Consider the following 56,907-nt stretch of genomic DNA (forward strand, 5'->3'; position numbering starts at 1 on the left):
GTTGAGATCTTAGGCTCATTAGTACATGCCGAGATTGCGATCGCGCCTACTAGTGAGAGTAAAAACAGAACTAAAAACGCTTTGGTTTTAATTACAGTTTGAAATAATTTTTTAACGAGAGAAAAGAGATAAGACATGAAGATAGCTAATGGTGAAAAAGGGTAATTAAAAAACTAGGTAATGCTATTAATTTGCAATAAGTGATCTACAAATATTAGAACATAAAAATTGCAAATAATTATCAATAAGTGTTTCAGTTAATAAAAAATTTGAGTATCTTTAACTAGTAACCACCTCAAATAGCCCCATACAGCCAGCATCAGCGATCGTATCTTGGTGCGGATGAAACATGTATTTACCCGTAAATCGATACGTCAACTCCAGAATATGTCGCTCGGCAGTCCCCATTGTGATCACATCACTCTCCTCGCTTGGAGACATGCTGCGCCCAGTACGATAAACCTGAAACATATTGGCATGGACATGAAAGGTAGCTACTGGGTCATACTCAATCATATTAAGGACATACAACCTCAATAACTGATTTTGCTGGACTGCGATCGGTTGCTGCATATAAAAGTGGGGAAGCCCATTAAAGGCATACATCTCATTACGCCCATCTCCATTCGTGTCATAGCCAGCCATGATTAAAACAATCTCATCCGCAGGTGGTCGAGGCGTAGGCGGATCGATGATGAACATGCCGTACAGACCTTTACCGATATGCCGTGCCACTGGTTCGATATGACAGTGATAGAGATGAACTCCATAGGGCATCGCATCAAACTCATAGATAGTCGCAGCACCATTACGAATTGGTTTAACTCCATCCATTTCCGAAGGATGTTCGCCATGAAAGTGCAATGAATGAGAATGCCCTCCTCTATTAGCAAAAGCAATTCGCACCCGATCGCCTTCTGTTGCTCTGAGGGTTGGGCCAGGCACGCGATCGTTTACATTCCAAGTAATAAAGTCAGTCGCCGCATCCAATTTTACGGTCTTACTTTGCGCCGTTAGCTGAAACTCTCGTACTGTGCGACCATTTTCTTGGGTAACTTTTCCATAATCAAATTCTCGTAGGGTAGCGATCGGGTCAAGTCCACTTACTTTGATTCTTTCCTGCGATGCTTCAGTAAGTTTCATCGGCGGAATCACAATTTTTTTTGGCGGATTGCTTGAAGATTTATCCTGTTCGCTATTGCGATTTGAGATAATTGGACTACAAGCGATCGCGCCGCCTATTAATCCCATCCCCCCAAGACCCAACTCTAATATTTTTCTGCGTTGCCGATCCATTAACTGTAACTACTTGCAATTGATTCCTATTTATCTTAGCGAACTTTACTATACTTTTGACTTATGAAGTTACGCCACTTTGACATTGTCAGTTTCAAGCTAATTGCGATCACGACTTTTTTGTTCAATCTCAAGATAATGAGACACGCTATTAGACCTGTAAGTGGACTATATTTCTTGCTTTGAGACTCAATAAATACCAATCAATTCAATTGTCAAATCAAATACCTTAAAAAACTATGGATAATCGTTGGATTCAACTTTTGGGGGGAATCACATTTTTGATTCTGTATCTATTTTTCTCAGCCAAGACAGAAATGGGAACTAAGTTATTTATGAACCAAAATAGCGATCGCCTAGCAGAAATTATTAACTTTCTGCAAATTTCAGACAAACTAGCCACAGCAGGACAGCCAACAGCCAAGCAATTTCGATCAATTGCTGATGCTGGTTATGAAACAGTAATTAATTTGGCTTTACCTACTTCTGACGGAGCGATCGCTAATGAAGCACAACTAGTTCAATCTTTCGGAATGGAATATATTGCCATTCCTGTAAATTGGGAAACTCCAACGATGGCGGATTTAGACGAATTTCTACAAGCAATGGAACAACGCCAACGGCAAAAAATCTTTGTCCATTGTGCTAAGAATATGCGCGTTTCTGCCTTTGTCTATCTGTATCGTCGCTTGCATCTCAATTGCGATCGCGAACAAGCGATCGCGGATTTACATAAAATTTGGCAGCCCAACGAGACTTGGCAAAAATTTATTGATGCAAAACTAACTTAAATCTAAAGCTGATGCTGTCCACTTCGCGAGCATTAGTTTTTTCAATGTCGTAACTTTTGTGTCAACTAGGATCGCAGCGTATTTCAATCAGAAATCCATCGGGGTCATAAAAATAAATGCCTCTACCAGTAGGACGAGTAACAGGTTCACCCTCAATTTGGACTTGATGCGATCGCAATACCGCCACCGCTTGCTCAAAAAGTTCTGGAGCAATATCAAAGGCTAGATGATTAGCACGAGTAAATTGCTGCTGCGGATCAAGATCGGGTGGCGTAAGTTCAGGTTCCCAAAACAAATCGAGAACAGTGCCATCGGGAGTTCTAAAATTCGCAACTTTGCCTGCTGCTACTAGATTAACTAAAGTACTAGGAACCTCATCACCAACAAGTTGATGCAGTCCCAAAATGTTGCCATAAAAATTACAAGAAACCTGCATGTCCCGCACATTCAGAGCAATGTGATGCACTCGTCGTAAAGCTCCATTTGCGATCGCCGTTTGCATAGATAGCGTAGTTGAACTATTTGACGACATAAAATTAGTTCTAGCTAGGTTTACCAATAGATTAAGACGATTTATCTACTCTATAGCAATAAAGATAGAAGTTGCCGTGCAAAGCACGGCAACTTTTATCTTTATTGCTATCAGGAAAATTTAAGTTTACAGAGCGATCGCAATTACAATCAAAAGCCAACCACATCACTTTCACAACATTGGCTGAATAACATTTACTTTAGTCAAACTCTTTAGCAATATCTTCGGGAAAATTTAAATCCAAAATTTGTTCAATCGTATAAGGACATTCTTGAGGCAAACTTTTAGCATCCAGAGGAGTTTCAAGCACCACTATATACAAAGCCGCCTCATAACTATCTTTAATTATTTCTCTAAGCTTATTTTTGAGGCTAGGGCTATCCCTCAAGATCCAGTGAACCTCTCGACGTTCGCTGTCAATTGTCACTTGCCAAATTTTACTATGCTCTTTTGGCAGTAAATGCCACTTTAGCAAATGACCAAGCAAAACATTAAAGTGAGTCCTTAACTCTCTACTTTCTTGTCTCCCCAAAGATTCAATCTCTTTAGCTAGATTTTTTGAGTCAAGCCCATCAACTTCACATGCTCGTAATTTTTCAGACTGCTCTAGTGTCCAACGATAAAAATCTGACTCATACAGACCCATTGCCATATACCTTTGCCTTAAGCTTTTTCTATTTTCCTCTAGAACTATTCAAACATGAATCTAAAATCCACTAAAGCTAAATCTCAATCACTAGTTATTCTGTAGCGATTTTAGGCTCCAAATCTAACTATAAATAGTAGTTAGCTTACGAATTTACATAAAAGCTCTAAGCTTGCGTAAATATCCATTATCGTAAGCTAGGCGGCATACCTTAAATTCGTAAGCTTATTTTGGTTAGTTTATTTTGAGGTTGAATCATGCCTACGTGTAAAACACATCAGCAATCGCTTGTAAAGATGAATTTATTTTCTGAAACTATTGCCAATTATGCCTTTAAGCATTAGCGTAACCTTCTGTAAGGATGTACCCCAAGCTCTAACCAAAAACAAACCATTAAGTGAATATGAAAAAATATCTTTCTTTTGTAGTTAGTTTAATTTTATTTACTGTAAGTGCCTGTACCCCATCTAAAAGCGAACCCGCAAGCTCAAGCAAGTCAGCATCTCCAAGTAATTCATCTGATAAAGCTAAAGATGGAGAACTCAAGACAGATTCTAAATCTGAACCAGCAGCAACAGGTTGGCAAGATTACAGTTCAGGTACAGGGAAATTCAGCGTACAAATGCCAAATAAACCACAAGAGCTATCTCAAGAACAGAAAACTGATGTTGGTGAAGTCAAGATAAATATGGTGCTGTCTGAGTCTAATACCTCAGCCTATATGGTTGGATATAATGACTATCCCGCAAAATTCACTGATTCTGAGATCCCAATAAGGGTAACTCAAGCTGTCAAAGGTTTTGTTACTGGTAGCATTAAAGGTGAAATCAAATCTTCTAAAGAGTTTAAGCTTGGCGAAACTCCATGCATAGATTTTGAGGGTAGTGGCAAGATTCAATCAACTGATGCATCAGCGAAAGGGCGAATTTGTATTGCAGACAATATTCGTCTTTATCAAGTAGTTGTAGTAGCTCCTTCAGACAAGTTCTCAAATGCTGATGCCGATCGCTTTATTGCCTCATTTAAAATCAATAAGTGATGAAGCTAAGATATAAAAAACAAAGAAAGAGTTGCGGAGCAACTCTTTCTTTGTTTTTTATATCTTCAATTAGCTTGTATTATTTGGCTGGAGGAGTTTGAGTGAGACTCGCTTGTCCTGGGAGGAGATTGTCAATAACTGTTTGAGTGGGTAGTGGCGCATCAAAGCTTCGCAATAATTCACTGGTTTTAGAAATTTCTTTCCACTCATTGAGAGTCAAACGACGCACAACTGGAGGTGTTGTAGAGTTAGGTTTAACAATTATTTCTTCACCTGTCAATAAAATAATTTCATTTGATTGATTGGCTAACTTAACCACCACCGTTCCTTCCCAAGAGAAAAACCTAATACCCTTGTTGATGTCTTTAGGAATTTCGACAAAGGCTGTTGTCCCACGAATTGCGGCCGTGGCATAGGCTGTAGATATTTCAGTTGGAACTTTTAAGCCAGGTTTCACCCAAGTGATCATCTTGCCCTCTGTAAGATTAAGTCGATTGTTGGGTTTAATCTGTACACTCGAGTTACCACCAATCCGAAATCCTATTCCATTATCGAATTCAATTTGAGTTTTCCCCTTTCCTTGGGTACGCACTGTATCAGCTACATGTAAACCCATGCCAACTTTAGCATCAGTTTCTTTGGTGTCTGTCTTTGATAATACTGACACAGGCTTTTCTTCAACCAGTGATACTTTTGCGATCGCTTGTTCTTGAACCACTATGGGCTTAGGCGTAGCATTAGTTACAGGAGCAGTCGGTATAGCAGTGGGTTGAGATTCACAACTAAATAGCGCGATCGCCATAGCAGTCATTAACAAAGAACGTTTCATGAGAACATCTCATCTAAAATTTAGAATTTATTCTAAATAGATGTTTGCATAGTCACAAAAACTAGGCAAGTGTATTTTATGCTTAATGTCAAAATCTTTACTTTGTATACACTTGATTGATTTTAAATTCAAATCTCTATTTCGATTTTGCCTGAGCCATTGCAAAATGCGCAATTTTCTTCGCGTTGAATTTCGCCAGAGCAATCACGGATTGATATATAGCCTTTACCTTCGCAGTGACGACAAGTCTTGGTTGATAGAGTAGTAGATAAAAGGCGATCGCCTTTTGTATTTATTTGCATAATTTTTGGCGTGTCACATTTGAGGTCGATTATCATAATCAGGATTGTGGTTATTCGATATATAGGTAACTATTAAGAACAGAAGCCCAAATAATCCAGCTCCAAAAATTAATCCTTGAGACAATGGCGAGTTAAAGGTATATAGCGGATGATTTTCTAGCCTCTTGTGCAATCCAGCATGAACAATCAAAAATATCGCAAATACAATTCTTGACCATTCTTTAACCCTAGTGTTTTCGTTAAAGCCTAACCAAAAAATGATTGCGAAGAATGGGACATGGATAGCAATAAAAGAAGTTGCAGCTATTTGCTCTGGCAAACTGTTCAATATATAGGCATGTAATCAGGATACGTGTAAAACAGTGCCACGAAACGCTGAAGCATTTACTGAGAAGGCTCTTGAACGATCTCAATTGGCAAGCTAACTGCCAGATCCAAAGGTTCGGGAATAGTCGTCAGATCGACAACATAGTCGCCATAACGCTTTAAATGTCTAGTCAGATAAGGACTCAAAGTAGAGAGTAACACGCGGTCAACCTTATGACCCTCATCAACCAAACTCCGTACCGCAGCAGAAATATCCACAGTATTCTGAAAAATCACCGCACTGGCAACTAAGTCGAGATACTTGAGCCGCTTCTCTTGTTCTTCAGGATCGTGGTCTGTAAGTACCCCCTGCTTACCAAAAAATAACCAGTCCAGAAAATTGTGATAGCCTTCGACAATATTGGTGCAAGCTGTAATCTCCTGACGTAAAGCGCGGTCGGAAATATATTGCAGCAAAAACAACGTTCTAACTACCTGTCCCAAGGCTTGAAAAGTCTGGTACAGGCGATTCTTGCGACTATTACCCCCTAATCTTCGCAAGATCGTTGAAGGCATCAACTTACCCGCCTGAATGGACAAAGTTACACGAATTAAATCCTGCCAATGAGTCTGAATCAACTTCCAATCCACCACATCCGTAAATAACGGATCGATGTATTTATACACAGCCTCTGGACTGGGACGAAAGAACTTATAATCCTGCCAATTGCGAATCCGAGGCATCAGCTTGATTCCCAATAGATAGGACAAAGCAAAGACAGTCAATGATTGACCTTGAGTATCTGCATGTAAGGTATCTGGTTGAATATCGGAACTGTTCTTCAGTAACCCATCCAAGATATACACTGCCTCCCATACTCCACAGGTAATAAAGTGGGTGAACAGCGCAATGTAAGTATCTGAGACATGATGGTAAGCAATCCCACCATAACCGCCATAGCGGATATGGTACTCTGACATCAAACTGTTTTCATGGATCTGAAACTTGCTTCCATCAGCGGCGGCGCGTTTCCCCGTTCCCCAACACTTGGGCAACGGGAGTAAATTGTAAGCATTAATCAACTCCCGTATTGCTGCTTCGATTTGGCTGGTTTGAATATGTAGTCGATTGATACGCGACAACATCTGTCCGTTAATCAGTCCGCGTGTATGACGTGCTGTTTGATAGGGACCAAGGTTACACCCATAACCAAACACAGCCAGAATATATCGCTCAGTGGGTTGGTCTATTTTAGCCTCAGAGCCTGAAGCTAATCCAAAATGCCGCGTCCAGTTGAGCCAATGTTCCACATTGCACAGGATATCCAATACGCTCCGCTCTGGCAAACGTTCCCAAATCTTAGCTTCGAGTTCATCGGCACCAGACGGTTTCACTTCTGCTACCAAACGTTTAAGGACGGGTGCTCCAACTTCGTTAATGGTAATCTGACTGCCATCTTGACAGATCTGGTCAACTGTCTGTGCCACCTCTGTTAATTGCTGTTTTAAAGCAGCCACAAAGGACTCAGCGGTTACTGGTAAACCGCTTTGCATTCCATAACTTGCCAAGTCGTGTTCACATTCTTCCCATGAAAGTAACTGTTCGCGAAAGTCGGCGTATTGCTCGGAACCAGCGACAGAGATATCTCCTGTCTTCAACTCAGCCGCTAAATAGGTGAAGATGCACACTTCCAGATGAACTCTCGACAGTACTTGCTCTTCCCCACGCTGTTCCACCACCAATCGTCTCCACCGCTCACTGATGAAACTCAAATCGAGATCGTCGCTGGGTAAATATTTACTGCGCCGCTGTTCTTGCTTCAACACAAACGCCAAAGCTACAGGTAACGATTGATCTTGAGAGGTCGATTGAAGCTCCAAAGATCTGACCAATTCAAATAGCAACGGACGATAACGACTGAAAAAATGCCGAATTAATGGTAAATAATTATCGCTGTTGTAAGTCGTAATTGCCTGACAGCGTTCGAGTAGCTCGGCGGAACCACCATGAGACTGTAGTAGGGCTTGCACTTGATTTCCGAATGTTTGTTCGTCAGGATGATCGACAGATACCTCTAAAATCTCCGCTAACACCCCTAGCATCACTTCAGTTTGCTTGAGATGTTGTTCTCTGAGTTCCACCAACCGTTGGCGGGCAAGGTAGTGAATTTTCCGCATCCGCTTGAGAAACAGATCGACCAAATAATCTCTGGTTTTAACTTGCGCCCGATAGAGCAAACACACCAGTAAAGCGTTTCGTTTATTAGTTTTGATATCTCGAAAATCCGAAATGTCCAGCGCTTTAGCTTGAGCAGCAAAAGATTGAATCTTACTCTTAGCAATCCCCGCTAACAACCGTTGGGCATTGCCAAAAGACATCAACTTGTCAAATTTAGATTGCAACTGAATGATGTGGGAAAGTCTAACACTCTTGGGCGGAGATTTGAGTAAATTGAGGGTGACCTGACCTTCGACGGGTTGAGACAAGAGTAGCTCGTCTAAAAAAGTCTGCTCCGCAGGAGTTAACTTTGATGCCACCTGTTGAAATAATCTGTGATTGGTAATCGACCGTACATTGCCAGCTAGTCGATCTAAGGTACTAAACGCTGGTAACTCATAGCTTTCTTTGACCAATTCCTCAATCGCCACATTAATTAAATCGGCGTTACGATCCATCGTTGTCGCCGCCGTTGCGATAGCAATAGCGATATGTTGACGTGCGCCAGCATCAAAGATTTTAACTTTCAGAAAAGTCCGAATCGCTGTTTCATATCGACGTTGCGATCGCAGGGGGGCAATGGCATCAACTGAACTGTTTAGATTCAATAGTTTCCGTAAATGCTCAATGAGTGCGGTTGGAATTGATGCCCCATCTGGAAAGTACCCTAGTCGTTGAAAAGCTTTCAGAGATATCAACAAGCGAAATCGACCTTCTTTACTGGCGGTTTGGACACGAGCAAAAGCTAGCTCGGATTCAGTTGGGGTATAGAGTTCGACTAATTCTTTGAGATTCGGGAGAGATTTAAAACGAGGATAGGCGGTGCGTTCGATTGCGGTCATTAAATTAGGCGATTACCGCCGATTTTCGGTAACACAAACGGTAATTAGCGTTAGGCTCATTTTCCTAGTTGAGAGTATTAATTATACTCCTAGTTTAAACCACTTGTAGATTGATAAGGTGCTTGACAATTCTCAGAACACTCGAAATTCATCATCCAATTTTAGTAACTTGTTTAAAGCTGTTTGAGCAGCAAGTTCAGCCCGCTCAGAAGTAACTTTTTGGTATCGCAAAGTGGTCTGAATATTTTGGTGTCCCATCAATGCTCGTAGTTCTTCAATCCCGATTAATCCGACTCGTTCTGTCGCAAAAGTATGCCGCAGATCGTGAAGGCGAATACCTGCTATTAAGGGGAAAGGATCTATCAAGTCTCGCCATCGCTGATGAATATTTGGATAACTCAATCGAACCACTGTCTTACTGAGTCGGTGTTGAGCTGTCCACAGAGCTGGATGCCCTTGGTGTCGGTAGTATTTGAGGTATTTCTCTAGCAATAGGGCTGCATCCTCACTGTAGAAGCACCAGCGGGTCTTATTGCCTTTCCCAACGACCTGAAACCTTTGCCCTTGCAGATCTAGATCTTCTAGATTTAAAGCTAAGAGTTCGGCAATTCTTGCTCCACTGCGGTGTAAAAGTCGTACTACAGCATTCAGGCGACAATCGGGTGTAATCGCCTCATACATTTGTTGGAGTTGGGTGGTACTCAGATAACGGATGACACGATCTGAGGTATGTTCGCCTTTACTAAAATCTGGCTTACGTCGTCGTAAATGAGCAATTGGATTGACTCTGATATATCCTTGTTCGACAGCAAAGTTTAGGAGGGCTTGAACGATGGATTGATGTCGGTGGTGAGTTGTATAGGCTAGATGGGTCAAGCCGTTGAGATACTCTTCTATTGCTGCACGACCCAGAATCTCAATTGGATATCGTCCATACTTTTGTAGTAGCGGAATCAGTGTCAGTTCGTAAGACTTTTGGGTGGCGATACTCAGTCCAGGACGCTCTAAAAATTGAGTAGTAACTGTTGCTAAAGTCAGCGACATATACTACCTCCATCAGTCTAAAATCAAGGATAAGATTATTTTAAAAGTATATTTCTTTATTGATACTTTAATCTAGACTTATATGCAGCTTCTTGATTCTTTACTTGCACCTAATGCTGATGAATCACTCGGTCAATATCTTCGACGGCTTAGACTACACAGAGGTTTGAGTCAAGCTGATGTGGTCGAGCTTGCAGGTATTCATTTGCAAAGCTTGGGTAAAATCGAACGAGGGAGAACGCTTAAACTCAATCACAAAACTTGTAGTGGGTTGGCTTATGCTCTTAATGTTCCGAAAGAGTATCTCGAATCGGTTGGCAGAGGTGTTGCCGTGGATTTCCCATCTGCGCTCAAGTTTTGTCCGAGTTGCTGGACTGTAGGAATGGCTCCTGAGTCGATGTGGCTGGATTTAAGAGCGAAGTGTTGTTTTCTCTGCGGGATGGAGTTACGTCATCGCTGTGTTGGCTGTCAGGAGCCGATTACTTCCCTGAAGCATCGTTTCTGCCCTTTTTGTGGGACATCTTATCAATCTTCTTCACCCTTAAAAGTTTGATAGCTGAAAGCAATCACAGTGAGGATTTCAGGGCTTCGTGGCACTGTTTTACACGTATCCTGACTATACCCCATATAAAGCAAATGCCACTCAGATTGGGTTACAGCATCTAGCTCATGGGTGAAGAGTGTCGCTAAACCTAAATTAAAAAGCAGATTTTTCATATTAGCGTACCCATTTAGCTCCATTAATCTTGATAATGAAACCGACAAGCGACTATCAAAATGCTCTCCTCTAAGACCTCATAAACTATGCGATGTTCAGTGGTTATTCTGCGTGACCAATAGCCCGACAGATTAGCTTTTAATGGTTCAGGCTTCCCTATCCCATCAAAAGGATTCCTTTGAATATCTTTAATCAAGATATTGATTCTTTTTAAGATTTTCTTGTCAGTATCCTGAAACCACAAATAGTCATCCCAAGCAGCTTCTGTAAATGTAAGTTTCATTCTTCAATTAAATCTCTCTCAAAAACTTTACCTGTTTTTGCTGATTGAATCGAATCGAGCAGATGTTTGGCATTAACTGGATTGGATAGTAAATATAATGTTTCTTGCCAAGCTGAAAATTCATCTAGCGAAATTAGAACAGCTTTTTTACCCTTATCATTACAAAGAATTGTTGGTTGCACGTCTGCTATAACGCGATCAATTAAACCATCTAAGTCATGACTTGCTTGCTGGGTTGTCATTGCATCCATTTTATCCTCCTTAGTAAACTAGTGACTCAAGTAAAGAATCACAATGCCTTAATTTGGTTTATTTGCTATTGTAGGCACTGGTTCCGCGCTATGAGATTGTTCGGCTAAAATCCTTTCTTGACAAGGGTTTTAGCCATTTTAAGGTCAAATCGTCGAAACCTAGACATAAAAAGGGCTTCAGAGCTTTTTCTCATAGTGCGGAACCAGTGCCCTATTGTAATTCTATGGCTTAATAATTTTTACAATATTATCTTGGATTTCCTTTATGTTTTCTTCTAGTTTATTCATTAAATTCCAAAACTTTGAAAATTGTTGTTGCTTATCCTCAAGAGACTTACTTGTATAGCTGTTTAACATAACCACTCCAAGTTCTTCCCCGAAAATATTCTTTGTAATTACTAGTTTACTGTGAACATCTTTTAAGCTGGGAAAATAAAGGTTAATAAGCATATCTAGCTTAATTAGAGGTGGTATTTTATTTAATTCGTGTGATTCAATTGATTTGATTTCAACGTTATTAAAAATCTTATTGGAAACTTGATTTAAAGTTAAATTGTAATAATCTTTTCTTATTTCATGTAATATGACATAGATTTCTTCTAGATTTTTTCTCTCTCTATCTTCTTTGGACAATCTTTCTGTTTTTCTCTGGTTAAGCAAAGAATTTCCAAAAGCTCCTAATAAACTTAAGAATCCACCACATAGTGAAGAAATTACTGGAACCCAAATTGATATTTCTTGTGCCATTGCCTTTTATTCTAAATCAACTAAACTTAGTCTTGAGGTTTGTTCTTTCTTGCCGAGGGAGACTTCTAGCTTTTTCAAAAGCTCGACTGTGACCTCAGCAAAAGCTTTTGCGCCGCCTGAATTGGGGTTAGCTAAGGAAGCAGGGATGAAATTATCTACAGCTTTAGCGATGTTTACATCATTGGGAATCTTCGTTTTAAAAATCTTGGCACTGCTAAAATCCGCAGCTACTCGATCCATCACTTTTTGGTAATATCTGCTTAGGGTAAAGCCTGCCGACATACTAAACACGATTCCTAAGAGTTGAATATTAATCGAGTTATCTTCTCTATATACTTCACGCAATCTCTCAATGCGTCTTTCTAATAACTGAATACCTACTACCGATAGTGGCTCAGGTCTTGCTGGCATTAGGTAATAATCGCTTGCCACAATGCTGCTCCGAGTGATCAAGTTATACCCAGGGGCGCAATCGAGAATAATGAAATCATACGTTTTAAGGGCTGGAGCAAGAATACCTTTGATTAAGGTCTGCTCGAACCTGCTCCAAGTCTGCTGAAAGGTTTGTTTCTCGTCGTACAGCAGCGATCGGTTATAGAGCATTTCGGAAACTAGAAATTCATCGTATAGATCAATATCACCAACTAATAGATCGAGACCTTGCACTTTGCAAACATGGGGAATTACGAGATCTTTGATTTGGTAGACTTTTTCTTCTGGATCATTAACCTGTACTCCATAACGCGCGATTGCTTGACTGACCAGATTTCGCAATGTGCGGTTTTCTTTACGGCACTTAGCAAACTCGGCGGGTGAAATCATGCTGAGTGTGGCGCTAATTTGGGTATCTAAATCTACAACTAAAACCTTTTTGCGATGGATTTTAGCCAAGCAGGTGGCAATATTGACAGTTAAGGTGGTTTTTCCTACCCCACCTTTCATATTGACCGTTGCAATCACTTTACCCATTGTTTAAATACCCAGTTTAAATATCCAATTAAATACCGACAAAATAAAATTCTTAGGTGAGTCTCTTTGAGGCGATTATCCTAAATCATTTTTTGTCAGTTAACAATACACCATTGAACTACCAAGTCATCTTTAATTATAAAAAGTAGATGAAATGTTGGGGATTGCCTTTTTTAATTGAGATTTGGATTGACGACATGTCCTCTAGTGGGGTCAGGGATAAATAAGCCGAGGCGCAGCGATCGCAATACTACTTCCCAGACCTCGCGCATTTGTTCTTCGCCTTCTGTCCAATAGTCAAATGTAAATAGGACTTGGACATTGCCCCCGATACCGATCAGGATGCGGGAAGTTGCTTCTCTCTTCTCCGTAGCATCGATATATCGCAAATCTGTCCAGACTAGTTTCATGCCATCTCGATTAGCACTAGTAATTTTGCTCTTGGTGAGAATTTCGCGATCGTCATCATCGAGGACTTGTTGCAAGGCTTGTTTGAGCGGAAAGGTATTCCAGTCATGGGGAGGCAAACGATTAAAGGACATTTCTAATGCACCTGTATCGTCGGTTGGTTCAAAATCGTGGAAGCTAACGGACTTTTCTTTAAACTTAACGATCCAATCCTTGGGGAAATCAAACCGCACCGCGCCGCGATCTGCAACAAATATTTTGTATCCTTCTTCCGACTCCCAGCCATGATCGCTGCGTAAAGTTAGGTCTTTTTTTCTCATGATTTTAACTAGTGTGTAAAAACTACAGTCATTGTAAGTAAAACATGTGGGTATTGCCCACTCTACTGTGGTGATAAGGCTGGTAAAACAAAGGCGATCGCAATGCCACTTATAACTAATATTTCAACAATGAATAGAGTTTTGCTAGAAGGCTTAAGCTTAAAACTCTTAAACCAAGACTTTGGCATATCTTCAGCGTGAATTGTCCAGTTATAGATTGATAACAATAGTGGTAATCCACCAACTTTAGCGCTCATCAACAGATGCATTACTATACCAACAATCATTAATAACCATGCAATCAGATGTCCTATGTACCAAGCATGATTTAATTCTTCGCTAGGTAACCATTCTTCCTTCATCATCCGTCCTGTAATAACAGCAAAGGTAGCGGATAGAAGCATGATCGTATTTGTAAGACGCTGTAGAGATACCCACCAAATCGGTTTGTTAAAGTCTTTAAGCTGAATGAGGGATTGAGCCTGAACTAAGCGCCTTGAGCCTATATGAAAGCAATATAAAGCAAAAATCGGTAAGAGAACCAAAAATGTTAAAGAGATCGTGCCGTGAATACCTTGAGTATTGGGAACTATTGGTAAGTTAAGAGTGCCAAACCTCTTGTCAAAACGGTCATAGACCATAAAGCCTGTAATCAATGCAGCAAAAACAAGTAAGGCGATCGCACTATGCAACAACCTTAGTAAAACAGGCTGATAGGGAGAAATTGGAGATTTCATCTTTTTTCTATACTTGTCGAACTAAAGCTAATATAGGATTAAAATCGCTTTAGGGGTAATTAAATGCTGAAGTCTGCTATGTATTTTGCGATGTTTGTCGGTGCGATCGTGATCGCATTGTGGGTATCGCGTGAGGCGAACTACTTTTTTAGTAATTTACTTTCTTGGATTAGATATAATTGGCTACCAGCATTAGGACTTGTATTTTTAGGGATACTCTCCTACAAAGTAGTTAGCAGTAAATCATGATGCAACATGATCGATATTGAAATAGATAGTTTAGAGCGAATTCTCACGGCTTGCGATCGCAACACATTGGCAGGTCAGCGCGATTACTCAATTTTGCGATTATTAATCGAGAATTCGCTAAAGCGACAACAGGTTACAGCGATTAGTATTTGCGATTTTGACTTTAAGACGCGATCGCTACTGATTCAAAAGCGCTATAAACGTCAAGATCGGCAAAATCAAACAGAAATTATTAGTCTCAGTTTGGACACATCCACAGCATTACAAGACTGGCTGAATTTGATTCATATCAGCAATGAGAATGGGTTAGAAGATTCTCAAGCGCCATTATTTATATCACTAGATCGTGCTAATTATGGACATCGTCTGACGGGAACAGCTATATATGGGATTGTCAAACGAGCAGCGGTTAGTGCAGATGTTAATTGTGCGATTGCCCCAGAACAGTTGAGATTTAGTCAAGAAAAACATGCATTATCTCAAGACTATGAGACACGAAAAAGGACTATAATTGAGGCTAACAAGTCTCGGTTGAGACTCGCTAGTGTATCCAAATTAGAAAACGAGAATCAAAGAGAGACTCAGATAGAGATTAATAAGTCTCAAATAAGAGTAGATGATCAATTAACAAATTCCGATAATATTCCCTATGCACTTGCGGAATTTAGTCCTGATATATTAACGGCACTCCTTTCTGACAAACGGAGTCTTAATACTAGACGAGCCTACGAAAAAGACTTGAGATATTTTTTCCTTGCAGCCTATGGGCAGAAGCCCACTGAGGCAGTAATTGCTCAATTTCTTCAATTGAATAGATTTGAGGCGATCGCGATCGCTTTGCGATACAAATCAGACCTAATTGCTAGAGGCCTAAAGGAATCAACTATAAATCGGCGGTTATCAGCGCTTAAGTCCTTAGTAAACTTCGCAGCCAAATTAGGAAAATGCAATTGGAATCTTGATGATGTCCAAACTGAGACAGTCCAAACCTATCGCGATACGACTGGGCTTAAGCCTGAAGGTATTCGCACCATGTTACTTAGCATCAAACGTGACACCACCAAAGGAAAACGCGATTTCGCAATTTTGCGACTACTTTGGGACAATGCTTTGCGTCGCAATGAAGTGGTCAGCGCGAATATCGGTGATTTTGACTATGAAGCGCGATCGCTGCAAATTTTAGGTAAAGGACGTGGCTCTCAAAAGAGTCTCATTAGTCTTAATACTGGAACAGCTAGCGCAATTCAAGACTGGCTATCTTGCTTTGAGACAAAGAATCCAACTCAGCCATTATTCCACTCCCTAGATCTAGCTAATCGCGCACACAGACTGACTGGGACGGCTATTTACCAAATTGTTAGTCAGATTGCACGAACATCTGGAATTTCTAAACATATGTCCCCGCATCGCATTCGTCACTCTGCGATTACCGCAGCGCTAGATGCGACTAATGGCAATGTGCGTAAAGTACAAAAATTATCGCGACACAAGAAACTCGACACCCTCATGATCTACGACGACAATCGCACCAATATGCAAGGTGAAGTATCGAGTTTGTTAGGAGATTTGATATAACCCAAAAGAGAGTTGCGCCGCAACTCTCTTTTGGGTTTTAGATTGAGGTGCTCATTCGCATTGTATTAATGCTATCTGTATCAACTCCCAAAAACAAAGTAATATTACATACGGTCTTCGTCTAGAGATGTATAAATATGATGCGAATACTGGCCTTGGTTCCTGGTGGAACTGGCGATCAGTTACTATTTTTCCCGACATTGGATACTCTTAAACAACAGTATCCCAAGGCCGAGATTGATGTGGTAGTCGAACCACGGGCAATGGCAGCTTATCGCGTTTGCCAATCTGTGAACCGAGTCCTCAAGTTTGATTTCAAAGATCGCAACTCGTTAGCAGATTTTGGCAACTTACTCGGAACCATTCGCGATCGCGAATATGATGCAGCGATCGTTACGCAGCCTAGCTTTTCGATTAATATCTTGTTATGGTTAAGCGGTATTCCCAAGCGAATATCCTTTGCAGGGCAGGGTGACTTCTTGCTGACAGATATTATTACCGCCGATCCTCAAGAATATGCAGCAGCCCAAAAACATAACTTGTTGATGGCGATCAATATCCAGAAGTTATGTCCACCGATTAAGGTTACGCTCCCCAAAAATGATTTGGACTGGGCGGCAAGCGAGCAAAAGCGTCTCGGCATTCAGCAAAGTGGTTTTATCCTGCTGAATTGTGGCGCTTATGCTAACTATCCTGCGGAGAGCTGGGCGATCATCGCGATCGATATTCAAGCTAAACTCCCCAATTTGCCAATCGTGGCGATCGATAGTGTCAACAATGCTGATTTGCTGAAGCAATTAACTGCTAAAGTCCCAAATCTCATAATTACTAGTCCGACTGATATCGGCAAACTGACCGCATTTATTGCCTCAGCGAATCTATTTATTTGTGCCGAAGGTGACGCAATGCAATTAGGTGTTGCAGTTGGCACGGCCTTAGTGGCGATTTTAGGAGCAAATACTCCTGCTGGATCATTGCTACCGCTTAACGAAAAACGCATCAAATATGTGCAAGCGATCGCAGGTCAATCGCTTAAAGCGATCTCACCGCAGACAGTCCTATCCAAAATCTGGGAAGGATAAGTTACTTTTAGGGTTTTCAGAGCCGCAGGCTCTGAAAACCCTAAAATCGGTTTTGTGTATTAACGCTTAGCATTTTCCCAAAGAGCGCCATCAAACTTGGCGGCATGAAGATCGGTATTTCTTAAATCTGCTTCTTTGAGCTTAGAGCCACTAAAGTCTGTTTTTCTCAAAACTGCACCACTAAGATTAGCATTAGTTAAATTTGCCCCACTTAAGATTGCCCCACTTAACTCAGTCTCGCACAATGAAGCATTACTCAAATTTGCACCATTAAGATTTGCCCCACTCATATTTGCATCGCTAAGATCGGCATTAGTTAAATCTGCCCCACTAAAATTCACCCCCATTAAATTCGCATTGCGTAACACTGCCCCACTCAAGTTTGCCCCACTGAGGTTTGTGAGGCTGAGATTGACTGAACTGAGATTAGCCAAACTTAAATTTGTGCCACTAAGGTTAGTCATGCAGAGTGTGACATTCTGAAATGTTGCAAAGCTAAGGTTTGCGCCACTGAGATTTGCCAACGTGAGATTGGCTTCCCGCAAATTTGCGCCGATGAGATTAGCACCGCCCAAATTCGCCAAACTTAAATCCGCATAGCTAAAGTTAGCTTTACTAACTTCGGCATAGGCTAGGTTTGCTTCGATAAGATCGATTTGTAAGCGATGTTCTTGCGATCGCCACATATTCCAACTACTTACCCCTTTTTGCAGTTGGATCAGATGTTCTTTATTTGCCACGATCTTGACTCCGTTATCAATACGGCGTTATATGGAAATTTATTTAGAGAATTTTGATTTTTTACCCAATAATTAAGAATATTACAGCCTTTTGTAAGCAAAATTTTTTGCTCTAGTCATGACAATTCGCAACATATAGTGGTATATCTCAACTATGACAAGTTGGTCAGCAAAGAGATGATCAAAATAGCAGCTCTAAAGGCAATGGGTTTAACAACATGAAACCGTTAAGACTTAGCAGCAGATTCTCGTGGGCTATTGCCACCAATTATGTCGCTAATAGTATTTTTCTAACTTGCATTGCCTTAACTAACAGTCTAGGCAATGCATCAACAGCGATCGCTCAGCCTGTAAGCTCTACGCTAACCTGTCAACAACTAACTAATCGCCGTTACGTCGTCATACTGGATCGCCCAGCTAACCGGTTACCTCAGTTGCCAGAATTTCTTGCAATTGCCGCAGTACCCTGTGATTATCTCAATACTTCCATGACTTTTTTTGGTGGGTTTGATAATGTCCAGTCTTCTACATTTCGAGCAAATCAATTACGAGCATTAGGACTAGATGCAGTTGTACATTCCTTCTCAACAAAAGTAAATGATATTCCTGCTAATTTACAAGCTGCCGTAGTCTTGGTGGAACTTAGCAAAGAACCAAATATGGCAATTCAACAGGTGCAAACTCTATCTGGAAAGAATGCAGTTTTAGCAACATTTAATAATCGTTCGGTACTTTTAGCAGCGCCACTATCAAGTCAACAGAGCGCCAGTGCGATCGCTACAAAACTCCGAGGTCAAGGACTAGCTGCACAAGTAATTGGGGCATCACTGATTGCTTCGCCGATGACAACAAATACCACTAGTTCTATCCCCACAAATTCAGTCCCAACTTCCACAACAAACCCCACTTCTACTGCTACGATTTATCGCGTCTTAGTTCCCAATACAAATGCTAATACTTTAAAACAGATACGTGAACTTGCCCCCGATGCTTTTGTGACTATTTTCAAAAGTAAATCTTATATACAAGTGCGGACTTATACTAATCGTAGTAACGCCCACCGTGAGCGAGATCGCTTAAATGCTCGCTTTGCAGGCACGATTTTGATTCAAGATTAAAGCTCAAGATTAAACCTATGGCATCTGGTTCCAAGTCTTTAATTAATGCTGATTTGCCAGCCTACACTGTGCGTGTGAGCGATCGCGCCAAATCTGTACGTCTTTCGCTTTCTGTAGAAGCTGGTTTAGAAGTCGTTATCCCTGTTGATTACGATCGCCAAAAAGTTCCTGAACTCGTCCAAACAAAGCGCGATTGGATTGTTCGCAATCAACTCAAGCTCGATCAGCGTGAAGCTTTTTTTCAGTCACAGGCTCCCCATGAGTTACCTGACAGCATCAATTTGCGATCGCTAGGTGAAGAATGGCAGATAGAATATCGTAACTCTCCTACGAAATCAAGAGCGATCGCAATCCAAGAAAAGAAATCTGAGCTAAAGCTAGTCGTAAATGGCAATATTGCTGATGTTGAAGCTTGTAAATTTTTTCTGAAGCAATGGCTAATGCAAAAGGCGGAAAAACATTTGTTTAGTTGGTTACGCAAAGTCAGCATTCGCGCTAATTTACCCTATCGTACTACGGCAGTGCGTAGCCAAAAGACTTTATGGGGTAGCTGCTCAGGCAACCGCAACATCAGCCTCAACTACAAACTACTATTCCTCGAAACCAATGTGGTTGAATATGTGCTGATTCATGAGCTTTGCCACACAGTCCACATGAATCATTCAGATAAGTTTTGGAAATTAGTTTGTAAGTTTGAGCCAAATTACAAAATATTAGATAAATCTCTTAACCAAGCATGGCAAGTTATCCCAGCATGGCTTGACTTTTGAGTGAGGTTCGGGAGCCTATAGCAACGCAAGAGATATCTAGGACAAATCAAAACCCAAAAGATGAGTGGCGGCGCGAAGCGCCGCCACTCATCTTTTGGGTTTTATGTCCTAAGCAAAACTTACATTGCTATAGCATCCCAACCTTACTCAAATCTCTTCAAAATATTTTTTAAAATTGCTGAAATTTTAAGTCTCATCCTTTAGGGAGATTTTCTATCTATTTACTATTTATTAGCTTGTGACAGTAATACTTGCTTGAATGTATCACCACATAAGTAAATAGGGGATTTAGTACATGCTTTAAATTGTTATTTAAACAAGGTTGATGTGAGCGAACTCACAATACATCAGTGAATTGAGTCTATGGTTGTCTCTAAGTTAAGCTCTATACTGTCATGTTGAAATTGACAAGTGTGAGGTATGCATTTATGACTGAAACAAAACCAAATTTACTACCAATTATTGGTGGTGCGGCTGTAGTGGTTGCAGGGGGTATAGGTGCTTATTTTTTCTTAAATAAGCCCAATATTCTGCCTACAGGTAGTAGTACTGCGGGAACACTTGCGATTGTGCCAAAACGGTCATTGATGGCAATTTCTATGTCAACCGACAGTGCAGCCCTGTCAAAAATAGAGCAGTTCCTGTCACCAGAAACTAGAAAGCTTTACGACAAGGCGATCGCTGATGCAAAGAAAGGGTTTGCTTCGAGTGATTTTGACTACGAAAAAGATGTAAAGCCTTGGATCGGCAAAAGTGTAACTATCGCCATTTTGCCTTCTGGAAAAACTGCCAGCCTATTACCTAGCAAATCACAAGAGGTCATTCAAAATCGCTATGTTCCTATGAGCGATACAGGCTCGATTCAGTTTGTTCAGGACAAAGTTACTCCGAAAGCCAAGACAGAACCAAATGGACTGATCGTAATTGAAGTTAAAGACAAAGCTGGAGCTGAGAAGTTTTTGACTGACAAGGTGAAAGCCAAAGCAGGTGGCAAAGAAACCAAATCTGATTATAAAGGCGTATCAATCACCCAATATGGTGAAGGTGCTAAAGCGGGCAAAACTGCCATGGTTGGGGATTACCTCGTCCTCAGTGCTAACGAACAAGACGTTAAAATGGCGATCGACACCTTTAAAGGTGACGCTTCGTTAGCAAGTGCCGCAAGTGCCGACGATCTTAAGATCCAAAATCCAGTTATCCAATTTTATATCCCTAACTTTGGTGGATCGATTGTTGAGCTAGCAGCATTAAACCCTGAAGCAGAGACAATTCCCCCACAGACTCTGGCTCAGTTGAAACAGATTAAATCTGTGAATATGGGATTTGGCATTGATGATGCAGGCATTCGCTTTAAAGCAACTGGCAAGTTTGATCCTGCCGCCATTGCTGCACTCAAGAACTCGCCAAATAAGGTTATGAGTCAAATTCCTGCCCAAGCATTTATGGTAACCACTGGGTTTAATATCAAGAATTCATGGGAGCAATTTGTCAAGTCAGCCGATAATACACCTGAAGTCAAGAAGGGAATTGATGACATCAGAACCCAACTGAAGTCTTCCCCCTTGGCGATCGACCTTGATAAGGATATCTTTGGCTGGATGGATGGCGAATATGCTTTCACTGCTGTATCTGGAAAACCAGAAGGAATTTTGGCACAATCCCAAGGGCTTGCACCTCTATTAATGCTGCAAACCACAAACCGTGCTGCTGCTGAATCCTTGTTTAAGAAACTAGATGATTTTGCGTCTAAGAATGGCGCAACGGTAGCTAAAAAAGATGTCGGCGGAGTATCAGTTACAGAATGGTCGGCGGCTGGAGCTGGCGCGATCGTTTCTCATGGCTGGAGCCAACAGGACACCCTCTTTATTACTGCATCTCCCATAGTGTCTCTCTTCGTTCCGAAGCCTGCAATTGCGATCGATGCTGATCCTACCTTCAAGTCAGTAATTAGCACTCTACCTACTAACAATGTTGGCTACTTCTATATTGATGCCGATCGCGCTTGGAGCATTTTCCAAACTTTCATCCCCCCTGCTGAGAAAGCAAAAACTCCTCCTGAGGCAAAAGCTTTGATTGAATCTATCCGTGGCTTAGCTGGAACTGCGGTTTATCCTAACGCAGACACTGCTGAAGTCGAAGTAATCTTGGCGCTAAAAAAAGGCGGTAAGTAAATAAAGCGATCGCGCTTTCTTCACGACAAAAAAAACGTAGGGGTAATTCATGAATTACCCCTACGTTTTTTTTGTCGCACTCAACTGAAAACCGCTATAGGGCATCTTTTTTTATTGCTGTTCTAAATATCTTTTGCCCCAAAAATGCATCGCATCTAATACTGGCTGTAAGGTTTTGCCCAATGGCGTTAGAGAATACTCTACTTTTGGTGGGACTTGCGTATAGACTTCGCGATGTATTAGCCCATCACGTTCCATTTCTCGCAATTGCTGAGTCAGCATTTTTTGAGTAATGCCATGTAAGCTACGATGTAATTCGCCAAAACGCCTCGTACCATTAAAAAGTTCGTGCAAAATTAAAACTTTCCACCTTCCGCCGATCGCATCAAGAGTAGCCTCGACAGGACAGCTAAGGCGATCGCTCTGGTAGGCAGCGCTACAGTCTATATCAGGTAAGGGATTAATGATAAAAGTATCAGAATATTTTTCCATAGTATCTTTTTGGTATGTACCTTACAAAAAAGTGCATACTTTACTAAGAGAGTGCATAGCAATTATATTTGATTTGTCAGTAACCAACGCATTTGGAAAAAATAATGAGCGAGCCTAAGATTGTTGACAAGAAACCTGTTGTCTTGGAACTGGAACCCAAAACTTATTACTGGTGCACCTGCGGTGAATCTACCAATCAACCTTATTGTAACGGCGCACATAAAGGGACAGGTTTTACACCTCTTGCCTTTGAAGTGACAGAAACCAAGAAAGTTGCTCTTTGTCTATGTAAACACACAGGTAATGCCCCATTCTGTGACGGTGCACATACAAAGCTTTAAGTCAGGATTTGCAGTGCCTTTGGCACTGCAAATCATTCAAACAATTACTCAGGGAAAAAAATATGCTTACTATTCGTAAATCAGAAGAAAGAGGTCATGCTAATCACGGATGGCTCGATAGTTATCACACCTTCTCCTTTGCTAACTATTACGATCCGCAACATATGGCTTTTCGCTCATTGCGGGTAATTAATCAAGATCAGATTGCTGGTGGTAAAGGATTTGGAACCCATCCCCATCGCGATATGGAAATTATTACCTATATGCTGGATGGCGCTTTAGAGCATAAGGACAGCATGGGAAATGGTTCAGTTATTAATGTTGGCGATGTCCAAAGAATGAGCGCAGGCACTGGCATTACCCATAGTGAGTTTAATCCTTCGGCAACGGAAGCTGCTCATTTATTGCAAATATGGATTTTGCCAAATCAAGAAAACGTAAAGCCAAGCTATGAACAAATCTCTTTCTCACGGGAGGAAAAGCTTAACCATTTGCGGTTGATTGCTTCTCCTGATGGGCGCGATCGCTCAGTCACTATTCATCAAGATGCCTATATTTATGCTTCCATTCTCGAAGATGGTGCTGAGGTGACGCATACCGTTAATCAAAATCGCTATGCATGGATACAGGTCGCAAGCGGCTCTGTGTTAGTAGGCGATCGCTTGTTAAATACTGGTGATGCTATTTCTAGCGATCAGATTGGCGATTTGCAATTGATAGGTAAAGGTAACGCCGAAATTCTAGTCTTTGATTTGGCTTAATTTCCTCTAAAGTTTAACCCAAAAGAGAGTGGCGGAGCTTTGCGCCGCCACTCTCTTTAAGACTTTATGCATGGCTGATAAAGGCTAACAGCCTCATAATCACGCTGCCACGTAGATGATTGCTCTAATTCGCTTTTGATATAGCGCGAAGTGGCGATAATCCAGCCTGATAGATATTGAGAATCTGGTGGATGTAGCTGCTCAACTATTTGCGATTCTACCCTTACCTGCCAAGGTTTTGGTGCATTACCCCAAAGACTAGATTCAACTTTGCCTTCCTTTTCTAATACTTGAAAGCGCAATTGTAAAGGAATTTGGCTGTGATTGCGAATGATTAAATCCTTATATCCATTAGCTACCGCCGCATCTTGTCCTAACTCATAAAATCTTGATTCTCCATAGGCATCGATACTATGGCAATGCCGTTCTAAAATCTCGCATCCTGCATAAAGTAAAGTATTAAAAATATTAGTAGCAATTAGACACAAACCTCCACCCACATCAGTTATCACCTGACCACGGATAAATACTGGAGCTTCCCGAAACCCATTAGTTTTAGTCGGTTCACCTATGCGATCGCTAAAGCTAAAAATCTTTTGTGGGGCAATGTTAAGGCAGTTGAGTTTTTGAGCAGCAAGTTGCAAGTTCCAAATCCGATTAGCCCGAATTTCTGGTGTACCACGATCGGGGATCGGAGTAATGAACTCAGTCCATTTGTGCAAGTAGCGATCGCTATGATCGGGATTTTGCTGATTAGCATAATGGAATGGATATCCTTTGACTAAAGCTTTTGCATATTTAAGACTATTACGGATCGGCTTCTTGAAATCTTGCCAGATTTGGTTCATAACTCTTGAAATTTGAGCTTTTATTTCCTTAATTAATTTTCACATGAAACCTATCCAAAGCTAAAAATAGAGACGGCGCAAAACGCCGTCTCTATTTTTAGCTTTTATAATATAGACATTACCCAAAGATTGTGAGGCGGCGCGAAGCGCCGCCTCACAATCTTTGGACTTTACAGCGCTATGCGCTGCTGTGTATTGGAAAATTGCCATGAGATCGCTACAATACTTGCAATGAATAATTCAGTTAGGACTTATTCAAAAGAACGAAATGTAGGGGCAATTCATGAATTGCCCCTACGATGAAATGCGGATTTCAAGCCATTTTTGCGTAAGTCCTATCAGTATTCTCAATAGTCAAATATCTAGAGCCAATAAATACCTGTGGGCGTAACTAATCAGAAATTAGCAAAGAAACCTAAAATTGTACTGACTGGCGGCGGTACTGCTGGTCATGTTAGCCCAAATCTTGCCTTAATTCCTAGTCTTGAAGCCGATGGCTGGGAAATTGTATATATTGGCTCTAATCATGGGCTTGAGAAACAACTGGTTGCCGAAGCTGGTATTCCCTATCACGGTATTTCGTCTGGAAAACTGCGACGTTACTTTTCTTGGCAGAACTTCATTGATCCTTTTAAAGTAATTAAAGGCATATTTGATGCTTATTTTGCGATCGCCAAAATCAAGCCCAAAGTTGTTTTTTCTAAGGGTGGCTTTGTCACTGTCCCCGTTATTTTTGCTAGTTGGCTGCAACGGATTCCTGTAATTATCCACGAGTCAGACTTTTCCTCAGGTCTAGCCAATCGCCTATCAATTCCTTTTGCAACTAAAGTCTGTGTTACATTTCCTGAGACTGCTAAGCATTTGGCGAAGTACGCTGCAAAGGTAAAACATACTGGCTTACCAATTCGCCCCGATATTCTCCAAGGGAATGTAGAGAAGGGAAGATCATTCTGTGGATTTAATGCCGATTTGCCAGTTCTATTTGTGGTTGGGGGCAGTACAGGCTCTGCGAAAATCAATCAAGCTGTCCGTTCAGTTTTAGATGCTCTTACGCAAAACTATCAAGTTGTTCATGCCTGTGGTAAAGGGAATCTAGACAGTAATCTTAAAGAACATCAGCGCTATCAGCAATTTGAATATTTAGGAACTGAACTTGCGGATATTTTAGCGATCGCGGATTTAGTTGTGTCGCGGTCTGGAGCAAATGCCGTATTTGAATTTTTGACTTTGCGAAAACCGAATTTGCTTATTCCTCTATCAAAATTATCCAGCCGTGGCGATCAGATTCTCAATGCCAAGTCTTTTCAAGCTCGTGGCTATAGTGCCGTTCTGTTTGAAGAAGATTTGACTAGTGAAAGCTTATTAGCGGCGATCGCAGATCTTAATATGCGTCGTGATGAATATATTCAGAATATGAACAAGAGCGAAGATGCTAATGCGATCGCGCAAATTGTCTCTTTGATTAAAGAATTCAGATATTAAATCAGACATTAAAATTGTGGCGAAGCCACAATTTTAATGCTGTTTACTCACGGCGGGTTGGTAACTGACCTTTTTTGAGGATGTCGATCACCGCAGTATGTCGCTTAAGATCGTTGTGGACTTGATCGTAAATTTCGCGATCACTACCTTTCAAACCAATCACACCATAGAGCCTTACATTGCCAACCCTACCTTTGAGCGCATGTTCACCAAAATCAACAACATCGATCTCATCCTTGACAATTTCGTAAAGCGAACCAGTAATTACAATATCTGTCTCAAGTTCCTTAGTCATCCCTTCGACACGACTTGCCACGTTAACCGTATCACCGATTACCGCATATTCGAGACGGCGCGAGGAGCCAATATTGCCAACCGTTACTTCTCCGTAATTAATGCCTATCCCATTTGAGAACGGGATTTTATTTTCAGTTTGCCACACCTTACGAAGTTCCATTAGGGCAAATCGCATATTTAGAGCCGCATGGATCGCATTCATTGCATCGGCTTTCTCTCCCCGCGAGACAGGTGAGCCAAATTCAGCCATAATTGCATCGCCGATAAATTTATCAATTGTGCCTTGATATTCCAAAATTGCGTCCACCATGCCGCCAAGATAAGTATTTAGTTGTTGGATTAGCAATTTCGCAGGAAGACGACTAGAAAGCGTAGTAAAGCCGCGAATATCTGAAAAGAGAACCGCAGCTTTAATTGTCCGTCCTTCCAATAGATCGCGAAAACTTTCGGGCTGGTTGACAATTTCTTCCACAATTGGCGCGGCGACATAACGCTCTAGGGTGCGCCGCAGCAAGATCTTGTCGATTTGGGCTGCAATAGAGCCTGTAGTTAAAAGTGCTATTCCATTTAAACTAATTGCGATCGCAGGAATTGCCACTGGCAAAATCGTACTCGTGTAAATAAAGCTGACATATCCAATTCCAAACCAAGCGATCGCAATGATAAAAGCCGTTAATATCTGGGTAGTTGGACGCTTAAATCTGCATAGGATAACACCTGATATACCGACAAACAGCAGCGTAAAGATACCTTGCTGCATTGGATTAGCAAATAACCCAGCCATGCTTTTGCCTTGCATGAGCGTAGCGATCGCATTGGCGTGGATTTCCACCCCTGCCATTCTACCCATCGCTGAGTTTTGAATATCTTGTTTTGATGCAGCCGTTGCCCCAATCAGAACAATTTTATCTTTAAAAAATTTACCGCCTTGAAGTTGTTCGCTATTCCAATTGTATGGATCGATCACATAATAGAAGGGAATCTGTTGCTGAGCATTTGTCCATGTATCTGCGCCACCAAAAAAATAAATTCCATCGCCCTTGGGCTTGGGATAACTAATCTTCGATACATTCAGACTTGAAGCGGCGAAAGTTGGCACAATCGGTAAACCACTATCTGCGGGCGGCTGCACCCCTAAACGATGAATACTATCAGTCACTTCAGGGCGAAAATTAATGAGTCCTAATGTATTTGGTTTTAATTGAAAAACCCCTTCAGGTGAGGCAAGCTGCATAATATTCGCTTCACCAATTTGCGTAAATTCATAACTAGCGGCAAATACTGCTCGCTCGCCATATTTAGCGATCGCTGCTTGGAATTTGCCATCATCAGCAGCCCCATGATCTCCAGGTGTCACGAATAAAATATCGAAGGAAACTACCTTAGCGCCAGCTTTAACTAGCTTTTCTAGCACTTGGGCATAGACTACACGTTTCCATGTGGTTGTGCGAAAGGGTTCTAAAAAGGGACGAGTTTTGGGATCATAAAATCCCCCTTGGCTTAATGAGAGATCATCGATCGCCAAAATCACAATATCTTTAGGCGGAGCAATCGGGCCACGCCAGTTAAAAAATGCTGATTGGGTCTGTCGTTCGAGACTTTGGACTTCATTTAGCTCCAAGCCCGTCGCGATCGCACTCAAAGCCGCGATCGCACCAATCAATGCATAGCCAATAAATTTGGGACTTGATAATGCTTTGAATTTCTTTTTAATATTGGCTTTCATTACATTTTTTCGATGTGCTCAATCAAAATTTTATACCAATTTTTAAAATCGCTAAAATATTCACAGATTTGAGATCGCCTTTCAGCCAAAACGCTTACACTAAATTTCTTGTACAATTAAAAGCGATCGCGATCGGCAAAGAAATATGAAACTTAAAAGAGTCTCTATCAAAGGTCTAAATAATAAAGTTGATTGTGATTTTGAATTTCACAATGACATAAATGTTGTCACTGGCATCAATGGCTGTGGAAAAACAACATTACTAAAAATGCTTTGGTATGCAATTTCAGGAAATATCGAGCGTCTTGTATCTGAAATAAGTTTTGAATCATTTAACTTAGAAACAAGCTGTTTTAACCTATCTCTAAACAGTAAAGATACTGTTGTTGAGTGGGAATATAATGGCAATGAGATTAAAAAAAATGGTCTTATTAATTTAGATTCATATAGTTCAGCACAAGAAATTGCACCATTGCAATCACTGATAATAGAAAGTAATACATCATCTCTTTTCTTCCCAACTTTTAGAAGGATTGAGGGAGGATATTTAATGGCGAATTTTCAAACTAGTGGACGCATTGCAAAACCATTGCAATCTCTTAGCCCTCCTTTTAGAAGTGCATTTCCTTTAACAGTTAGCATATTACAGAGTGAAAGGAATAGTGATAAGGTAAGTATAAAAAGCGAATTTGATAAATTGTCCAAAAGTTTAAGTATTGCAGCACATAAATTTATATGTTCTATCTCAACTTACGATCTTGGTTTGTTACTAGTTTCACGTTATGCTCATGCATCAGAAAAAACTAATGAGGAGTTTCTTAGATTTAGTACTTTAATGAGTAATCAAATCGAAGGTATTAAGTCTGATATTCAAAGTGATCAACAAGAAGCTCTGACTATTCTCACTAAACTACAGCAAGCGAATAATGCTGTTAATAGTAAGCGTGATGAACTTCTTAAACCTTTTAAGATTCTATCTGAACTAGTGATCAAAGTTTTACGCTATAAAGGTATTAAGCTTGATGACTTTGTCATTGGAGAGTCAACCGATGCAATTGATTCAAGATTGTTGTCGGCTGGTGAACAACAAATGCTGAGTTTCCTTTGCTATAACGCATTTTATGAAGACTCGGTAATATTCATTGATGAGCCTGAGTTGAGTCTACATGCAGATTGGCAGCGTAGATTATTCGCTAATTTGATGAAGCAACAGTCAAGTAATCAGTTTATTGTAGCCACACATTCTCCTTTCATTTACTCTAAGTACTCTGACAAGGAAATTATACTTTCTGAGGAGAAAGGTGAATGAGTAAAGGTAAAGAACTTTCTGAACAAGAAATTGTAGATACCCTAAAAGAAACAAAATCGCTTCTAACAGTTTTAGTTGAAGGTAAAGATGATGCTTCAGTATACAGATATTTAGAGGATCAAATTAACGATCTAATTGATATTGATGATGTTGACGTTCTTATATGTGGCGGAAGACCTAAGCTCCTCAATGTTTTTGAAAGAAGACATGAATTTAAAAATACGAAAACTGTATTTCTCGCAGACAAAGATATGTGGTTCTTTGTTGGTGTACCTAGAGAATACGAAAAAATAGTATTTACGGATGGATATTCAATAGAAAACGATCTCTATATCGAACCAAATTTCAATAGATTTTTGGATAAAGGTGATGTGAAAAAATTTGATAATTTGATTATAGAGCTATCAACTTGGTTTGCATTTGAAGTCAATAGATATAAAGAAACTGGTGATTCTCAATGCGATATCCATGTAGACATAATATGTCCTAACAACACTCTATGTCCTGACTTTAAGCAAAGAATAAATTTTGTTAATCCCTCTCAAGAGGATGTAGATTTTATTTATCATCAGTACATTAGAGCATTACGCGGAAAAAATTTATTTCAAGCTCTATTAAGATTTCTGACACGTAGAACTTCAAATTATAGTCAAGCCAATCTTCTTGAGCTTGGAGCAAGGGTGCTTGCTAACCCGCGCATGGACATACTGGTTAAAAGCATTGTTGATAGATTTCAAGAATATGGCTGAGTGGTTAACTATGCATTAAATAAACACACTGATTTCAAAATCGCAAACCTCTTAAACAATATTTAGCATTTTCCCAACATGACCATTTTTGAAGTTTCTGTTCCTGCGACTACAGGAAACCTTGGACCTGGATTTGATTGCCTCGGTGCAGCTCTCTCGCTTTATAACCGTTTTGAATTCTCTCTAGCCGATCGCTTAACAATCACCGCATCGGGTGAAGGCGCAGACAAGGTAGAGCGGGACGAGACAAACCTTGTGTATCAGGGTATTGCTAAGTTTTATCAGCATATCGATCGCAAAATTCCTGCGATCTCATTTCACACTGATACAGCCATCCCACTATCGCGAGGTTTGGGCAGTTCGGCAACCGCGATTGTCGGCGGTATTTTTGGGGCGAACCTGTTAGCTGGTTCGCCGCTCGATCGCATGGAGTTATTGGACTTAGCGATCGCGATGGAAGGACATCCTGACAATGTGGCTCCTGCGATGCTAGGCGGATGTCAACTGATGGCTTCAAATCAAGCAGGTGGCTTGGAATTTTGTGATTTGCAATGGCATCAAGATATTGCGATCGCAGTTGCAATTCCTGACTTTGAGCTATCGACTGCTGAGGCACGCAAGGTTTTGCCGAAACAATTTTCGATGCATGATGCAGTTTTCAACGCTTCCCATTTAGCATTGCTAACTCATGGGATTCAGACAGGGAATGCTAGTTGGCTTAAAGCAGGACTACAGGATCGCTTACATCAGCCCTATCGCCAAAGCTTGATTACAGGCATGGCAGATGTGCAAGCAGCCGCGATCGCAGCAGGAGCCTATGGCATGGTGATCAGTGGCGCAGGCCCAACACTACTTTCTTTAGCCCCAATGAGTACAATAGAATCAGTCGCCCAAGCAATGAAACAAGCATGGCAAGCAATTGGTGTAACGGCTATCACTAAATGTCTTCCGATCGCAAAAGATGGTACAACATTCAAAACTCGTTAGATTTTGCGTGCAAACCCGAACCAATAGATTTTTTAAAAGTGTTGCTTCACAACACTTTTAAAAAATCTATTGGTTCGCTTGATCAAAAATTGCTATATTTGACCGACACTGTAGGAAACATATGTCTAAATTTCAATTTTTACTAATCTCTGCACTGATTTCCTCAGTGGTGCTGCTATTTGTTGGCAGTCGTGACGGAAATCCTTTTGACTCAGTATTCCCGATCGCGGTGGTGATTGGCTTAGCGATCGTTGCTCAGAAGTATTTGTCTGAAAAAGTTTGGAGTCGCTTTGCGCGTTGGGTAAATGAGACGACAGGACGCAAAGTTTTTTATGTGCGATCGCCTCGTCAAAAAGTTGCCCCAGAACGCAAACTATTGCCACCTTCTAAGCTCAATCGCCTCAAATAAATTTTTGCGCCTAGGGCGCGATTTAATAAAGAACCAGTTTCTTGTGGCGCGGCTTCGCCGCGCCACAAGAAACTGGTTCTTCCCCTTGTATATTTGCATTTGCTAATAGCATAATCTTTGATCATGACCAGCAGTTCCATTCCTAGTTATCAGAATCTTCATCATCCTTTACGAGTTGGCATAGTTGGCTCTGGCTTTGTTGCCAAGTTACGCACCGAAATCTTCAGTCAAGATCCACGCATTGTCCTGACAGCGATCGCAGGCAACCTCGAAAAAGCACAAGCAATTGCCCAAGAATTTGCGATCGCCAATGTGTATCAATATTGGTCAGAACTAGTCATGCGTCCTGATATTGACCTCGTTGTGGTTTGTAATGTTAATCGAGACCATGCGGCGGTCGTTGGGCAAGCTTTGCGATCGGGAAAGCATGTGATTGTGGAATATCCTCTATCATTTAGTCTCCCTGAAGCTGAGGGATTGGTAAAACTTGCCCAGCAACAGAACTTAATGCTGCATGTCGAACATATTGAGCTATTAGGCGGTGTGCATCAATTAGTGATGGAACATTTAGCTAAAGTTGGCACTCCATTCTATGCGAGATATTCCACTAAAAGTCCACAGCGTCCCGCTCCAGACAAATGGACATACAAGCCAGATTTGTTTGGATTTCCGTTAACAGCAGCAGTTTCACGCCTCAATCGGATCATCGTTCTTTTCGGAAAGGTGAAGTCTGTCTCTTGTCAGTTACGCTATAGTGGCGACAATTTGCCGCGTCATTTTACTTCCTGTGTCTGTAATGCCCAACTTCAGTTTGAGAATGGAGTTATTGCCGATGTCAGCTATAGTAAAGGCGAAAACTTTTGGCAGCCAGAGCGGATTATGGAGTTACAAGGTAGTGACGGAGCGCTGATTTTTTCTGGAGATCAGGGGAAATTAATTACGGCGGATGGAACATTGGAGCTTGACGCAGGGACGACCAGAGGTTTGTTTAAGAAAGATACCGAAAACGTTCTTTTGCATCTGTTTACAGGTAAGCCGCTTTATACCAGCCATGAGAGTATTTTGCATTCCCTTACAGTTGCCAATGCTGCGGAAAAGTCAGCGATCGCAAATCAAACAGTCACTCTATAACCAGAAAGCAAAAAGGGGTGCTTCGCGCCCCTTTTTGCTTTCTGAGTTTAATTTTTAAGAATTTCAACGTTTTGCAGCGATCGCCTTGTAATTAAGCTTTACTCAAGATATAGCAACTTTATTCAAAATCTAAAAATATGTATCAACAAGTGTTATTGGCTGTAGATGGTTCGGGGCGATCGCGCGAAATGATGAATATGCTGCTAGCCCTGCCTAGTATGCAAACTTTACAAATTAACGTACTGCATGTAATCCCCAACTCAACTAACTCGGAAGCGGTTACAGAATATCGCATTGCGGGTGAAAAGATTGTCGAAAGAGAAGTAAAAAGTTTGCGTTTGACATCAGGTAATACTACCGTATCGATGCTCAAAGAAGGCGAACCCAAAGATATTGTGTGCAAAGTAGCTGAAGATCTGAAGCCCGACTTAATGATCATGGGATCTCGTGGTATGGGTCGATTGCAAGCAATTTTGGCAAACTCAGTCAGTCAGTATGTTTTTCAATTGTCTGACGCACCAATGTTGCTGATCAAAGACGATGTGTACATCAAAACCATTCGTAGTGTCATGGTTTCCGTCGATGGCTCAGCTTCATCTAACAACTGCCTTGATCTTGCCACTAAAATCGTCAGCGGTGCGAAGGATGTGGAAATCTTCTTGGTAAGGGTGGTTAAGCGCAAGGAAGATGCCAATGTCAACACCGATCCTGTCTTAGTTGAAGCTAGCGCCAAACTCAAACGGATGAATATTCCATCACGCTCCTTTATTAGTTCTGGTGACATTGGCAAAGAAATCTGCAAACTTGCTGACGAGTCTAATACTAGTCTCTTGATGATTGGCTCCCCCGATCGCCGCCCTTCGATCGCCCGTAGTTTACCCGATCTTGATCGCTTGTTAGGTTCCTCAGTATCTGACTATGTGCGCGTTAATGCCACAGTCCCAGTGTTGCTAACTCGCACCATAGAGTAACCAAATTTTTTGTAGCGCGGCTTCGCCGCTCTACAAAAAACTGGTTCTTTAAAAAGGAAATCGACCGCTACGCGGTCGATTTCCTTTTTTTTGGTTTAGTCAAGATGTTCAGTAAAATGTCTGATGCTACGAATTGATGATTTGGGTTACGGTTGAGCAAGTTTTTCAGGCTCTGATTGATATATGTCATTGTTCTCATTACGATCGCAGATCAATTATTCGCCCTCAAAATTTAGTGATAAATAAAATTGATGAGCGCAACAAACAATGCCAAACAGTCACAAGTTAATCTTGTTGCCGCATTCCAAGCAGCACAAGATATTGCACGAGAGTTAAATGTTGACAAGTTAGTCGATCTGAGCCTTTCCGTATTACTAATACTATCGGAGACCCAGACTGGGGCGGTCATTTTAGTGGACAGTAAAGAATTGGAGATTGCTGCCATGATCTCTGAGCGATCTCCAAGCTTCGTAATGGGTCAGAGAGTGCCTCTTACATGTGCCGAGCCTTCTAGTTTGCCAATGTTGATGGTGCGCTATACCTTAGACAATCGCGTAGAAACAATCTGGAATCAAGATAATCCCGATCCACATTTTGCTGATGATCCCTATTGGTTGACACATTGCCCTCATGCAGGGCTATGTATACCTCTATGCGAGGCAGGTGAATTGCTAGGAGCAATTTATTTAGAGGATAACGGTAGTAAAAAACTACAACAAACTGAGTACTTACAAGTCTTGCGATCGCTATGCCAACAAATAGCAATTTCACTTGTGCGATCGCGTGAATTATCAAGTATTACCCAGCGCAAAGAATTTGAAGAAGCTTTACAGCGCAGTAACTCACTTTTAAAGGCTCAGCGTGAAACCTCATTTGATGGGGTTTTGGCAGTGGACGAGCAAGGTCGTATTGTTAGCTATAACAATCAATTTTGTGAATTATGGCAAATTCCTGATTCAGTTCTGCAATCTGTGGAGTATGGAGGATTACTCAGCCTTTTGCAACATCATCTTCAATTACCCGATGGATTGGTTGAGGCTCTTGAAAATGCCTATGATTCTCCTGAGAAGTATACTCAACGAGAGATTTACCTTGCAGATCGTCGCGTGATTGATTGCTATTCAGGACAAGTACATTCTCCTGAAGGCAAGTTTTATGGGATGGTGTGGTATTTTCGCGATGTGACGGAACGTATTTGCATATTACAAGAACTCCGCGCCGAACAAGAGCGTTCTGAGCGTTTATTGCTGAATATGTTGCCTGAAAAGATTGCTAAAAAGCTCAAGCATAGTCGAGCCTCAATGGCGGATGGGTTTGAGGAAGTATCAGTTTTATTTGCAGATATTGTTGGCTTCACTGAACTGTCTAGTCACATGTCACCTGTACAACTTGTCGGTCTGCTCAATCGGATTTTTTCGATGTTTGATAGTTTATGCGATCGCTACAAACTCGAAAAAATCAAAACCATTGGTGATGCCTATATGGTGGTGAGTGGATTGCCCGATCCAAGAGCCGATCATGCTGCTGCGATCGCCAGTATGGCTCTGGATATGCAAAAGGCTATCTCTCAAGTTAAGTCACGGGAAGGCATCCAAATCTCGATGCGGATTGGTATTAATTCAGGACCTGTAATTGCTGGTGTGATTGGGACAAAGAAATTTATTTACGATCTATGGGGTGATACTGTCAACGTCGCTAGTCGGATGGAATCATTGGGATCGCCGAAGGCAATTCAGGTTACGGAAGAGACATACTCCCGTTTACGCGATCAATTTAATTTTGAACAGCGCGGCATGATTCCTGTCAAAGGGAAAGGCGAAATGATGACCTATTGGCTAGTTGGCAAAGTGAATTAAAAAATGGGCGGCTGGCAAAGACCCCTTTTTTTGCTTATGGATGTAATAGCCATGCTCTCTGAATCGGCTGGACGATCGCCTGTACTAGTGACGATAACCGCGCAATATCCTGCAAACCTTGCTCTGTCTGGACATTAATTCCCTGCTTATAAATGCTATAGCCCTTAGTCCGTGAGACTCTGATACCACAGTAGTATTTAGGTTCTAGACCTTGAGAAATCAATTTCTCGCGCCAACTATCGAGGCTCTCTTGCTGCTGAATGTCATCCAAATGCGAAATATCCGTAGCTCGAAATAAATCACGATCTAAAAAGCGGCGGCATAAATCCGCAAGCGTGCGATCGCTACTATCGCGCCATCGATGCATGTGATAGGCAAAAACTATGTCATCGGAAGCAAAATATTCTTCACAAGTCAGAGATTGAGGCTCTTTGGTTAGCCAAGCCATCATCGTGCGATCGCTAAATATTTGATCTTGGACACCCATCCCGATTAAGACTTTGGCTCTGCGAAAAATTCTCTCTAATAAAAATCTTGCCGCCAAATTTTTTGGATGATTATAGACCTGCAAATACATAAAGTAGCGCACCGTCAAATAATGCTCGATCGCCACCATTCCCTTACGACCAATTACTAAGTTTTGAGAAATTGGATCAAAACGCAGTGCCAGTAAAATCCGATCAAGATCCAACTGCCCATATTTAGCACCCGTGAAATAACTATCTCGTTCCAAATAATCAAGGCGATCGCAATCAATTTGACTAGAAATTAGCTGATAGATAAATGGCACAGAATATTTCTTCGTAAATACTCGTTCTAAATCTGCAATTAACTCGGTTGAGAAGCTATTCAGAACCTCAGCAATTTGGCTGAACTTTAGCAATCGCAAAGTCCATATTTCATGATTACTCCCAAAAACTTCTTCCGATGCGTGGCTATAGGGGCCATGTCCAAGGTCATGAAGTAGAGCCGCTACTAATACCAATGTCCGATGGATTGATAGGTAAGGATATTTAGTGGCGATAGTGTCGAAAGCACGACGGGTCAAAGCCATTACACCTAGAGAATGTGTGAATCGCGAACCTTCAGCCCCATGAAATGTAAAGTAAGCAATATCCAGTTGACGAATCCGTCTCAATCGCTGAAATTCAGGTGTATCAATCAATTGAATCAATAAAGCTTCAGTGCGATCGTTACTATCAAGAGTGATCGCGCCGTGAATTGGATCGTTATAAGTACGTGACTTGCCAAAGAGCATAAAATTAAATGGGCTGTGATACAAATCACATTGCACCGACTACAGATATCATAAGTTAATAACAAGGGATATGCTCTATGGGCTGAGCGATCGCTGATTTCTTGATTGATCAAAGCATTTTAAGAAATTAGTACAGAAATAAATAGTTGCTACTTACAGCTTATTTGTACGAGCTAGGTAGTATGAAAAATACGATGAATTACGGTAGTTTTGTTTCTATTGCACAGTTAACCGATATTCATTTATTTGAAGATATCGAAAGTTCTTTGGTGGGTGTTCAAACGGAATCTTCTTTTCAAGAAGTTCTAGTTGATGTTAAAAGAACCTTACCACGGATTGATTTGTTGCTTTTGACGGGGGACTTAACTCAAGATGGTACTGCTGCATCCTACGATCGCTTGCGCCGATCGCTTGATAAGTTTGGTATTCATTCCTATTGTTTAGCAGGTAATCATGATGATTTGCCCTTAATGCAAAGTCACCTACCTAGCGAATACGTTCATCTAAGCCGATCCCTAGATGTCGGGAAATGGAGGATTTTATTACTTAGCTCCGTCGTCGTTGGCGCAGTACATGGATACTTAGCAGAATCAGAATTATTATGGCTAGAAGATATGCTAAGTGCTTATCCTGATCGCCCGACCTTAATCGCCTTTCATCATCCTGCTGTACCATTAGGCTCTCAATGGATCGATGGGATTTGCTTAGAAAATCAAGATCAGTTTTGGGAAATCTGCGATCGCCATCCACAAATAAAAGTCGTCTTGAATGGACATGCTCATCAAGAATTTGATCAAATTTATGAAACGCCTCATAATTCAGTCCGCTGTCTGGTGACTCCTTCAACCTGTATCCAGTTTCAGCCCCAAAACCACAAGTTCCAAATCGATAGTCAGCCCCCTGGATTTCGTCATTTGCGACTTTATCCTAATGGAGTAATGGAAACAGAAGTCCATCGCCTCAAGGTTGGTAGCTTCCATCCTGATCTTGCTGCGATCGGTTATTAAAACCCAATAATTTTGTTAAGAGTGTTGCAAAGCAACACTCTTAACAAAATTATTGGGTTTTATTTCAGCACAAAGCGCTGTAGGATAAAAAATCGCTAGATTTTTTATCCTAACTTTTACAAATGCAACCGCAAATCATTGTTATTAAAATTGGCACATCTAGTCTTAGTCATCCCGAATCAGGGGATTTGCAACTAGCAACGATCGCCAAATTAGTTGAAGCGATCGTGCATTTGCGGCGGGAGGGACATAGTGTTGTCTTAGTATCTTCAGGAGCTGTGGGAATTGGATGCGGGAGGCTTGGGCTGAAACAGCGTCCCCGCAAAATCTCTAAAAAGCAAGCCGTTGCGGCTGTGGGACAGGGACGATTAATTAGGATTTACGATGACTTTTTTGGCTCGTTACAACAGCCTGTTGCTCAAGTTTTATTAACCCGAGGAAATCTGATCCAGCGGCAGCATTACATGAATGTCCATGCAACTTTCCATGAGTTGCTAGAGATGGGGGTTGTACCGATAGTGAATGAGAATGATACGGTTGCTGTTGATGAGTTGAAGTTTGGTGATAATGATACGCTTTCAGCATTGGTTGCAAGTCTGGTTGAGGCGGACTGGTTATTTCTATTGACCGATGTCGATCGCTTATATACCGACGACCCTCGTCAAAATCCTGATGCAAAGCCAATTGAATTTGTAGAATATTCAGAACTACAAGAACTTAGGCAAGCGATCGGTGAAAAGCAGGCTCTAGGCGCACAGGGTGGTGGGACGCAATGGGGAACTGGTGGTATGACCACAAAGCTTGATGCGGCACGAATTGCCTCAGCAGCAGGAGTTCGTACAGTAATCACGCGAGGGGCTTTCCCCGATCGCCTGTCAGCAATTCTCCGTGGCGAGAACTTTGGCACACAATTTGCGGCTCAACCCAAAACGGTTAATGCGCGTAAACGGTGGATCGCCTATGGCATGGTTCCTCTAGGCAAGCTGTTTTTAGATGATGGGGCTGTGACTGCGGTTATTCGCAAAGGGCGATCGCTATTACCTGCGGGAATCACCCAAGTCGATGGCAAGTTTGAAGCTAATGAGTCTGTGAGTCTGTGCGATCGTGATGGTAAAGAGATTGCCAGAGGCATATCAAATTACAGTAGTAGTGACATTCTTCGCATTCTCGGCTCCCAATCAGAAGATATTCCTAAATTACTCGGCTTTGACGGCGAAGAAACTGTAATTCATCGTGATAACTTAGTAAGCCTTTAAAAGCGAAGGTAGGGTGGGCAATGCCCACCCTACCTTCGCTTTTAGAATTGCTAGATGTTAGTAAAACAATAATTTTCGGGAAATTGTGGCGATCACAATAGTGGCGCACACAACTAAAAACTGACCTGATAAAACTTGGACAGAATATTGCCAAAATGAAGTTTGAATCGCCATAAAGTTTGGTATTTGAATTGCAATTAAATAGACTATGCCGATCAGGTGAATTGCTATTAATCCACCAAAACAACTGATTGCCATCTGCGCTAAACTTGGTGGTCTCAAAAAAGCTAGAAATCCACAAAGCCATCCACCAAACACGAATCCAAGCAAATATCCAAAAGCGGGAGATCTAAGGTAGCTTAAGCCACCACCTTGATAAAATACGCCAAATCCGCTTAAGCCCAAAGTAATATAAGTGATCTGCGATAAGAGTGCAGCGTAGCGTCCACCGAGGCAACCTGTGAGGAGAACAGCACCAATTTGCATAGTGACACTGATCGATTCGATCGCAACATTATTTCCCAGACCTGTGAGGGATGGCAGGAGCATGGATGGTTGAATGAACGTACTAGCAATTGTCAGCAACAGTCCAGACAATGCCCACATTAGCTGTAACGGTTTTGGCACAAGTGTCTCAGTCAGAAAAATAGATGCAATATAGAATCGTACATGAATTATGACCCAAAAGATGAGATGCGGCGCTTCGCGCCGCATCTCATCACGTCTAAATAATTAGTGGTGCGCGGCAAAGCCGCGCACCACTAATTATTTAGACGTGATTGGACAATTTCGAGCATGTTGCCATCAGGATCGCTTAAAAACAAAATTCTTTGTCCCCAAGGTGTCAAAGTTGGCGGTGAAATGATATCTACTAAAATATTTGTCTGCCGATCGCATATTTGTTGATAAACCTGATCGAGATCATCAACTGTCATCGACAGTAAAAATGGATTGCCACTAATAATCTGCTCGCCGCGATCACCAAATAATTTTGGTAACCAACTGCGATCGTAAATCCCAATTTTTAGCTTGCCGCTATATCCTTCCGCGCCATCAGGTTTAGCAGGTTTCTCAAAGCTAAAGCCCAAAATATCACGATAAAAAATTAGCGATCGCGCTACATCTGAAACAAATAGAGCAATATAATCTATTTCCATAAATCTAAAAGCATAAATGGCGGTGCGAAGCACCGCCATTTATGCTTTACTGCAAGAATTTTACCAATGCTTCTGCTTTTGACCATGCTGCACCACTTTTAAGGATTTCTGAGGCAAGGCTCACACTTTCTGCCCAAGTACTAGCAGCACCGCCAATTCTTAGGGCTAAGCCACTATTTAGAGCGACACAATCAGTTTGAGCTTTGCTGCCTTTGCCTTGCAAAACTGTACGTAAAATATCCGCGTTTTCTTGAACATTGCCACCCTTCAGACTCTCAAGTGGCGCAGAAGTTAATCCTAACTCTTGAGGAGAGATCGCTTCTTCAGTCACAATACCGTCACGCAAAAATGAAATATCAGTAAGATCGCCTAAACCTGCCTCATCCATTCCTTCTCGGCTATGTAATACTACAGCTTGCTGGCGATCAAGCAACCGTAAAGCTTCAGCGACAGTATGCGTTAAGGGCTTATTATAAACTCCTAAAACTTGAGCTGTAGGATGGAGCGGGTTGACTAAAGGCCCAATCAAGTTAAATACCGTGCGAACACCTAAGCTGCGTCGGATTGCTCCGACCGCTTTCATCGCAGGATGCCAACTTGGTGCAAACAGAAAGGTAATCCCCACCGCAGGCAAAGCTTCGTAAATCTTTTCCGTTGAAGTACTAAGGTGAATACCGATCGCTTCTAAAACATCCGCCGAACCAGAGCGACTAGAAACCGCCCGATTGCCATGTTTCGCCACAGGAATTCCCGCCGCCGCCACCACAAAAGCAACGGAAGTAGAAATATTAAAAGTCGAAGCGCCATCACCCCCAGTGCCACAGGTGTCAATCAAAGGCTTAGTGCGATCGACAATATGACCAAATTGATCTTTAAGTTTTTGCCCTTCGCTTTGAGATTGCAACACATTTGCCATGGCAGCTAATTCAGAAGCCTCGATCCCTTTAAATTGCAAAGCCGTCAAGATTGCCCCTGACAACTCTGGTGCGATCGCTCCTTCTAACCAACCATGCATCAGTGCTGTAGCCTGTTCGCTCATTAGGGTTTGTCTATCCATAAGCTGCTTTAGCAGTTGAGACCAATTCTGTTCCATAATCTCTTCTATATGACGCTGTGTATTGCTTACAAGGATACAATGCTTTGCGTTCAAACCCGAACAAAAAAAACAAAAATCGCTGATACGTTACACTGCCTTATTCTTTCTGTCAAATAGAACTACAAAAGTTTGGACAATCAACTTGAGATCGTACCAAATACTCCAATTTTTACGATATTCAATATCGTAATTTACTACCTCGCCAAAAGTTCTCACATTAGAGCGTCCATTCACTTGCCACACGCCAGTAATTCCTGGTCTCACATCTAGACGATTCCATTCTGTATACCGTTCATCATGATATTCAACTTCTAATTCATAGGAGTTAATCTCATCAAAGGTGGGAGGACGAGTTCCGACTAAACTCATATCCCCGACCAAAACATTCCAAAATTGTGGAAATTCATCAAGACTGGTTTTTCTTAAGAATTTACCAATTTTGGTTACGCGTGGATCATCAGCATTCTTAAAGAATTTGCCACTTACAGTCGTATCATCTCCATCAGCAATTGGAACGTTTGAACTTGCCTCAATCTGATTGTCAACTTTTATTTTAAGCTGCTCAGCATTCTGGACCATTGATCTAAATTTCCAAATTCGGAATGGCTTGCTCAATAGACCACAACGGATTTGTCCAAACAAAACATTACCTTTGCTTTCAACCATAATCGCGATCGCGATCGGAACAAATAAGACAGCAGTAAAACTTAAGCCAATTAGTGAGCCAACTATATCTATTAGCCTTTTAATAGGGTTGCGAACTGAAGGATGCACAGGTACACTAGGATCGATGTCGATAAAAGGGAAAAGAAATTTTAGGATTGGATAAAAGATCCTGAGAACAGGGATTTTCTTGAGTAATTGCTGTGTCCGAAATAGCAGCAAACCAGACATCGTAATATTTTTAACTTTAGTCCTTTGGATTGAATTAGAAAATCGAAAAGTATTGCTGGTTGGCTCAGTTATAAATAAATTACTAAGAGAAGATAGTCCAATCAAATCCCCAACAGCTTCACTAACACTCCACAAAGCCAATTTAGTTTTATTGGCTGTAGCCATCCTGAGACAGTTGGTTAAAGCTCCTAAGCCAGCACTATCTATAACTGTAGTATGACTCATATCGATCACAATCTTCTTATAGGATTCGTCAGTATTGCAAAGAGTTTGAAAATCAATCAAAAATTCTCTGGCTGTAGAAAACACCAATCTTTCGGGACTAAAGATGAATGCAATCTCATCAAAAGTGACAATTGAAGCTTGTTTGTAATCTCTATTTTGAGTTATTTCATTATTACTTCCATCACTAACAGGAATGTAAACAGACTTAGAATATCGACTTGCGATCGCCCTACTTCTGACGACAATTAGGTCAAGCACATTTAGTTTCATTAATATCCATGCTGGCAAACCTATATCTTGAAAGCGAGTCTTTGATTCTATAAAAACAACTTTACTACCGCAAACCCACCTTGCAATAAGTAGATAAGGAAGAGAAAATCCTGAGCCTGTACAAACAACTAGATCTGGTTTTTGACGAGGCACAACCCTAAAGGCTAGAACTACATTACGGATAAAATTTGCGAAGTTGTCTTTTACAGGAGCATATCCCCAATACCGAATAACATTCTCAATCTCTCTTTCGGTGGTATTCGTCCGTACAGATATCCATGAGCGATCGCTATAGTTTTCCCAAAAACTTTTGAGGCTTTGCATATATCGAAAATATCCACCCGCAGCACAGACAAGCATTAATTTCTGTGATGGATATCGATCTTTTAAATATTCACACAATTGAGTCTCATCAACTTTAGGAATTACTGTAGCTGTCTGTTGTAACTTGAGGAATTTGACTAAATCGCCTGGGGATCTAGCGATCGCCACCCCTTTGTGCTCAAATTCATCAGCAACTTCCATTTGACGATTATCAATATATTCTCTAAATCTATGTAACCGTGGCACTAGAACGTACGGCGTATCTTTATCTTCTAATAGTAGAGCCGTATTTTCATCGCAATGACTAATAATTAAACTGGCTCGATCAACAAAGTTCAAAAAATCTTGCTCAGATAAATTTCGATAAGCTGTAGAGCCATCAGGTAAATGCGTTGAAAAACCGTATTGGACTAATACCTCTTCATTAATTAGTTGGTACTTGATTAACAACTCTATCCAATGCATTAGAGCGTTAAATTGGTATTGTTCTGTCCCAACTGTGATTAAAAGCATGTCTCAAGCCTTATTACATCAAAACTAAACAATTTCTAGGATATCTAGTATTTTATGCCTAGAGAATTATAGTAACGTTAAAGTTGACTAGCTGAGTCTATCAAAGATTACAATAACAAATAAAATCATTGTAAAAACATCAAATTTATGACAAAAGCAATTTGGAATGGTGCTGTCCTTGCGGAAAGCGATCGCTGTGAAGTCGTGGATGGCAACCAGTATTTTCCTGCCGATGCTTTGAATATGGAATATTTCAAGCCTAGCAATACGCATACAACTTGCGGCTGGAAAGGGGAAGCGAGCTATTACAATGTCGAAGTTAATGGCGAAACGAACAAAGATGCAGCTTGGTACTATCCTGAGCCAAAGGATGCGGCAAAACAGATTAAAGGTCATATTGCATTTTGGCGTGGTGTAAAAGTTCAACCATAGTCCAACCATAAATAAAAAGCCGCGCAAAGCGCGGCTTTTTATTTCAAACTAAGAGGGTAAATACCCCACCGCTCTGCGGTGTGAGTAAATTCTAGTAAAAAAGAATTTGATACCCCGTCCGCTTGCGGCGGGGTTATTCATTTATGAGTTTATTGCCTTGATATGGGCTTGGCGGAAAATGGGAGAATTGACTCGGTATATAGCGCTACGGGGTAAGACCCGCAAAATTTCTTCGGTTGTGGTTATGCCAGCGTTGAGTTTATCGATCGCAGCTAGTCGAAATGAATTGAAGTCAATCTCATTAAGATAACGATTCATTTGGGTGATCGTGCCTTCATAAATCATTTGGCGAAAAGCATCATCAATATCGATCAATTCGACCACAGCTTCGCGTCCAATATAACCTGTAAAAAAGCATTTTTCACAACCTTTACCTTTACGCCAACGACTGGGATCGATATCTTCGCGATCAAGTCTGAGAGATTGCAGCTCTGACAAAGTGGGATGATGGGGTGCTGAGCAATGAGGGCAGTTTTTACGAATTAGACGCTGAGCGACCACACCCAATAAAGCATCGCTAATTAATCCCGGATCTGGTCCTAGATCTTTGAGTCTGGGGATCGCACTAGCAGCATCGTTGGTGTGCATTGTCGATAGGACTAAATGTCCTGTTAAAGCAGCTCTCACCACGGTTTCAGCGGTTTCAGGATCGCGGACTTCGCCCACCATCACAATATCAGGGTCTTGACGTAAAATTGCACGTAATCCAGCAGCAAAAGTCATGCCTGCGGGTTCACAGACTTGGGTTTGGGTGATATTTGGCAAGATATATTCGACAGGATCTTCAACGGTGATCACGTTGACATGTTCTTGGGCGATCGCCTGCAAACTTGTATAAAGGGTACTAGTTTTGCCTGAACCCGTTGGGCCAGTCATGATGATCAGTCCTTGGGGCTGTCGTAACCAACTGTCGTAAATTTTCAGAGTGCGATCGCTAAATCCTAAATTTTCTAAATGATTCGAGAAAGGATTGTCGCGAGGCAAAAGCCTAATTACTGCTTTTTCACCGCAGACACAGGGCAATGTGCTCACTCGCATATCGAGATTAAGATGCAGACTCTCATCGCTGGTATATTCTTTGCCAATGCGACCATCTTGAGGACGACGACTATCGGCGATATCCATGTCGGACATCACTTTCAGGGCGACAATAATTTTGCGGCTAATTTCGAGGGGCAAGGTTTTGATATCGCGCAAAATGCCATCAATACGAAAGCGGACTCGTAAACCAGTGGGAGTTGGCTCTAGATGAATGTCACTTGCCCGATGTTGCAAAGCGATCGACATTAAGGCATTAATCCGACGGGTTTGATCGACAGCTTGAGACAAATAAAGATCCGTAGCTTCGACAATATCAACTTGCTCAGTTTCCCCCGTAAGCGGATTGATCGACTGCGCCGAATGGATCTCGTTAGGATTAGGAATATTTTGGCGGCGAAACCATGTGCGATAACTAGTCGTTGTAATCTTGATCGTTTTGATATCAGTCAAGGTGCGATCGCTGATCAACTTAATGTGTTCATCAGTTAAAGGCTTGGGACTACCAATATAAAAACAGTTGCGCCATAGCAATAGCGGAATTACTGGCGGCAAGATGCTGCGATCTTCAAATTCTCGAAAAAACCGGTGCGTGAGATCTTGGTCAAGCCAAGATAAATGAACATTGCCTTCAATATCTACTAAAAACCGCAATGCTTCTTCGCAGGTCGCGATGTTGCCATGGCGCAGTCTTTTCCAGACTGATTCCCCTACTGAATGCCCCGATGTTTCATTCATGTTTTGTAAGCCCTACGTCAGAACTTGCACATAATCTTTCGTTAAATGATTAGAGGTAATACATATCACAGAGACGTATTACCTCTATTTCCATTATGAAACCAATTAGTCAATGACGGTGAAAACCAAAAGATTGGTTTTGTTGAAAGCCATCCTACATAGAGCTTTCCAACAAAAAAGTTTCTATAATGAGAATTACTGGAGGTACATTCTCTCAATTCATTTGATCATATTTTTTATTGAACATCTTTTTTGCTTGGTCATAAACATCAACAGTGATTGGTGAGAAATTATTGTCTTGAGCATATTTCTCGATTTTTTTACGGGCAAAAGGACGAACAAAGAAAGGAATATCTTTAAGCTTAGCTTCGGCTTCGGAAGTCCATACAATCTTTTCACTCATTGCTTTTTAGGTTTTATTTGTATTTCTTGTTTTGCTTATTGCTTTACAAATTTTAGCCTAGCGACCGCCACTCGTACAGCTACTGCCAAGTTGTTAAAAGCTCTAAAGCTTCATCACACCAATCGATCCAGCCTTGCTCAAAGTTGATCCCTCGGCGGAGTGTTAAATAGGCAAAACGAGACTCTTTGGGGCAATCTTGAGGTGAACTAAAAAAGTTGCGCTCGATCGCTAGATAAGTTTCTAGTTGCTGCTGATGCAGTTGGCGATGGTGGTTGATCTTTTGGGCGATCGCATCTTCGGGAATCAGATAACCAGCATAGATTTTAAGTAAAAACTCATCTTTTACGGTTGCAACTTCGCTAGATTGCAGCAACCATGTTTTCAGGTGCGCTAGCCCCGTATCAGAAACAGAGAATATTTTTTTGTCTGGTCTGCCATCTTGCGAGATCGCTTCAGCAATGATCGAGTTTTGCTGCTCTAGTTTGGTTAACTCACGATAAATCTGCTGGTGTGTGGCTTGCCAGAAAAAACCTACCGTGCCATCAAACTGTTTGGCGAGATCATAACCACTTTTCGGCTCGCAAATCAATGAAACCAAGATAGCGTAAGCAAGGGACATATTTTTGAAAATTAACTAGACTTGAGGTTGACATATGCACTTAGTTGAGTATATATTATCTCCTATATTCAATTAAGTGCATATTATCTTAGTTGAATATAGGAAACCAAACTAGCTATCGATAGGAGACGAAATCATGGACGCTTCTCAACAAGAGTTTCAAGTTGTTTTTGGGACAGGGACTTTAGGTAAGGCGATCGCCCAGCAACTTGTCGCACAAGGAAAGCAAGTACGGATGGTAAGTCGTAGTAATCGAGAGGATTTGCCTCAAGGTGTGGAATTGGTGCGCGGTGATGCTGCCGATCCACGCTTCACCCAGAAAGTTTGCCAAGGTGCAGAAGTGATTTATCACTGTGCGGGACCAAAGTACAATTTCAAAGCTTGGGTAAAAGAGTTTCCTCCCTTGCAACAAGGTATTCTCGCAGGCGCGATCTCTAGTGGCGCAAAGCTGATTTACGGCGATAGTCTCTATGGCTATGGCAAGGTCAAGGAACCAATGCGCGAAGATATGCCCTATGCCGCAACGACAAATAAGGGTAAGATCCGCGCTCAACTTGCGGAAACCTTGATGACTGCTCATCGCGCAGGAAAAGCACAGGTAGCGATCGCTAGATCCTCTGATTTCTATGGTGAAGGCGTTCTCAATTCTGTATTTGGCGATCGTGTGTTTATTCCTGCTTTGCAAGGCAAGCCTGCTGAAGCGATCGGTAACTTAGATCTGCCACACACCTATACTTACATCGTTGACTTTGCTAGAGCCATGATCATTTTGGGCGAGCGAGAGGAAGCGATCGGGCAAGTCTGGCATGTTCCCAACGCGCCGACAATTTCCACAAGAGAGATGCTGAATATTCTTTTTGAAGAATTGGAACTACCACCAAAAATGAATGGCATGGGCAAATTGATGATGCGAATTGGTGGACTCTTCATTCCTGAGGCTGCCGAATCGGTGGAGATGATGTATCAATTTGAGAATCCATTTGTTGTTGACAGTTCTAAGTTTGTTGAAGCTTTTGGTGATATTGCCACACCTCATCGCCAAGCAATTCGTAATACAATTGCTTGGTATCGTCAACATCTTCAAGCTCAAGACAGTTTAAAAACGGATTTTAGAATGTATGAACAGCCAAATCTCAGAACTAATTCACAAGCATAATTTGGGAATGTTTGCGGATATTATCGAATCAGCAATCAGTCCTGCTATTCATGCCTCCAAAATTGATTCCCAAGAAAGCGTAGTTGGTGCTTCTCGCATTGGTGGATTACCTGATGTTCCTGCTGATTTTCAGTGGGCTCAGTGGAATGGTCAGCCCTTGTGCTTCTTAGCTCAGATTAACTGTCATGATTTACAAAAGTTCTCTGCTGCTAAGAATTTGCCTGATTCTGGAATCCTTTATTTTTTCTACGATGCGATCGAACAACCTTGGGGTTTCGATCCAACTGATCGGGGAAGCTCGGCAATTATTTACCATCCTTCTACCGAAGATCTTACCCCATCTTTATTGCCAGAAAATGCTGATATTGACAATGACTGGTTGTTCCCATCCTATCCCATCCAATTCCGTGAAGTCTTATCTCTTCCTAGCTATGATTCTTTAGCATTCGAGCAATTGGCTATTCCTAAAGATAGCGTGGATGATTATGTCAATCTCATTGAAGATGTAAAGGAATTGATAGCAGCGAATGAACCAATGCATCAAATGTTTGGGCATTCCGCTAACATTCAAGGAGATATGCAATTAGAATGTCAACTTACTTTCCATGGTCTTTACTGTGGTGATGCGAGTGGATATAACGATGCGATCGCAAAAGATTTGGAGGCTGGTGCTTCTGATTGGTTGTTGCTGCTCCAGTTAGACTCTGACGACGATCTGGAGATGATGTGGGGCGATATGGGAATGCTTTATTTCTGGATTCGAGAATCCTCACTCCAATCAAAACGATTTGATGAAGTATGCACTATTCTTCAATGTTCTTGAACTAAAACTAATTTGATGAACAAAGCGAGTGTCCTATGACTATCATCGATCCCAATCAAGTACCCAATCGCACAGGCAGTAACTATCCCGATCGCTTCAAACCCGTAGTCGCAGGGCGTGAGAAAAAACGTCTCGGTGAGGCATCAGGGTTAAAGAACTTTGGAGTGAACTTGACCACGCTTCCACCGAAATCGCGATCGGCGCTCCGTCATTGGCACACCAAACAAGACGAGTTCATCTATGTTCTTTCAGGAGAATTAACCCTGATTACTGATGAAGGAGAAGCGCTTTTGTCAGCAGGGCAAGCGGCGGGATTCCCTGCGGGTGAGCCAGACGGGCATTGTCTTTATAATCATTCCGATGAAGTTGCGACTTATCTGGAAATTGGCGATCGCACTCCCAACGATCAAGGACATTATCCCGATGATGATCTTGTAGCGAAAGCAAATGAAGATGGATGGCAATTTACCCATAAAGATGGCACATCTTATTGAGTATAAGTATTCATTCATATGATTTTGCAATCAAACATCTGTTGAGAATAGTTTAATGAACGTGCTCTATTTTCCATATTTTGTCAATATTGTAATTTTAGTTCCCATCGCCATCGGGACTCTATTTAACATCTTTCCAGTTGCTGGTGGTCATTTTGCGGAAAGCGAAGGTTGGAGATCGCTTGTTGGCTCATTATGGACTGCTATTTTAATAGGTTCTATATTAGGACTCTTTCACCCAATCGCATTCAGTCCGCTTCTACTAGTCCAAGTTGTCTACAAAGCTCTGTGGCTGATGGTTTACATTGCTCCAAGACTAATTTACGGCGATCCGAATCACGAGATTCATTGGGCGATCTCAATTATCTTCGCTTTCATCGTAGTGCTATATCCTTTGGTCATTCCTTGGAATTACCTCTTTAAGTTATCAGCATAGAAGCATTTTTAAGTATTTTGAAATTGTTTCTCGTCCTAAAAACAGTAGTTAGTATGTGCGACGCTTCGCGCCGCACATACTAACCCTAAAAACAAACTATTTAGCAATTATATTGAGGGAATTATGACTGTAACTATTGCAAAATCAGCATCTTGGGCAAAGGTGATCGCTAAACCAGCGACAGAGTTTCCCCTTACCCAAATCTCGACTATTTCAGGGACGATTCCCGAAAACCTCAAAGGCTCTCTTTATCGCAATGGTCCTGGAAGATTGGAGCGTGGAGGTATCCAAGTTGGACATTGGTTTGATGGCGATGGCGCAATTCTTGCTGTGCATTTTGCTGAAGGACAGGCTCGTGCTACTTATCGATATGTCCAAACCAAAGGATATTTGGAAGAAGAACGTGCCGATAAATTGATTTACGGAAATTATGGTATGACCGCCACAGGTTCATGGTGGCAACGTTTCGGTAAGGCTTCTAAGAATGTGGCAAATACTTCTGTAATTGCTCTCTCTGACAAGCTGCTTACTTTGTGGGAGGGAGGATTGCCTCATGCTTTAGATTTGGAAACTCTGGAAACTTACGGTTTAGAGAATCTCGAAGGTTTAGAGAACCATTTGCCCTATTCCGCTCACCCTAAGCGAGATCCAAAGACTGGCGAGATTTTCAATTTTGGAGTTTCCTATGGCAAGAATGCGACTTTAAATATTTATCGTAGCGATCGCAATGGCAAGCTGATCAAAAAGAGTCAGACAAATCTTCAAGGATTATCGATGGTGCATGACTTTGTAATGGCAGGTGATTATCTGATTTTCTGTGTGCCACCACTACGGATGAATGTATTTCCTGTATTGCTAAATCTCCAAAGCTATAGTGAATCCTTGCAATGGAAGCCCCAAGAAGGAACGGAGATTTTAGTGTTTAATCGCCACAATCTTGAATTGGTCAGTCGCAGCAAAGCCGAACCTTGGTTTCAGTGGCATTTTGGCAATGGCTACAGCGATCGCGATGGCAATCTTGTCTTTGATTTAGTGTGCTATCCAGACTTTGCGACCAATCAATATCTCAAAGAAGTTGCTTCGGGTAAAACGAAAACCGTTGCCAAGGGAACTCTCTGGCAAATGCGCCTCAACCCAACCACAGGCGAATTTCTGGAGTCTTCGCAATTATGCGATCGCGGTTGTGATTTTCCTAGTGTCGCGCCTTCACAAGTTGGGCAAAACTCTCGCTATACTTATCTCTCTGTGCATCGCCCCAATGCAGTCATTAATCAAGAAATATTTGGTGCGATCGCACGTTATGACTACCAAACTCATACTCTCACCGAAGCCAATCTCGGTACAAATCGCTATCCGATGGAGCCAATTTTCGCGCCTGATCTATCCAATCCTGATACTGGTTGGGTGATCACCGTTGTGTTTGATGGCGATCGCGAATGTTCAGAAGTATGGGTATTTGATAGCGATCGTATAGATGGCGAACCAGTTTGTCGTTTATCTCTACCCAGTATTGTACCGATGGGTTTTCATGGGACTTGGCGATCGTAATCATTTTTACAGACAAGGGGCTTAAGCCCCTTGTTCGGAGTTTCTTATGGAAGATAAAATATTGAATATTTCATTTGAGCCAATGTCATCTCGATCCGACTTGGAATAGATCGTCAACAAAAGCACGCTGATTGGTGACTCAACTTGATAAATCAAGCGATAACCAGCACTTTTGCCTTTTTGAATATTGCTATTTTTAACCCTGACTTTGATAACAATGTAGTCTTCTCCTAAACCAGCAATGCGATCGCCAACAAAATTCCCAGTTTCAATTTGCTCAAGTACGATCTTGATATCTTTGCGGATACTACGATATATCTCTTGGATAAAGAGTAAAGACTATTCTCAAATTCATCAGCAAATCTAATAAAGATCTGATTATTTTCATTCGGCATCGATTCTATTCCACAGTTCAGAAATTGGTCTAGTCTGTCCTGCTTTAGCTTGTTGAAAAGCCCTTTTTAAACTGGCTTTAATCTCTTCAATAGAAGTGTTATCAGGATCATCGGCTAATTCTTGTATTGGTTCAGGAAATAGCACAATGACACGAACACGAATAGAAACATCAACATTGATCGGCTGATCTAGCAATAAATGCCCTTGTCGATCAATAGTACCTGCGACTTCTACTGCTCTCATTTAGATTCCCTCATTTTAATGAAAATATAACACAAAGCTTTTAAACCTAATCCTAAGACATTATATTAAACAAGGTGTTTAAGCCTTTTACCCGTCCTAATATTAAAGGCGATCGCTATAATTGGTATAAAATCATTTCTGTTAGATTTACTTGTTATTTGAAAATCTAACAAATTTTTTTTATATTAAGCGATGCCACCAAGGTTACAAGTCAAAACTGATGATTGCTCTCCCCTAGGGCTATATGTTCTTCAATATTTAGAAGAGCAAGACATTAGTATGAATCACCTTGCCGAATTAACAGGCGTACCACAACCAAGACTCAGAGGAGCTTGCTTTAAAGGAACATGTCCAACTCCTGAGACTCTTAGGAAGTTGGCAAAAATAATGGGTAAGCATCATTTAGAGCTGTACACCTTGGCATATCAGGGCAGGATCGAGCAGGCTCCTGAAGATGTCGATGACAACTTGCTAGATATTTTAATCAGGCAAATGTTGGAAACATCACGCGAGTTCAATCTTGCCATGCCCAAAGTTCAGCCTTCCAAAGCAAAAATCCGTAAAGCATTAATAGAGCTAGGTTTTAGAGAAAAACGCGAAGAGATTCTCTAAGAACCATAGTCCCAAAAAGCATAAAATCATAGGTGAAGCGAAATTTCATCTATGATTTTATGCTTTTTGGTGAGAAAAATAATACGTAAGCAAAAGTTTTTTTGCATATAGAATATGCTGATATTAAAGCTCAAACAGCAATCTAAATGCAGAATTCACTAAAAATCAAACTGGTTTCAGGCTCCCATCTTATTACCTTTATCAGCCTTTCTTTAGGATTTAGTGGGTTATTGTTTGGAGCCTCAGCTTGGAATGTCTTTTCCACATATCAAGCTTTTGACAAAGCGATCGCTAACCAATTTAAATTACAAAATTTGAGCAACCAAATTATTTACTACGATGAAGTGCTAACTATGTCAGCGCGAATGTACGCTGGGACAGGCGAGCCGAAATGGGAATCTCGTTACAATCAGGTTGTGCCGCAGTTAGAAATCACGCTCAAGCAAATTATCGAACAAACTCCAAATACTTATAATGCAAATGCCAAAAAGACTGATGAGGCTAATCTAAAGCTTGTTGATTTGGAGACCAAATCGTTTGAATTAGTTCGTCAAGGCAAAACTTCAGAGGCAATGCAGATTTTATCGGGGACTGAGTATGAATCTCTAAAACAAATCTACTCCGATGGCATATTAACAACTCGAAATGCGATATCACTGGAAACTGAAAACAGCCTCACCCGCTATCGCCAGTTTTTGTTTCAATCTTTGTTGCTTGCAGGATTGAGTTTGCCGATTTTATTAGTAACAGCCACGATCATTATTTTGCGAGTTAAGGGGTTTGTACAGGAGCGCAACCAAGCCCAACTTTCTTTACAAGAGTTAAATCAACAACTAGAAACTCGAGTTGAAAAAAGAACCAAAGATCTAAAGTCAGCTAACTCTAAAATCACCTATTTGAACGAGCAGTTGCAGGAAGAAAACCTGCGAATGAGTTCTGAACTGAATGTGACTCGGCGATTACAACAGATGATGCTCCCGCTGGATGAAGAACTGGAAACTATTAAGGAGCTTGATATAGCAGGATTTATGGAACCATCAAATGAAGTTGGTGGGGACTATTACGATGTTTTACATCACAATGGGCGAGTCAAAATTGGGATTGGAGATGTCACTGGACATGGTTTAGAAAGTGGTGTTTTGATGATCATGGCTCAAACGGCAGTGCTGACTATGAGCGTTTTACAGGAAAAAGATCCTATTCGGGTTCTTAAAGCTTTGAACACTGTATTGTATGAAAATGTTACGAGGATGAATTCCGACAAAAATATGACGCTTCTGTTACTTGATTATTTTCAAGGAAACCTGAGTTTAGTCGGACAACATGAAGAGGTAATAGTAGTCAGAGCGGATGGGACAGTAGAGCGCATCGATACCAATGATTTGGGGTTTCCGCTTGGATTAGAGGCTGATATTAGTTCATTTATTATGCAAGCTCAAATCAATCTTAACCCCGAAGATATTGTCGTACTCTATACGGATGGTATCACTGAGGCAGAAAATCCAAATCGCCAGTTTTATGGGCTAGAACGTTTATGTCAGCTTGTTCAAAATCATCGCCAAGAATCTGCTCAGTCAATTTGTGAAGCTATTATTCAGAATCTCAAGAATTTTATCGGTTTAAGTAGAGTTTATGACGATATAACACTCCTCGTGATCAAACAGCTTCAATACTAAGCTTTATCAAAACCCAAGAGAGAGGTGCAGCGCAAAGCTCTGCACCTCTCTCTTGGGTTTTATTTGTGAGGCGATGCGAAACACCGCCTCACAAACTTAATTGCGCGGATTATCTTTTGAGGATTTTTGCCCGATCGCAGATGCTAAGTCCTGAAAACGTCGCGGATCGCCTTCGCCGACTGAACTAAGCCGCTCTTCACGCTTGATTTCATAGAGGTGATTGAGAATATTTTGCCAATCATCAGATGTTAGAGGTGATTCTTTTTCTTTAACCGCTGCGCCTTTTTTAACAATATCCAAATTATTTGGATAAATCTGTTGGAAACTTTGTTGTAAATTCTGCTGAGCAAGCCAAGCACGAGCACGAATCGCCAGAACCTCGTCGTTACATCCCATCAAATTAAATTGCACTTGAATTTCCGATCGCCATGTCGGATGTCTATTCGCGATCGTAATTGCCAAAGATTCCAAACCTACCACCGCCGCATAGCGCACGACCCATTCTTCATCTTGCTGGGCGACAAACAACAACGCATCTAAAGCTTCTTCCTGTGCCATCTCACGGAGTTCATCAGGAAACCAATGCCATTTCATCATCCCCAATCCTTTGACTGCGGCGCGGCGGACACTCATCGCAAAGTCGGCAGTCGCCACACCAAGCAAAGTTATCAAACCTCTCGGATCGCCAATGCCAGCTAAAGCGCGGATCGCCCACGATCGCGCTGTGTAGTTATGCATATCCAATAGCTCAAGCAAAGCAGGAACAGCAGGATCTCCTAACTTGATCAATCCATCCACCGAAGCGACAGCAGCACCAGGATTGTTATAGCTTAGCGCCTCAATCAAAATGGGGATAGCACCTTCTAATTGAGCATCCGCTAGGTTTTGGACTGCTTCAAGTAAAAGCTTAGAAGAATCTGCTTCTTCTACAGCCTGTATTAGTTGAGAAAGGCGATCAGTCATAGGTTTAAAAAGTAGAGAAGCGCTTTGCGCTTCTCTACTTTACAATAAATCATCCATCAGTGCCATGACTCTCACTGCGCCTTCTGTAAGTGCTGGCGGTATCGCAAGAGGAATTTGTTTTTCTAATAATCCTTTCAGACAAATTAGTTTGAGGCTATTCTCGGCAAGCGTATCGCCGATCGCTTCCGCCGCCGACAAATAACCGATCGCTCCCAAATCTGACAGAACTGTGCGGCGCAGTTGTAGGTCGTCATTCGATAGGGCGATGATTAGGCGATCGCCATATTGATTAGCAACCTCTGGCTCCGAAAGTTGATACATCGCTCTTGCCGCCGCATATTGCACCTTAGGAATCGGATGCTCCAAAAAAGGCAAAATATCAGGAATTGCTTCTACCGCTCTTAATGTTCCTAATGCTTCCAGAAAAGCGTCATAGGGATGTTCTGGTTCTGCGTCAGAACTAACTTGGAAATTAGGATTTTTGATTAACTCGAATATATATGGTATGCAGGAATCATCGCCCAACATTTCTAACGATTGAGCTGCTGCTTCACGCACATAAAAGTCACTGCATTCTAACGACTTGATTAATGCTGGTACTGCCCTGCGATCGCCCAGTTTCCCCAAAGCTCTTGCCGCGTTGCGCCGTAATGGATACCCTCCCGCCTCAGTGCGATCGGCTTCATCAGCCAAAGCTAAAATCAACAGATCGATCGCTTCTGGCAAATTTACCCGAAAACGACCTAACCACCAAGCCGCATAAACTCGCAATCCCAAGTCTTCACTCTGGAGATTGATGAGCGCCTGTTCGATTGTTAATTGATTATCATCTGGAATGCCAGATTCTTCATTCATAGTTTTATTTTGACAGCTATCGTTAGTCACTAAAGATCCCCCTCAATCCCCCTTATAAAGGGGGAAGAAGATAATTTTAATTCTCCCCCCTTTATAAGCCACCGTGTACACACAAGTTTCTCTGTCTACGTTTCAATGTGTTAAGCCCCCTAAATCCCCCAATGCTGGGGGACTTTGAAAGACTAGAATTTTCTTGTCCCTCCAGAATTGGGGGCTAGGGGGCGATCAATTGTTGACTCGACTAGTTTTTATGACTTGTGTGTACACGGTAACTTTATAAGGGGGGCTGGGGGGGATCTATACCCTAAAACGTAAATAGAATAACTTGCTTGTAAAGGTTAGCGCAAAACGCTGTACCTAAAAAGCAAAAAGCACCCCCGAAGAGGTGCTTTTTGCTTTAAAGCGAAAAATTAGCTAAGTGCATTGATTGCATAGTCAATGTAGGAGTTAGCTTCAACAGCTGAGTCTCCAGACAAACCATGATTAGCCTTAACATACTTAAGAGCTTCAACATACCAGCTAGGAGAAAGATCGAAGGTGCGGTTGATTTCAGCGATACCAGCAACCAAGTAGTCATCCATTGGACCTGTGCCACCAACTACGCAGCAGTATGTAACCATACGGATGTAGTAGCCGATGTCACGTACACACTTGTCTTTGCCAGTTTGGCTAGAAGCATAGTTAGCACCAGTCATGGAGGTGGTGTAAGGGAACTTGCTGTATACAGCGTTAGCAGCGCCAGAAGCCAAAGATTCAGCCTTTTCGCTCAAAGCCTTAGCAGCAGCTAGACCAGAGGTAGCTTGACGGAAACGACCGAAAGCAACTTGGGTTTCGGTGGTGCTGAGGAAACGACCTTGAGAATCGGCGGCGGATACTGCTTCGGTTAAAGGGGTTTTCATTGTGAGATGTTCTCCAAAATAATCTTGTTAAGGTAAATACGATCTGATGAAAAATTCATTAATTCAGTCAGAAAGAAATGGAATCAATCAAAAAACTTAAATTATTCAGTCTTTAGTCCAGTCTATAAAAGTCAAGACTAAGGAAATAAAACTAAGCAACAGCAGCAGCAGCCT

General features: G+C 41.5%; 61 protein-coding genes (1 of these 61 only partly in view). 29 read left to right on the forward strand and 32 right to left on the reverse strand.

All coding sequences use genetic code 11. From position 1 onward, the window contains the following. Window positions 1-279: 279 nt before the first annotated feature. Window positions 280-1,296: a multicopper oxidase domain-containing protein gene (locus tag APA_RS09095; RefSeq protein WP_201321973.1), complete on the reverse strand. Its 1,017-nt coding sequence runs from the start codon at window positions 1,294-1,296 to the stop codon at window positions 280-282. Between the two features lie 239 nt (window positions 1,297-1,535). Between APA_RS09095 and APA_RS09100 the strand changes: the two genes are divergently transcribed. Continuing rightward, window positions 1,536-2,087, forward strand: a complete 552-nt coding sequence (locus tag APA_RS09100; protein ID WP_236579475.1) for a protein tyrosine phosphatase family protein — start codon at window positions 1,536-1,538, stop codon at window positions 2,085-2,087. Between the two features lie 61 nt (window positions 2,088-2,148). On the opposite strand, the gene APA_RS09105 is transcribed toward APA_RS09100, so the two are convergent. Then, window positions 2,149-2,589 carry a VOC family protein gene (locus APA_RS09105; protein ID WP_201322035.1) on the reverse strand — a complete coding sequence of 147 codons (441 nt, stop codon included), beginning with the start codon at window positions 2,587-2,589 and terminating at the stop codon, window positions 2,149-2,151. 229 nt (window positions 2,590-2,818) lie between these two features. Further along, window positions 2,819-3,271, reverse strand: coding sequence for a DUF29 domain-containing protein (locus APA_RS09110; protein ID WP_201321974.1), 453 nt, complete (start codon window positions 3,269-3,271; stop codon window positions 2,819-2,821). Window positions 3,272-3,668: 397 nt separating this feature from the next. On the opposite strand from APA_RS09110, the gene APA_RS09115 reads away from it, so the two are divergent. Beyond that, on the forward strand, window positions 3,669-4,304 hold the full coding sequence (locus tag APA_RS09115) for a hypothetical protein (RefSeq protein ID WP_201321975.1): 636 nt from the start codon (window positions 3,669-3,671) through the stop codon (window positions 4,302-4,304). A gap of 79 nt (window positions 4,305-4,383) precedes the next feature. On the opposite strand, the gene APA_RS09120 is transcribed toward APA_RS09115, so the two are convergent. From APA_RS09120 to APA_RS09135, 5 genes are all read right to left on the reverse strand, one after another. Next, a complete protein-coding gene (locus APA_RS09120; protein WP_201321976.1) occupies window positions 4,384-5,133 on the reverse strand; it encodes a FecR family protein in 750 nt (249 codons plus the stop codon). A 128-nt stretch (window positions 5,134-5,261) separates the two neighbouring features. Continuing rightward, the gene (locus tag APA_RS09125) at window positions 5,262-5,435 is read right to left on the reverse strand and encodes a hypothetical protein (RefSeq protein ID WP_201321977.1); all 174 of its coding nucleotides are present in this window, start codon (window positions 5,433-5,435) and stop codon (window positions 5,262-5,264) included. A gap of 13 nt (window positions 5,436-5,448) precedes the next feature. Further along, a complete protein-coding gene (locus tag APA_RS25755; RefSeq protein ID WP_374101351.1) occupies window positions 5,449-5,763 on the reverse strand; it encodes a DUF6713 family protein in 315 nt (104 codons plus the stop codon). Between the two features lie 56 nt (window positions 5,764-5,819). Next, entirely contained in the window at window positions 5,820-8,801 is a 2,982-nt protein-coding gene (locus tag APA_RS09130) for a Tn3 family transposase (protein WP_201321978.1), read from the reverse strand. A gap of 132 nt (window positions 8,802-8,933) precedes the next feature. Then, entirely contained in the window at window positions 8,934-9,845 is a 912-nt protein-coding gene (locus APA_RS09135) for a site-specific integrase (protein WP_201321979.1), read from the reverse strand. A gap of 82 nt (window positions 9,846-9,927) precedes the next feature. Here APA_RS09135 and APA_RS09140 point away from each other — a divergent pair, with 82 nt between their 5' ends. Then, a complete protein-coding gene (locus APA_RS09140; RefSeq protein ID WP_201321980.1) occupies window positions 9,928-10,398 on the forward strand; it encodes a helix-turn-helix transcriptional regulator in 471 nt (156 codons plus the stop codon). On the opposite strand, the gene APA_RS09145 is transcribed toward APA_RS09140, so the two are convergent. The 7 genes from APA_RS09145 to APA_RS09175 all read right to left on the reverse strand — a co-directional run bounded on the left by APA_RS09145 (window position 10,371) and on the right by APA_RS09175 (window position 14,278). Then, entirely contained in the window at window positions 10,371-10,562 is a 192-nt protein-coding gene (locus tag APA_RS09145) for a DUF6713 family protein (protein ID WP_201321981.1), read from the reverse strand. The two genes, APA_RS09140 and APA_RS09145, sit on opposite strands and share 28 nt — an antisense overlap. Before the next feature lie 23 nt (window positions 10,563-10,585). Further along, window positions 10,586-10,846 carry a Txe/YoeB family addiction module toxin gene (locus APA_RS09150; RefSeq protein ID WP_201321982.1) on the reverse strand — a complete coding sequence of 87 codons (261 nt, stop codon included), beginning with the start codon at window positions 10,844-10,846 and terminating at the stop codon, window positions 10,586-10,588. Further along, a complete protein-coding gene (locus APA_RS09155; protein ID WP_201321983.1) occupies window positions 10,843-11,097 on the reverse strand; it encodes a type II toxin-antitoxin system Phd/YefM family antitoxin in 255 nt (84 codons plus the stop codon). Before APA_RS09155 ends, APA_RS09150 begins: the two co-directional genes overlap by 4 nt. A gap of 222 nt (window positions 11,098-11,319) precedes the next feature. Then, window positions 11,320-11,844, reverse strand: coding sequence for a hypothetical protein (locus APA_RS09160; protein WP_201321984.1), 525 nt, complete (start codon window positions 11,842-11,844; stop codon window positions 11,320-11,322). 6 nt (window positions 11,845-11,850) lie between these two features. Then, complete coding sequence (locus APA_RS09165) at window positions 11,851-12,813, reverse strand: ParA family protein (protein WP_201321985.1); 963 nt, start codon at window positions 12,811-12,813, stop codon at window positions 11,851-11,853. A gap of 173 nt (window positions 12,814-12,986) precedes the next feature. Further along, window positions 12,987-13,541, reverse strand: a complete 555-nt coding sequence (locus tag APA_RS09170; RefSeq protein ID WP_201321986.1) for a hypothetical protein — start codon at window positions 13,539-13,541, stop codon at window positions 12,987-12,989. A gap of 62 nt (window positions 13,542-13,603) precedes the next feature. Continuing rightward, the gene (locus APA_RS09175) at window positions 13,604-14,278 is read right to left on the reverse strand and encodes a cytochrome b/b6 domain-containing protein (RefSeq protein WP_201321987.1); all 675 of its coding nucleotides are present in this window, start codon (window positions 14,276-14,278) and stop codon (window positions 13,604-13,606) included. A 63-nt stretch (window positions 14,279-14,341) separates the two neighbouring features. Between APA_RS09175 and APA_RS09180 the strand changes: the two genes are divergently transcribed. From APA_RS09180 to APA_RS09190, 3 genes are all read left to right on the forward strand, one after another. After that, a complete protein-coding gene (locus APA_RS09180; protein WP_201321988.1) occupies window positions 14,342-14,527 on the forward strand; it encodes a hypothetical protein in 186 nt (61 codons plus the stop codon). A 6-nt stretch (window positions 14,528-14,533) separates the two neighbouring features. Further along, window positions 14,534-16,102 (forward strand): tyrosine-type recombinase/integrase, encoded by a 1,569-nt coding sequence (locus tag APA_RS09185; protein ID WP_201321989.1) that lies wholly within the window; start codon window positions 14,534-14,536, stop codon window positions 16,100-16,102. A 137-nt stretch (window positions 16,103-16,239) separates the two neighbouring features. Continuing rightward, a complete protein-coding gene (locus APA_RS09190; RefSeq protein ID WP_201321990.1) occupies window positions 16,240-17,184 on the forward strand; it encodes a glycosyltransferase family 9 protein in 945 nt (314 codons plus the stop codon). Between the two features lie 59 nt (window positions 17,185-17,243). Here the strand turns inward: APA_RS09190 and APA_RS09195 are convergent, their stop codons facing one another. Continuing rightward, complete coding sequence (locus APA_RS09195; RefSeq protein ID WP_201321991.1) at window positions 17,244-17,924, reverse strand: pentapeptide repeat-containing protein; 681 nt, start codon at window positions 17,922-17,924, stop codon at window positions 17,244-17,246. A gap of 218 nt (window positions 17,925-18,142) precedes the next feature. Between APA_RS09195 and APA_RS09200 the strand changes: the two genes are divergently transcribed. From APA_RS09200 to APA_RS09210, 3 genes are all read left to right on the forward strand, one after another. Then, a complete protein-coding gene (locus tag APA_RS09200; protein WP_201321992.1) occupies window positions 18,143-19,042 on the forward strand; it encodes a hypothetical protein in 900 nt (299 codons plus the stop codon). Window positions 19,043-19,059: 17 nt separating this feature from the next. After that, window positions 19,060-19,812 carry a M48 family metallopeptidase gene (locus APA_RS09205; protein ID WP_201321993.1) on the forward strand — a complete coding sequence of 251 codons (753 nt, stop codon included), beginning with the start codon at window positions 19,060-19,062 and terminating at the stop codon, window positions 19,810-19,812. A gap of 428 nt (window positions 19,813-20,240) precedes the next feature. Continuing rightward, window positions 20,241-21,983 (forward strand): DUF3352 domain-containing protein, encoded by a 1,743-nt coding sequence (locus APA_RS09210; RefSeq protein WP_201321994.1) that lies wholly within the window; start codon window positions 20,241-20,243, stop codon window positions 21,981-21,983. 111 nt (window positions 21,984-22,094) lie between these two features. On the opposite strand, the gene APA_RS09215 is transcribed toward APA_RS09210, so the two are convergent. Then, a complete protein-coding gene (locus APA_RS09215; RefSeq protein ID WP_201321995.1) occupies window positions 22,095-22,475 on the reverse strand; it encodes a helix-turn-helix domain-containing protein in 381 nt (126 codons plus the stop codon). A gap of 104 nt (window positions 22,476-22,579) precedes the next feature. Between APA_RS09215 and APA_RS09220 the strand changes: the two genes are divergently transcribed. Further along, on the forward strand, window positions 22,580-22,816 hold the full coding sequence (locus APA_RS09220; RefSeq protein WP_094530166.1) for a CDGSH iron-sulfur domain-containing protein: 237 nt from the start codon (window positions 22,580-22,582) through the stop codon (window positions 22,814-22,816). A 62-nt stretch (window positions 22,817-22,878) separates the two neighbouring features. Beyond that, entirely contained in the window at window positions 22,879-23,577 is a 699-nt protein-coding gene (locus APA_RS09225) for a pirin family protein (RefSeq protein WP_201321996.1), read from the forward strand. Window positions 23,578-23,633: 56 nt separating this feature from the next. Here APA_RS09225 and APA_RS09230 read toward each other — a convergent pair whose 3' ends face one another. After that, window positions 23,634-24,425, reverse strand: coding sequence for a VanW family protein (locus APA_RS09230; RefSeq protein ID WP_201321997.1), 792 nt, complete (start codon window positions 24,423-24,425; stop codon window positions 23,634-23,636). Window positions 24,426-24,806: 381 nt separating this feature from the next. On the opposite strand from APA_RS09230, the gene APA_RS09235 reads away from it, so the two are divergent. Next, a complete protein-coding gene (locus APA_RS09235; protein WP_201321998.1) occupies window positions 24,807-25,907 on the forward strand; it encodes an undecaprenyldiphospho-muramoylpentapeptide beta-N-acetylglucosaminyltransferase in 1,101 nt (366 codons plus the stop codon). Window positions 25,908-25,950: 43 nt separating this feature from the next. On the opposite strand, the gene APA_RS09240 is transcribed toward APA_RS09235, so the two are convergent. Continuing rightward, window positions 25,951-27,930: a CHASE2 domain-containing protein gene (locus tag APA_RS09240; protein WP_201321999.1), complete on the reverse strand. Its 1,980-nt coding sequence runs from the start codon at window positions 27,928-27,930 to the stop codon at window positions 25,951-25,953. Window positions 27,931-28,075: 145 nt separating this feature from the next. Between APA_RS09240 and APA_RS09245 the strand changes: the two genes are divergently transcribed. The 7 genes from APA_RS09245 to APA_RS09275 all read left to right on the forward strand — a co-directional run bounded on the left by APA_RS09245 (window position 28,076) and on the right by APA_RS09275 (window position 35,342). Next, the gene (locus APA_RS09245; protein ID WP_201322000.1) at window positions 28,076-29,239 is read left to right on the forward strand and encodes an AAA family ATPase; all 1,164 of its coding nucleotides are present in this window, start codon (window positions 28,076-28,078) and stop codon (window positions 29,237-29,239) included. Next, the gene (locus APA_RS09250; RefSeq protein WP_201322001.1) at window positions 29,236-29,988 is read left to right on the forward strand and encodes a DUF4435 domain-containing protein; all 753 of its coding nucleotides are present in this window, start codon (window positions 29,236-29,238) and stop codon (window positions 29,986-29,988) included. The genes APA_RS09245 and APA_RS09250 overlap by 4 nt, the downstream gene beginning before the upstream one ends. A gap of 78 nt (window positions 29,989-30,066) precedes the next feature. Beyond that, window positions 30,067-30,975, forward strand: a complete 909-nt coding sequence (thrB, locus tag APA_RS09255; RefSeq protein WP_201322002.1) for a homoserine kinase — start codon at window positions 30,067-30,069, stop codon at window positions 30,973-30,975. 121 nt (window positions 30,976-31,096) lie between these two features. Next, window positions 31,097-31,384 carry a hypothetical protein gene (locus APA_RS09260; RefSeq protein WP_142653132.1) on the forward strand — a complete coding sequence of 96 codons (288 nt, stop codon included), beginning with the start codon at window positions 31,097-31,099 and terminating at the stop codon, window positions 31,382-31,384. A 123-nt stretch (window positions 31,385-31,507) separates the two neighbouring features. Continuing rightward, window positions 31,508-32,515, forward strand: coding sequence for a Gfo/Idh/MocA family protein (locus APA_RS09265; RefSeq protein WP_201322003.1), 1,008 nt, complete (start codon window positions 31,508-31,510; stop codon window positions 32,513-32,515). A gap of 137 nt (window positions 32,516-32,652) precedes the next feature. After that, the gene (locus tag APA_RS09270) at window positions 32,653-33,486 is read left to right on the forward strand and encodes a universal stress protein (protein WP_201322004.1); all 834 of its coding nucleotides are present in this window, start codon (window positions 32,653-32,655) and stop codon (window positions 33,484-33,486) included. 251 nt (window positions 33,487-33,737) lie between these two features. After that, window positions 33,738-35,342 carry an adenylate/guanylate cyclase domain-containing protein gene (locus APA_RS09275; protein ID WP_201322005.1) on the forward strand — a complete coding sequence of 535 codons (1,605 nt, stop codon included), beginning with the start codon at window positions 33,738-33,740 and terminating at the stop codon, window positions 35,340-35,342. A gap of 34 nt (window positions 35,343-35,376) precedes the next feature. On the opposite strand, the gene APA_RS09280 is transcribed toward APA_RS09275, so the two are convergent. Further along, entirely contained in the window at window positions 35,377-36,600 is a 1,224-nt protein-coding gene (locus tag APA_RS09280; protein WP_201322006.1) for an HD domain-containing protein, read from the reverse strand. A 182-nt stretch (window positions 36,601-36,782) separates the two neighbouring features. Between APA_RS09280 and cpdA the strand changes: the two genes are divergently transcribed. After that, window positions 36,783-37,607: a 3',5'-cyclic-AMP phosphodiesterase gene (cpdA, locus tag APA_RS09285; RefSeq protein WP_201322007.1), complete on the forward strand. Its 825-nt coding sequence runs from the start codon at window positions 36,783-36,785 to the stop codon at window positions 37,605-37,607. A gap of 122 nt (window positions 37,608-37,729) precedes the next feature. Next, complete coding sequence (gene proB / locus APA_RS09290) at window positions 37,730-38,863, forward strand: glutamate 5-kinase (protein ID WP_201322008.1); 1,134 nt, start codon at window positions 37,730-37,732, stop codon at window positions 38,861-38,863. A gap of 57 nt (window positions 38,864-38,920) precedes the next feature. Here the strand turns inward: proB and APA_RS09295 are convergent, their stop codons facing one another. The 4 genes from APA_RS09295 to APA_RS09310 all read right to left on the reverse strand — a co-directional run bounded on the left by APA_RS09295 (window position 38,921) and on the right by APA_RS09310 (window position 43,342). Next, complete coding sequence (locus APA_RS09295; protein ID WP_201322009.1) at window positions 38,921-39,490, reverse strand: biotin transporter BioY; 570 nt, start codon at window positions 39,488-39,490, stop codon at window positions 38,921-38,923. Window positions 39,491-39,624: 134 nt separating this feature from the next. After that, window positions 39,625-40,020 carry a VOC family protein gene (locus APA_RS09300; protein ID WP_201322010.1) on the reverse strand — a complete coding sequence of 132 codons (396 nt, stop codon included), beginning with the start codon at window positions 40,018-40,020 and terminating at the stop codon, window positions 39,625-39,627. Window positions 40,021-40,066: 46 nt separating this feature from the next. Beyond that, on the reverse strand, window positions 40,067-41,113 hold the full coding sequence (trpD, locus tag APA_RS09305; protein WP_201322011.1) for an anthranilate phosphoribosyltransferase: 1,047 nt from the start codon (window positions 41,111-41,113) through the stop codon (window positions 40,067-40,069). A gap of 90 nt (window positions 41,114-41,203) precedes the next feature. Continuing rightward, window positions 41,204-43,342, reverse strand: a complete 2,139-nt coding sequence (locus APA_RS09310) for a sugar transferase (protein ID WP_201322012.1) — start codon at window positions 43,340-43,342, stop codon at window positions 41,204-41,206. Between the two features lie 147 nt (window positions 43,343-43,489). Here APA_RS09310 and APA_RS09315 point away from each other — a divergent pair, with 147 nt between their 5' ends. Beyond that, window positions 43,490-43,774, forward strand: coding sequence for a DUF427 domain-containing protein (locus APA_RS09315; RefSeq protein WP_201322013.1), 285 nt, complete (start codon window positions 43,490-43,492; stop codon window positions 43,772-43,774). A 141-nt stretch (window positions 43,775-43,915) separates the two neighbouring features. Here APA_RS09315 and APA_RS09320 read toward each other — a convergent pair whose 3' ends face one another. The 3 genes from APA_RS09320 to APA_RS09330 all read right to left on the reverse strand — a co-directional run bounded on the left by APA_RS09320 (window position 43,916) and on the right by APA_RS09330 (window position 46,632). Continuing rightward, window positions 43,916-45,610, reverse strand: coding sequence for a GspE/PulE family protein (locus APA_RS09320; RefSeq protein WP_201322014.1), 1,695 nt, complete (start codon window positions 45,608-45,610; stop codon window positions 43,916-43,918). Between the two features lie 214 nt (window positions 45,611-45,824). Further along, window positions 45,825-46,013, reverse strand: a complete 189-nt coding sequence (locus APA_RS09325; protein ID WP_201322015.1) for a PCP reductase family protein — start codon at window positions 46,011-46,013, stop codon at window positions 45,825-45,827. Window positions 46,014-46,092: 79 nt separating this feature from the next. Next, a complete protein-coding gene (locus APA_RS09330) occupies window positions 46,093-46,632 on the reverse strand; it encodes a PadR family transcriptional regulator (RefSeq protein WP_201322016.1) in 540 nt (179 codons plus the stop codon). Window positions 46,633-46,768: 136 nt separating this feature from the next. Between APA_RS09330 and APA_RS09335 the strand changes: the two genes are divergently transcribed. The 5 genes from APA_RS09335 to APA_RS09355 all read left to right on the forward strand — a co-directional run bounded on the left by APA_RS09335 (window position 46,769) and on the right by APA_RS09355 (window position 51,089). Next, on the forward strand, window positions 46,769-47,788 hold the full coding sequence (locus tag APA_RS09335; RefSeq protein ID WP_201322017.1) for an SDR family oxidoreductase: 1,020 nt from the start codon (window positions 46,769-46,771) through the stop codon (window positions 47,786-47,788). Further along, on the forward strand, window positions 47,751-48,611 hold the full coding sequence (locus APA_RS09340; RefSeq protein WP_201322018.1) for a YwqG family protein: 861 nt from the start codon (window positions 47,751-47,753) through the stop codon (window positions 48,609-48,611). The genes APA_RS09335 and APA_RS09340 overlap by 38 nt, the downstream gene beginning before the upstream one ends. A 35-nt stretch (window positions 48,612-48,646) precedes the next feature. Then, a complete protein-coding gene (locus APA_RS09345) occupies window positions 48,647-49,105 on the forward strand; it encodes a cupin domain-containing protein (RefSeq protein ID WP_201322019.1) in 459 nt (152 codons plus the stop codon). A 55-nt stretch (window positions 49,106-49,160) separates the two neighbouring features. Further along, the gene (locus tag APA_RS09350; protein WP_201322020.1) at window positions 49,161-49,541 is read left to right on the forward strand and encodes a hypothetical protein; all 381 of its coding nucleotides are present in this window, start codon (window positions 49,161-49,163) and stop codon (window positions 49,539-49,541) included. Between the two features lie 123 nt (window positions 49,542-49,664). After that, the gene (locus APA_RS09355) at window positions 49,665-51,089 is read left to right on the forward strand and encodes a carotenoid oxygenase family protein (RefSeq protein ID WP_201322021.1); all 1,425 of its coding nucleotides are present in this window, start codon (window positions 49,665-49,667) and stop codon (window positions 51,087-51,089) included. A gap of 384 nt (window positions 51,090-51,473) precedes the next feature. On the opposite strand, the gene APA_RS09360 is transcribed toward APA_RS09355, so the two are convergent. Next, window positions 51,474-51,728, reverse strand: a complete 255-nt coding sequence (locus tag APA_RS09360; RefSeq protein WP_201322022.1) for a hypothetical protein — start codon at window positions 51,726-51,728, stop codon at window positions 51,474-51,476. A 192-nt stretch (window positions 51,729-51,920) separates the two neighbouring features. Here APA_RS09360 and APA_RS09365 point away from each other — a divergent pair, with 192 nt between their 5' ends. Continuing rightward, window positions 51,921-52,340 (forward strand): helix-turn-helix transcriptional regulator, encoded by a 420-nt coding sequence (locus APA_RS09365; RefSeq protein WP_201322023.1) that lies wholly within the window; start codon window positions 51,921-51,923, stop codon window positions 52,338-52,340. A gap of 146 nt (window positions 52,341-52,486) precedes the next feature. After that, entirely contained in the window at window positions 52,487-54,016 is a 1,530-nt protein-coding gene (locus APA_RS09370) for a PP2C family protein-serine/threonine phosphatase (RefSeq protein WP_201322024.1), read from the forward strand. A 96-nt stretch (window positions 54,017-54,112) separates the two neighbouring features. On the opposite strand, the gene APA_RS09375 is transcribed toward APA_RS09370, so the two are convergent. From APA_RS09375 to APA_RS09390, 4 genes are all read right to left on the reverse strand, one after another. Continuing rightward, window positions 54,113-54,979: a HEAT repeat domain-containing protein gene (locus tag APA_RS09375; RefSeq protein ID WP_201322025.1), complete on the reverse strand. Its 867-nt coding sequence runs from the start codon at window positions 54,977-54,979 to the stop codon at window positions 54,113-54,115. Window positions 54,980-55,018: 39 nt separating this feature from the next. After that, entirely contained in the window at window positions 55,019-55,834 is an 816-nt protein-coding gene (locus APA_RS09380) for a HEAT repeat domain-containing protein (RefSeq protein ID WP_201322026.1), read from the reverse strand. Between the two features lie 410 nt (window positions 55,835-56,244). Beyond that, on the reverse strand, window positions 56,245-56,733 hold the full coding sequence (gene cpcA, locus APA_RS09385) for a phycocyanin subunit alpha (RefSeq protein ID WP_201322027.1): 489 nt from the start codon (window positions 56,731-56,733) through the stop codon (window positions 56,245-56,247). 151 nt (window positions 56,734-56,884) lie between these two features. Continuing rightward, window positions 56,885-56,907 carry the 3' portion of a phycocyanin subunit beta gene (locus APA_RS09390; RefSeq protein WP_103668512.1) on the reverse strand. The gene runs 496 nt beyond the window's last position, so 23 of the gene's 519 nt are visible here — the last part of the coding sequence; its start codon lies off the right edge, out of view; it ends in the stop codon at window positions 56,885-56,887.

Source organism: Pseudanabaena sp. lw0831 (assembly GCF_016584665.1).
Taxonomy (GTDB): domain Bacteria; phylum Cyanobacteriota; class Cyanobacteriia; order Pseudanabaenales; family Pseudanabaenaceae; genus Pseudanabaena.

What these genes read in the sequence shown, in the direction of transcription:
- APA_RS09140 (WP_201321980.1), top strand. Translation starts at nt 9,928, where the DNA reads ATGCAGCTTCTTGATTCTTTACTTGCACCTAATGCTGATGAATCACTC.
- APA_RS09205 (WP_201321993.1), top strand. Translation starts at nt 19,060, where the DNA reads ATGGCATCTGGTTCCAAGTCTTTAATTAATGCTGATTTGCCAGCCTAC.
- cpcA (WP_201322027.1), bottom strand. Translation starts at nt 56,733, where the DNA reads ATGAAAACCCCTTTAACCGAAGCAGTATCCGCCGCCGATTCTCAAGGT.
- APA_RS09135 (WP_201321979.1), bottom strand. Translation starts at nt 9,845, where the DNA reads ATGTCGCTGACTTTAGCAACAGTTACTACTCAATTTTTAGAGCGTCCT.
- APA_RS09180 (WP_201321988.1), top strand. Translation starts at nt 14,342, where the DNA reads ATGCTGAAGTCTGCTATGTATTTTGCGATGTTTGTCGGTGCGATCGTG.
- APA_RS09310 (WP_201322012.1), bottom strand. Translation starts at nt 43,342, where the DNA reads ATGCTTTTAATCACAGTTGGGACAGAACAATACCAATTTAACGCTCTA.
- APA_RS09130 (WP_201321978.1), bottom strand. Translation starts at nt 8,801, where the DNA reads ATGACCGCAATCGAACGCACCGCCTATCCTCGTTTTAAATCTCTCCCG.
- APA_RS09220 (WP_094530166.1), top strand. Translation starts at nt 22,580, where the DNA reads ATGAGCGAGCCTAAGATTGTTGACAAGAAACCTGTTGTCTTGGAACTG.
- thrB (WP_201322002.1), top strand. Translation starts at nt 30,067, where the DNA reads ATGACCATTTTTGAAGTTTCTGTTCCTGCGACTACAGGAAACCTTGGA.
- APA_RS09230 (WP_201321997.1), bottom strand. Translation starts at nt 24,425, where the DNA reads ATGAACCAAATCTGGCAAGATTTCAAGAAGCCGATCCGTAATAGTCTT.
- APA_RS09280 (WP_201322006.1), bottom strand. Translation starts at nt 36,600, where the DNA reads ATGCTCTTTGGCAAGTCACGTACTTATAACGATCCAATTCACGGCGCG.
- APA_RS09330 (WP_201322016.1), bottom strand. Translation starts at nt 46,632, where the DNA reads ATGTCCCTTGCTTACGCTATCTTGGTTTCATTGATTTGCGAGCCGAAA.
- APA_RS09110 (WP_201321974.1), bottom strand. Translation starts at nt 3,271, where the DNA reads ATGGCAATGGGTCTGTATGAGTCAGATTTTTATCGTTGGACACTAGAG.
- cpdA (WP_201322007.1), top strand. Translation starts at nt 36,783, where the DNA reads ATGAAAAATACGATGAATTACGGTAGTTTTGTTTCTATTGCACAGTTA.
- APA_RS09380 (WP_201322026.1), bottom strand. Translation starts at nt 55,834, where the DNA reads ATGAATGAAGAATCTGGCATTCCAGATGATAATCAATTAACAATCGAA.
- APA_RS09100 (WP_236579475.1), top strand. Translation starts at nt 1,536, where the DNA reads ATGGATAATCGTTGGATTCAACTTTTGGGGGGAATCACATTTTTGATT.
- APA_RS09320 (WP_201322014.1), bottom strand. Translation starts at nt 45,610, where the DNA reads ATGAATGAAACATCGGGGCATTCAGTAGGGGAATCAGTCTGGAAAAGA.
- APA_RS09160 (WP_201321984.1), bottom strand. Translation starts at nt 11,844, where the DNA reads ATGGCACAAGAAATATCAATTTGGGTTCCAGTAATTTCTTCACTATGT.
- APA_RS09325 (WP_201322015.1), bottom strand. Translation starts at nt 46,013, where the DNA reads ATGAGTGAAAAGATTGTATGGACTTCCGAAGCCGAAGCTAAGCTTAAA.
- APA_RS09185 (WP_201321989.1), top strand. Translation starts at nt 14,534, where the DNA reads ATGATCGATATTGAAATAGATAGTTTAGAGCGAATTCTCACGGCTTGC.
- APA_RS09145 (WP_201321981.1), bottom strand. Translation starts at nt 10,562, where the DNA reads ATGAAAAATCTGCTTTTTAATTTAGGTTTAGCGACACTCTTCACCCAT.
- APA_RS09270 (WP_201322004.1), top strand. Translation starts at nt 32,653, where the DNA reads ATGTATCAACAAGTGTTATTGGCTGTAGATGGTTCGGGGCGATCGCGC.
- APA_RS09340 (WP_201322018.1), top strand. Translation starts at nt 47,751, where the DNA reads ATGAACAGCCAAATCTCAGAACTAATTCACAAGCATAATTTGGGAATG.
- APA_RS09365 (WP_201322023.1), top strand. Translation starts at nt 51,921, where the DNA reads ATGCCACCAAGGTTACAAGTCAAAACTGATGATTGCTCTCCCCTAGGG.
- APA_RS09375 (WP_201322025.1), bottom strand. Translation starts at nt 54,979, where the DNA reads ATGACTGATCGCCTTTCTCAACTAATACAGGCTGTAGAAGAAGCAGAT.
- APA_RS09170 (WP_201321986.1), bottom strand. Translation starts at nt 13,541, where the DNA reads ATGAGAAAAAAAGACCTAACTTTACGCAGCGATCATGGCTGGGAGTCG.
- APA_RS09225 (WP_201321996.1), top strand. Translation starts at nt 22,879, where the DNA reads ATGCTTACTATTCGTAAATCAGAAGAAAGAGGTCATGCTAATCACGGA.
- APA_RS09345 (WP_201322019.1), top strand. Translation starts at nt 48,647, where the DNA reads ATGACTATCATCGATCCCAATCAAGTACCCAATCGCACAGGCAGTAAC.
- APA_RS09120 (WP_201321976.1), bottom strand. Translation starts at nt 5,133, where the DNA reads ATGAAACGTTCTTTGTTAATGACTGCTATGGCGATCGCGCTATTTAGT.
- APA_RS09165 (WP_201321985.1), bottom strand. Translation starts at nt 12,813, where the DNA reads ATGGGTAAAGTGATTGCAACGGTCAATATGAAAGGTGGGGTAGGAAAA.
- APA_RS09115 (WP_201321975.1), top strand. Translation starts at nt 3,669, where the DNA reads ATGAAAAAATATCTTTCTTTTGTAGTTAGTTTAATTTTATTTACTGTA.
- proB (WP_201322008.1), top strand. Translation starts at nt 37,730, where the DNA reads ATGCAACCGCAAATCATTGTTATTAAAATTGGCACATCTAGTCTTAGT.
- APA_RS09240 (WP_201321999.1), bottom strand. Translation starts at nt 27,930, where the DNA reads ATGAAAGCCAATATTAAAAAGAAATTCAAAGCATTATCAAGTCCCAAA.
- APA_RS09245 (WP_201322000.1), top strand. Translation starts at nt 28,076, where the DNA reads ATGAAACTTAAAAGAGTCTCTATCAAAGGTCTAAATAATAAAGTTGAT.
- APA_RS09200 (WP_201321992.1), top strand. Translation starts at nt 18,143, where the DNA reads ATGAAACCGTTAAGACTTAGCAGCAGATTCTCGTGGGCTATTGCCACC.
- APA_RS09300 (WP_201322010.1), bottom strand. Translation starts at nt 40,020, where the DNA reads ATGGAAATAGATTATATTGCTCTATTTGTTTCAGATGTAGCGCGATCG.
- APA_RS09155 (WP_201321983.1), bottom strand. Translation starts at nt 11,097, where the DNA reads ATGGATGCAATGACAACCCAGCAAGCAAGTCATGACTTAGATGGTTTA.
- APA_RS09350 (WP_201322020.1), top strand. Translation starts at nt 49,161, where the DNA reads ATGAACGTGCTCTATTTTCCATATTTTGTCAATATTGTAATTTTAGTT.
- APA_RS09355 (WP_201322021.1), top strand. Translation starts at nt 49,665, where the DNA reads ATGACTGTAACTATTGCAAAATCAGCATCTTGGGCAAAGGTGATCGCT.
- APA_RS09095 (WP_201321973.1), bottom strand. Translation starts at nt 1,296, where the DNA reads ATGGATCGGCAACGCAGAAAAATATTAGAGTTGGGTCTTGGGGGGATG.
- APA_RS09150 (WP_201321982.1), bottom strand. Translation starts at nt 10,846, where the DNA reads ATGAAACTTACATTTACAGAAGCTGCTTGGGATGACTATTTGTGGTTT.
- trpD (WP_201322011.1), bottom strand. Translation starts at nt 41,113, where the DNA reads ATGGAACAGAATTGGTCTCAACTGCTAAAGCAGCTTATGGATAGACAA.
- APA_RS09175 (WP_201321987.1), bottom strand. Translation starts at nt 14,278, where the DNA reads ATGAAATCTCCAATTTCTCCCTATCAGCCTGTTTTACTAAGGTTGTTG.
- APA_RS09370 (WP_201322024.1), top strand. Translation starts at nt 52,487, where the DNA reads ATGCAGAATTCACTAAAAATCAAACTGGTTTCAGGCTCCCATCTTATT.
- APA_RS09275 (WP_201322005.1), top strand. Translation starts at nt 33,738, where the DNA reads ATGAGCGCAACAAACAATGCCAAACAGTCACAAGTTAATCTTGTTGCC.
- APA_RS09315 (WP_201322013.1), top strand. Translation starts at nt 43,490, where the DNA reads ATGACAAAAGCAATTTGGAATGGTGCTGTCCTTGCGGAAAGCGATCGC.
- APA_RS09125 (WP_201321977.1), bottom strand. Translation starts at nt 5,435, where the DNA reads ATGCAAATAAATACAAAAGGCGATCGCCTTTTATCTACTACTCTATCA.
- APA_RS09105 (WP_201322035.1), bottom strand. Translation starts at nt 2,589, where the DNA reads ATGCAAACGGCGATCGCAAATGGAGCTTTACGACGAGTGCATCACATT.
- APA_RS09215 (WP_201321995.1), bottom strand. Translation starts at nt 22,475, where the DNA reads ATGGAAAAATATTCTGATACTTTTATCATTAATCCCTTACCTGATATA.
- APA_RS09260 (WP_142653132.1), top strand. Translation starts at nt 31,097, where the DNA reads ATGTCTAAATTTCAATTTTTACTAATCTCTGCACTGATTTCCTCAGTG.
- APA_RS09335 (WP_201322017.1), top strand. Translation starts at nt 46,769, where the DNA reads ATGGACGCTTCTCAACAAGAGTTTCAAGTTGTTTTTGGGACAGGGACT.
- APA_RS09250 (WP_201322001.1), top strand. Translation starts at nt 29,236, where the DNA reads ATGAGTAAAGGTAAAGAACTTTCTGAACAAGAAATTGTAGATACCCTA.
- APA_RS09210 (WP_201321994.1), top strand. Translation starts at nt 20,241, where the DNA reads ATGACTGAAACAAAACCAAATTTACTACCAATTATTGGTGGTGCGGCT.
- APA_RS09265 (WP_201322003.1), top strand. Translation starts at nt 31,508, where the DNA reads ATGACCAGCAGTTCCATTCCTAGTTATCAGAATCTTCATCATCCTTTA.
- APA_RS09190 (WP_201321990.1), top strand. Translation starts at nt 16,240, where the DNA reads ATGATGCGAATACTGGCCTTGGTTCCTGGTGGAACTGGCGATCAGTTA.
- APA_RS09360 (WP_201322022.1), bottom strand. Translation starts at nt 51,728, where the DNA reads ATGAGAGCAGTAGAAGTCGCAGGTACTATTGATCGACAAGGGCATTTA.